The sequence below is a fragment of the Posidoniimonas corsicana genome, assembly GCF_007859765.1.
In the GTDB taxonomy this organism is placed as follows: Bacteria; Planctomycetota; Planctomycetia; order Pirellulales; family Lacipirellulaceae; genus Posidoniimonas; species Posidoniimonas corsicana.
This window is the reverse complement of record NZ_SIHJ01000001.1, coordinates 1,446,067-1,503,737: the sequence shown is the minus strand read 5'-3', so window position 1 is coordinate 1,503,737 and position 57,671 is coordinate 1,446,067. Positions and strand designations below refer to the sequence as shown.

46 protein-coding genes and 3 tRNA genes are annotated in these 57,671 nt (G+C 66.1%); 29 read left to right on the top strand and 20 right to left on the bottom strand.

The window, feature by feature from the left end; all coding sequences use genetic code 11:
- Positions 1 to 158: 158 nt before the first annotated feature.
- The 6 genes from KOR34_RS05800 to KOR34_RS05775 form a co-directional block, all read right to left on the bottom strand.
- Positions 159 to 812: a hypothetical protein gene (locus KOR34_RS05800; protein WP_146563024.1), complete on the bottom strand. Its 654-nt coding sequence runs from the start codon at positions 810 to 812 to the stop codon at positions 159 to 161.
- Positions 809 to 3,787, bottom strand: a complete 2,979-nt coding sequence (locus tag KOR34_RS05795; protein WP_197531180.1) for a glycoside hydrolase — start codon at positions 3,785 to 3,787, stop codon at positions 809 to 811. The genes KOR34_RS05800 and KOR34_RS05795 overlap by 4 nt, the downstream gene beginning before the upstream one ends.
- Positions 3,788 to 4,152: 365 nt before the next feature.
- Positions 4,153 to 5,532: a phytoene desaturase family protein gene (locus KOR34_RS05790; RefSeq protein ID WP_146563020.1), complete on the bottom strand. Its 1,380-nt coding sequence runs from the start codon at positions 5,530 to 5,532 to the stop codon at positions 4,153 to 4,155.
- Between the two features lie 96 nt (positions 5,533 to 5,628).
- On the bottom strand, positions 5,629 to 5,880 hold the full coding sequence (locus KOR34_RS05785; RefSeq protein WP_146563018.1) for an acyl carrier protein: 252 nt from the start codon (positions 5,878 to 5,880) through the stop codon (positions 5,629 to 5,631).
- A gap of 100 nt (positions 5,881 to 5,980) precedes the next feature.
- Positions 5,981 to 7,225 (bottom strand): beta-ketoacyl-[acyl-carrier-protein] synthase family protein, encoded by a 1,245-nt coding sequence (locus KOR34_RS05780; RefSeq protein ID WP_146563016.1) that lies wholly within the window; start codon positions 7,223 to 7,225, stop codon positions 5,981 to 5,983.
- 101 nt (positions 7,226 to 7,326) lie between these two features.
- Entirely contained in the window at positions 7,327 to 8,673 is a 1,347-nt protein-coding gene (locus KOR34_RS05775; protein ID WP_146563015.1) for a hypothetical protein, read from the bottom strand.
- A gap of 31 nt (positions 8,674 to 8,704) precedes the next feature.
- Between KOR34_RS05775 and xylB the strand changes: the two genes are divergently transcribed.
- Positions 8,705 to 10,222, top strand: a complete 1,518-nt coding sequence (xylB, locus tag KOR34_RS05770) for a xylulokinase (RefSeq protein WP_146563013.1) — start codon at positions 8,705 to 8,707, stop codon at positions 10,220 to 10,222.
- Between the two features lie 29 nt (positions 10,223 to 10,251).
- On the opposite strand, the gene KOR34_RS05765 is transcribed toward xylB, so the two are convergent.
- On the bottom strand, positions 10,252 to 10,602 hold the full coding sequence (locus KOR34_RS05765; protein WP_146563011.1) for a hypothetical protein: 351 nt from the start codon (positions 10,600 to 10,602) through the stop codon (positions 10,252 to 10,254).
- 343 nt (positions 10,603 to 10,945) lie between these two features.
- Between KOR34_RS05765 and KOR34_RS05760 the strand changes: the two genes are divergently transcribed.
- From KOR34_RS05760 to KOR34_RS05750, 3 genes are all read left to right on the top strand, one after another.
- Complete coding sequence (locus tag KOR34_RS05760) at positions 10,946 to 12,541, top strand: DUF2339 domain-containing protein (protein WP_146563009.1); 1,596 nt, start codon at positions 10,946 to 10,948, stop codon at positions 12,539 to 12,541.
- 1 nt (position 12,542) lies between these two features.
- Positions 12,543 to 13,199, top strand: a complete 657-nt coding sequence (locus KOR34_RS05755) for an HAD family hydrolase (RefSeq protein ID WP_146563008.1) — start codon at positions 12,543 to 12,545, stop codon at positions 13,197 to 13,199.
- Between the two features lie 131 nt (positions 13,200 to 13,330).
- The gene (locus KOR34_RS05750; RefSeq protein ID WP_146563007.1) at positions 13,331 to 13,609 is read left to right on the top strand and encodes a hypothetical protein; all 279 of its coding nucleotides are present in this window, start codon (positions 13,331 to 13,333) and stop codon (positions 13,607 to 13,609) included.
- Positions 13,610 to 13,612: 3 nt separating this feature from the next.
- On the opposite strand, the gene KOR34_RS05745 is transcribed toward KOR34_RS05750, so the two are convergent.
- Positions 13,613 to 14,683: a hypothetical protein gene (locus tag KOR34_RS05745; RefSeq protein WP_146563006.1), complete on the bottom strand. Its 1,071-nt coding sequence runs from the start codon at positions 14,681 to 14,683 to the stop codon at positions 13,613 to 13,615.
- 141 nt (positions 14,684 to 14,824) lie between these two features.
- On the opposite strand from KOR34_RS05745, the gene KOR34_RS05740 reads away from it, so the two are divergent.
- Entirely contained in the window at positions 14,825 to 15,094 is a 270-nt protein-coding gene (locus tag KOR34_RS05740) for an acylphosphatase (RefSeq protein WP_146563005.1), read from the top strand.
- Positions 15,095 to 15,142: 48 nt separating this feature from the next.
- Positions 15,143 to 16,627 carry an ABC transporter permease gene (locus KOR34_RS05735; protein WP_146563004.1) on the top strand — a complete coding sequence of 495 codons (1,485 nt, stop codon included), beginning with the start codon at positions 15,143 to 15,145 and terminating at the stop codon, positions 16,625 to 16,627.
- A 124-nt stretch (positions 16,628 to 16,751) separates the two neighbouring features.
- Here the strand turns inward: KOR34_RS05735 and KOR34_RS05730 are convergent, their stop codons facing one another.
- The 4 genes from KOR34_RS05730 to KOR34_RS05715 form a co-directional block, all read right to left on the bottom strand.
- Complete coding sequence (locus tag KOR34_RS05730) at positions 16,752 to 17,840, bottom strand: Gfo/Idh/MocA family protein (protein WP_146563003.1); 1,089 nt, start codon at positions 17,838 to 17,840, stop codon at positions 16,752 to 16,754.
- Positions 17,837 to 18,643: an acyl-ACP--UDP-N-acetylglucosamine O-acyltransferase gene (lpxA, locus tag KOR34_RS05725; protein ID WP_146563002.1), complete on the bottom strand. Its 807-nt coding sequence runs from the start codon at positions 18,641 to 18,643 to the stop codon at positions 17,837 to 17,839. The genes KOR34_RS05730 and lpxA overlap by 4 nt, the downstream gene beginning before the upstream one ends.
- Positions 18,644 to 18,699: 56 nt before the next feature.
- Complete coding sequence (gene lpxC / locus KOR34_RS05720; protein ID WP_146563001.1) at positions 18,700 to 19,575, bottom strand: UDP-3-O-acyl-N-acetylglucosamine deacetylase; 876 nt, start codon at positions 19,573 to 19,575, stop codon at positions 18,700 to 18,702.
- Positions 19,576 to 19,690: 115 nt separating this feature from the next.
- Complete coding sequence (locus tag KOR34_RS05715) at positions 19,691 to 20,326, bottom strand: OmpH family outer membrane protein (RefSeq protein ID WP_146563000.1); 636 nt, start codon at positions 20,324 to 20,326, stop codon at positions 19,691 to 19,693.
- Between the two features lie 282 nt (positions 20,327 to 20,608).
- Here KOR34_RS05715 and KOR34_RS05710 point away from each other — a divergent pair, with 282 nt between their 5' ends.
- Both KOR34_RS05710 and KOR34_RS05705 read left to right on the top strand, forming a co-directional pair.
- A complete protein-coding gene (locus tag KOR34_RS05710) occupies positions 20,609 to 20,980 on the top strand; it encodes a response regulator (RefSeq protein ID WP_197531179.1) in 372 nt (123 codons plus the stop codon).
- A gap of 92 nt (positions 20,981 to 21,072) precedes the next feature.
- The gene (locus tag KOR34_RS05705; RefSeq protein ID WP_146562998.1) at positions 21,073 to 22,926 is read left to right on the top strand and encodes an ATP-binding protein; all 1,854 of its coding nucleotides are present in this window, start codon (positions 21,073 to 21,075) and stop codon (positions 22,924 to 22,926) included.
- Between the two features lie 23 nt (positions 22,927 to 22,949).
- Here KOR34_RS05705 and KOR34_RS05700 read toward each other — a convergent pair whose 3' ends face one another.
- Positions 22,950 to 23,297, bottom strand: coding sequence for a P-II family nitrogen regulator (locus KOR34_RS05700; RefSeq protein WP_146562995.1), 348 nt, complete (start codon positions 23,295 to 23,297; stop codon positions 22,950 to 22,952).
- Positions 23,298 to 23,368: 71 nt separating this feature from the next.
- A complete protein-coding gene (locus KOR34_RS05695) occupies positions 23,369 to 26,128 on the bottom strand; it encodes a zinc-dependent metalloprotease (protein WP_146562993.1) in 2,760 nt (919 codons plus the stop codon).
- Between the two features lie 201 nt (positions 26,129 to 26,329).
- Here KOR34_RS05695 and KOR34_RS05690 point away from each other — a divergent pair, with 201 nt between their 5' ends.
- The 3 genes from KOR34_RS05690 to KOR34_RS05680 all read left to right on the top strand — a co-directional run bounded on the left by KOR34_RS05690 (position 26,330) and on the right by KOR34_RS05680 (position 29,933).
- Complete coding sequence (locus KOR34_RS05690; RefSeq protein ID WP_146562991.1) at positions 26,330 to 27,379, top strand: phosphotransferase enzyme family protein; 1,050 nt, start codon at positions 26,330 to 26,332, stop codon at positions 27,377 to 27,379.
- A gap of 171 nt (positions 27,380 to 27,550) precedes the next feature.
- A complete protein-coding gene (locus KOR34_RS05685; RefSeq protein ID WP_197531178.1) occupies positions 27,551 to 29,569 on the top strand; it encodes a protein-disulfide reductase DsbD family protein in 2,019 nt (672 codons plus the stop codon).
- A gap of 34 nt (positions 29,570 to 29,603) precedes the next feature.
- Entirely contained in the window at positions 29,604 to 29,933 is a 330-nt protein-coding gene (locus KOR34_RS05680; protein ID WP_146562987.1) for a hypothetical protein, read from the top strand.
- On the opposite strand, the gene purM is transcribed toward KOR34_RS05680, so the two are convergent.
- The gene (gene purM / locus KOR34_RS05675; RefSeq protein ID WP_146562985.1) at positions 29,930 to 30,970 is read right to left on the bottom strand and encodes a phosphoribosylformylglycinamidine cyclo-ligase; all 1,041 of its coding nucleotides are present in this window, start codon (positions 30,968 to 30,970) and stop codon (positions 29,930 to 29,932) included. The genes KOR34_RS05680 and purM overlap by 4 nt on opposite strands.
- Before the next feature lie 307 nt (positions 30,971 to 31,277).
- Here purM and glgX point away from each other — a divergent pair, with 307 nt between their 5' ends.
- The 3 genes from glgX to KOR34_RS05660 all read left to right on the top strand — a co-directional run bounded on the left by glgX (position 31,278) and on the right by KOR34_RS05660 (position 34,997).
- A complete protein-coding gene (gene glgX, locus KOR34_RS05670) occupies positions 31,278 to 33,395 on the top strand; it encodes a glycogen debranching protein GlgX (protein WP_228714522.1) in 2,118 nt (705 codons plus the stop codon).
- Between the two features lie 161 nt (positions 33,396 to 33,556).
- Positions 33,557 to 34,807: a precorrin-6y C5,15-methyltransferase (decarboxylating) subunit CbiE gene (cbiE, locus tag KOR34_RS05665; RefSeq protein ID WP_146562983.1), complete on the top strand. Its 1,251-nt coding sequence runs from the start codon at positions 33,557 to 33,559 to the stop codon at positions 34,805 to 34,807.
- A gap of 101 nt (positions 34,808 to 34,908) precedes the next feature.
- Positions 34,909 to 34,997, top strand: a tRNA-Ser gene (locus KOR34_RS05660).
- 190 nt (positions 34,998 to 35,187) lie between these two features.
- Here the strand turns inward: KOR34_RS05660 and KOR34_RS05655 are convergent.
- A tRNA-Ile gene (locus KOR34_RS05655) sits at positions 35,188 to 35,261 on the bottom strand.
- A gap of 203 nt (positions 35,262 to 35,464) precedes the next feature.
- On the opposite strand from KOR34_RS05655, the gene KOR34_RS05650 reads away from it, so the two are divergent.
- Positions 35,465 to 37,354: a TlpA disulfide reductase family protein gene (locus tag KOR34_RS05650; protein WP_146562981.1), complete on the top strand. Its 1,890-nt coding sequence runs from the start codon at positions 35,465 to 35,467 to the stop codon at positions 37,352 to 37,354.
- Positions 37,355 to 37,368: 14 nt separating this feature from the next.
- Here the strand turns inward: KOR34_RS05650 and KOR34_RS05645 are convergent, their stop codons facing one another.
- The gene (locus tag KOR34_RS05645; RefSeq protein ID WP_146562979.1) at positions 37,369 to 37,554 is read right to left on the bottom strand and encodes a hypothetical protein; all 186 of its coding nucleotides are present in this window, start codon (positions 37,552 to 37,554) and stop codon (positions 37,369 to 37,371) included.
- A gap of 867 nt (positions 37,555 to 38,421) precedes the next feature.
- On the opposite strand from KOR34_RS05645, the gene KOR34_RS05640 reads away from it, so the two are divergent.
- The 9 genes from KOR34_RS05640 to KOR34_RS05595 all read left to right on the top strand — a co-directional run bounded on the left by KOR34_RS05640 (position 38,422) and on the right by KOR34_RS05595 (position 45,037).
- Positions 38,422 to 38,727 (top strand): hypothetical protein, encoded by a 306-nt coding sequence (locus tag KOR34_RS05640; protein WP_146562977.1) that lies wholly within the window; start codon positions 38,422 to 38,424, stop codon positions 38,725 to 38,727.
- 292 nt (positions 38,728 to 39,019) lie between these two features.
- A complete protein-coding gene (locus tag KOR34_RS26445; RefSeq protein ID WP_228714521.1) occupies positions 39,020 to 39,790 on the top strand; it encodes a BON domain-containing protein in 771 nt (256 codons plus the stop codon).
- Between the two features lie 607 nt (positions 39,791 to 40,397).
- Positions 40,398 to 40,991, top strand: coding sequence for a hypothetical protein (locus tag KOR34_RS05625; protein WP_228714520.1), 594 nt, complete (start codon positions 40,398 to 40,400; stop codon positions 40,989 to 40,991).
- Between the two features lie 114 nt (positions 40,992 to 41,105).
- Positions 41,106 to 41,885 (top strand): MotA/TolQ/ExbB proton channel family protein, encoded by a 780-nt coding sequence (locus tag KOR34_RS05620; protein WP_146562975.1) that lies wholly within the window; start codon positions 41,106 to 41,108, stop codon positions 41,883 to 41,885.
- Positions 41,886 to 41,928: 43 nt separating this feature from the next.
- Positions 41,929 to 42,360 (top strand): ExbD/TolR family protein, encoded by a 432-nt coding sequence (locus KOR34_RS05615; protein WP_146562973.1) that lies wholly within the window; start codon positions 41,929 to 41,931, stop codon positions 42,358 to 42,360.
- Positions 42,361 to 42,380: 20 nt separating this feature from the next.
- Entirely contained in the window at positions 42,381 to 44,225 is a 1,845-nt protein-coding gene (locus KOR34_RS05610; protein ID WP_146562971.1) for a hypothetical protein, read from the top strand.
- A gap of 114 nt (positions 44,226 to 44,339) precedes the next feature.
- Positions 44,340 to 44,501: a Sec-independent protein translocase subunit TatA/TatB gene (locus KOR34_RS05605; RefSeq protein ID WP_146562969.1), complete on the top strand. Its 162-nt coding sequence runs from the start codon at positions 44,340 to 44,342 to the stop codon at positions 44,499 to 44,501.
- A gap of 45 nt (positions 44,502 to 44,546) precedes the next feature.
- On the top strand, positions 44,547 to 44,858 hold the full coding sequence (locus KOR34_RS05600) for a Sec-independent protein translocase subunit TatA/TatB (RefSeq protein WP_146562967.1): 312 nt from the start codon (positions 44,547 to 44,549) through the stop codon (positions 44,856 to 44,858).
- Positions 44,859 to 44,963: 105 nt separating this feature from the next.
- Positions 44,964 to 45,037, top strand: a tRNA-Val gene (locus tag KOR34_RS05595).
- Here KOR34_RS05595 and KOR34_RS27445 read toward each other — a convergent pair.
- Entirely contained in the window at positions 44,997 to 46,256 is a 1,260-nt protein-coding gene (locus KOR34_RS27445) for a tyrosine-type recombinase/integrase (protein WP_146565843.1), read from the bottom strand. The genes KOR34_RS05595 and KOR34_RS27445 overlap by 41 nt on opposite strands.
- A 1,085-nt stretch (positions 46,257 to 47,341) precedes the next feature.
- Here KOR34_RS27445 and KOR34_RS05585 point away from each other — a divergent pair.
- The 4 genes from KOR34_RS05585 to KOR34_RS05570 all read left to right on the top strand — a co-directional run bounded on the left by KOR34_RS05585 (position 47,342) and on the right by KOR34_RS05570 (position 54,233).
- Positions 47,342 to 49,045, top strand: a complete 1,704-nt coding sequence (locus KOR34_RS05585; RefSeq protein WP_146562965.1) for a DUF7453 family protein — start codon at positions 47,342 to 47,344, stop codon at positions 49,043 to 49,045.
- A 44-nt stretch (positions 49,046 to 49,089) separates the two neighbouring features.
- On the top strand, positions 49,090 to 50,673 hold the full coding sequence (locus KOR34_RS05580; RefSeq protein WP_146562963.1) for a PEP-CTERM sorting domain-containing protein: 1,584 nt from the start codon (positions 49,090 to 49,092) through the stop codon (positions 50,671 to 50,673).
- Positions 50,674 to 51,277: 604 nt separating this feature from the next.
- Positions 51,278 to 52,684: a pectate lyase family protein gene (locus KOR34_RS05575; RefSeq protein ID WP_228714519.1), complete on the top strand. Its 1,407-nt coding sequence runs from the start codon at positions 51,278 to 51,280 to the stop codon at positions 52,682 to 52,684.
- A 124-nt stretch (positions 52,685 to 52,808) separates the two neighbouring features.
- On the top strand, positions 52,809 to 54,233 hold the full coding sequence (locus tag KOR34_RS05570) for a DUF1593 domain-containing protein (protein WP_146562961.1): 1,425 nt from the start codon (positions 52,809 to 52,811) through the stop codon (positions 54,231 to 54,233).
- 165 nt (positions 54,234 to 54,398) lie between these two features.
- Here the strand turns inward: KOR34_RS05570 and KOR34_RS05565 are convergent, their stop codons facing one another.
- Together KOR34_RS05565 and KOR34_RS05560 are read right to left on the bottom strand one after the other, a co-directional pair.
- Positions 54,399 to 56,165, bottom strand: coding sequence for an alpha-L-fucosidase (locus KOR34_RS05565; protein WP_146562959.1), 1,767 nt, complete (start codon positions 56,163 to 56,165; stop codon positions 54,399 to 54,401).
- Between the two features lie 574 nt (positions 56,166 to 56,739).
- Positions 56,740 to 57,045, bottom strand: coding sequence for a hypothetical protein (locus tag KOR34_RS05560; RefSeq protein ID WP_146562956.1), 306 nt, complete (start codon positions 57,043 to 57,045; stop codon positions 56,740 to 56,742).
- 53 nt (positions 57,046 to 57,098) lie between these two features.
- On the opposite strand from KOR34_RS05560, the gene KOR34_RS26440 reads away from it, so the two are divergent.
- Positions 57,099 to 57,305: a hypothetical protein gene (locus KOR34_RS26440; RefSeq protein ID WP_197531176.1), complete on the top strand. Its 207-nt coding sequence runs from the start codon at positions 57,099 to 57,101 to the stop codon at positions 57,303 to 57,305.
- Positions 57,306 to 57,671 lie beyond the last annotated feature (366 nt).

The window sequence follows — 57,671 nt, the reverse complement described above, 5'->3', positions numbered from 1 at the left end:
AAGCAGTTTAGGTATACCGGCGCAGGTGGCCGTTTTCTACAGGAATCCGGGCATGTCCTCGAGGTGCGTCGAAGTGCGTCCCGGTGGAGGCCTCCCTACCCCAGGGCGTCGCCGAGGGTCCCGGTCGTCTCGCGCGCCTCGGCATGCACATAAGGAAACTACTCCTCTACCTCCACCCAAACCAGCACGCCGTCGCCCTCCTTCGGCGGGCTCGGCGGCGGGACCTGGTTGGTGTTGTAGAAGGCGCGGATCCGGAGCAGTTCGAGCGGCTCGCCCGGGCGCTGGACGAGGGTCTCGTGCCGTGGGCCGCCCGACCAGCCGCTGGAGCCCTCCAGCAGCCACTGGGTCGCGTCCTCTGGCACGCGGGGGTGCGTGGTGATGCCATCGGCGTGGAGGTTCCAGCGGACGGCGCCGTCGGTCAGCTGCTCGGACGAGAGGGTGACCTCCACCTCGGCCGCGTCCGGGTTGTTGCGGTTCAGGTGCAGCCGCCCGTCTGGCTTCGGGAGCACGGTCGGATCGGCGGGGATGTCGTGGCTGGCCATCCGCACCACCACGCTCTTGCCGGCCGGGCACCAGATCTTCCACCGCCAGACACGCTGCTGGTAGGTGCGAGCGGCGATCGCGTGGACCAGCTTCGGGTCTTCGATATCGAGCTCACCCACCTCGGCCCGCAGGCGTTTGACATCCTCGCGGAGCGGCCGGAGCTTGTTCCACAACCGGCCGACGGTCAGCGACAGCACGAGGATGGCCGTCAGCAGCAGCAAGTTCAGCAGCGAGAAGCGGAACCGGCGGGGCGTTGACTCATCGCTCATGCGGCGATTGTAGCACGAGTACGTTTGCGCGGTTGGCGACGCCGGAGTTCTAGCAGACCAATGCCCAACGTACCGGCGAGCATCAGGCTGGTCGGCTCCGGTACGGAAGCGGGGAGTGACTGCGCGGTGGTTGTTGCGCCGAAGTTCTCGCGCCAGAGGAGGTAGTCGCCGCCGTCGACGCCGTTGACGCCGTCGCCGGCGCCCGCCAGCGCGGACTCGTCGGCGGCGCCACGGTTGTCGCGCCAGACGGTGTAGTCGGCCGCGTCGACGTGGCCGTCGCCATTGAAGTCGCCGCCCAGGACAGAATTGATCACCGTTGCTGTCAGCGCGGTGGCGCCGTAGTCGACCCGCCACGCGTACCCGCCCGGGATGGACGGCAGAATGATGGTGTCGAACGTGTCGCTAAGGCTGCTGTAGGTAGCGAGCTCGAACTGCTCGCCGACGCCGAGGACCTGCCCGGGCGCCAGCAGCAGCTCCAGGCCGCCGTCGAGGACCGCATCCGATCCAAAGTGGAGGGTGGCCTCGTCCGCCGCGTAGGTCACGAGCACTCCCCCGTTGAGTTTGAAGCCGGTGGACCAGTCGACCAGGCCGGCGCCGAGCTTGGTCAGCCGCTGGCCGCTCACGTGGAAGCCGCCGCTGAACTCGATCTGCGCGTCCGTCAGGACCTGCAGCTCGGTGGCGCCAATTAACTCCGTGGGGACGGAAACGCCGTGGCCCCCCAACCGGACGTCGATCAGCGCTGTGGCGTCGATGGCGCCGACCTGCAGGGCGCCGGCGCCCGCGATTTCGTACTGGTGGTCGCTGAAGAACGTCATCCCGGTCACGGCTTCGGCGGCATCGAGTGTAACGGCGGCGTCCTGCGTGATCGCCGTCCCGAAGTAGAGCCGGCTGTTCTTCTCAACCGAGGCGTGCGTCAGCCATTTGCTGTGGTCGGTCAGGTCGCCGCCGCCGGTGCTGGCCCACTCCTTGGCGTCCGCTTCGGGGTGCACCTGCTGCAGGTAGGCGTTGTCGACAAAGCTCCAGTCGGAGCTGCGGGCGCCAACGTTGTCGAATCGGATCACCGGGCGGACGTAGCGGGCGCCGGGCGGCGCCACGAACCGTCCCGACTGGTAGGTGCGGTACGCGCTGTCGGTGTGCGAGTCGTTGTTGATGCCGTAGGCGGGTTCGAGTAGCGTCTGGAAGTCGTCGGCCGAGGCGTGCGCCAGCGTCTGGTCATCGGCGCCGTAGAACTCGAGCGCCAGGTAGGCGTCCGCGTCGTAGTTGGCTGAGCCGGCGCTCTGCAGCAACAGATCGACCGAGAGCTGGAACGCCACGCCGGTCAGGTCGGCGCCGGCGTCGCCGATGCTGGTCTGGAACAGGCGGCCCGTGTTTTCGGCGGAATTGGTCTCCAGGCGGCCCGTCCCGCTGCCGTCGCCGGTGAGGTCGCTGCCGGTGTCGAACGCGACGTTCCCAACGGACTGCCAACCGGGGATCGCCGATGCGCCGTTCGCCGCTCCGTCGAGGTCGAAGCCGGGGTTCTGGATCAGGTTGGGCCGGTGGTGGAGCTGCACCGTGGTCACGGTCGAGGCCGGGCTCGACACGGTCACCTGGTTCCCGCGGGGGCTCACCGTGGCGCCGCCCAGCGCCTGGTAGTACTCCGAGTCGGACGTGCGGATCACGCGTGAGTGGCTCACGGTCTGGTCGAGCAGGTTGAAGGTCCTCGTGTCCACTGAGGCGGTTTCGTCATTCGTTATGACGAGCGTGGTGGCTCCGAGCCGCGGGTCGTACGAGGCGACCACCTCGTCGTCGGCCTGGTCGAGGATGTGCGAGCCGGGGCGAATGTGCTGCGAGAACTGCTTCATCACGTAGAACTGCCGCCGCGTGTCGAAAGAGTTGTTCGCGCCGTCGAAGGGGGCGATGATCAGCCCCCAGTTGCTACCGTTGTTGTCCTCCACCGCCTGCCAGTAGGTCCACCCGGCCGCGCCGAGGTTGTTGAGGTCGCTGGTGATCTGGTTCGCCAGCGTGACGCCGCCGCTCAGGGGCGTGGAGTCGCCGCCGGTCCCGAACTCGGTGGCGTAGATCTTCTTGGGGCCCTCCGGACGCGACTGGTTGTAGGCGACCAGGGCGGCGGCGTCGGCCGCGTCGCTCCCGCCCCCCCAGGGGTACGAGTGGGTGTTGATCTGAGAGACGAACCCGCGGGTGGTCGCGTCCCAGTTGTCGTAGGAGTTGACCGACCAGCGGATGGCGGTCTCCTCGGGCCCGCCCAGGCCCATCTCCAGCCCGCGGTCGATGATCTGCTGCCCGACCTCACGCACCAGCGCCGACTGCGCGCCGCCCACCGGGATGTGCATCCCCTCCTGGTTGTTGCTGCCGTCCCACCAGGTGGCGCCGGGCTCGTTCATCGGCGCGAGCGTGTGGAAGTGGACGCCGAGGTTCGACTCGAAGTGCTCGGCGACCTCCAGCAGGTAGTGTCCGAAGATGCCGTAGTTGTCGGGGTCGAGGTTGGTTGCGCCGGTGCTTGGGTTCCCCCGTGAGCTTTGCGACACGGTCATCCACCAGGGCGCCGAATTGGCGAACGCCTCGATCTGGGTGAGGCCGCGTTCGATCGCCATGCCGAGCACCAGCCGCTGCGTCTGGTCGGCGTCCCAGTCCCACCCCCAGGTGCTGGGATCGGAGATGTCGGTCGGCGCGGATGGCGCCCAGCCGTCCATGGCCGCCCCGGGCCGGGTGATGGCGGGGCCGGCGGGGTTCTGGCCGGCCCCGATGTTGTAACGCAGGAAGTTGAGGCCGAGCCCGTTGTCCTGGTCGAACAGCATGTCGACGATCTGCGTGCGCCGCATTGGGTTGGTGGTCGGCCGACCGAGCTCGTTGCCCATCCACGCCAGCGAACTGCCCCAGGCTTCGAACCGCTGGTTCCGGTGCGACGCGGCCGTGCCGATGTCGATCGCCGCCGACTCGGGGCAGCCGATCGCGCACGCGGCGAGAACAACCGCCATCGGCGCAAGACGTGAGAGGGTCACTTGCATCGCCCGCCCCGTGAGAAGAGTGCCGCGCGTCCGGTCCATGATCGCGCCGAGAATCGCCAACCATCCGGAAGAACCGAATTCGAATTGAACGCGAGTTCGTGACTCACCCGCCATGCAGCGAAGACGTGGCGGGGACGCTGTGCCCTACGCTCCGGCGCCGGGCGCCCGCCTATTCTATCAGGTCGCTGGGGGCGGGTCACTGCAACCGCACAGCGGCATAGCCAGCACGCCAAGCGGGATGGGCGGTCCTGTCGGGCCGCCGCGGGTCCGGCGTTGCCAGCGGGAAGACTTGGCCGACAGCGAGGCGTCGCTCGCCGGCCACCACCAACCACCACTCACTCCCGCAGGCAGTGCATGTTCGCCATGCCGATGCCGCTGACGATGCTGCCGATGATGCCGACGAAGCCCTGGTCGGTGCCGCAGATGAAGAGGTTCTCGAGGTGCGTCGCGCCGTCGAGCTGCTTGTCCGGGGCGCCGTACACGGCGCCGTTGTCGTGGCCCGTGAAGCGGACGATGGTGGTCGGGCTGAACATGTCGGTGTCCACCACGCGGCCGCGGTAGTCGGGCACGAACCGCACGGCCGAGTCGACGATGCGGTCGTACCAGCGTAGCTTGGCGAGCTGGTACTCCTCATCGCTCAGGTTGTTCCACCAGTCGAAGTTGGCGAGCACCGTGATCCGCATCACGCCCTCGCCGAGCGACTTGTCGTACTCGAAGTTGTTGGGGCTGCAGATCACGCCGCTCCGCAGGTCGCACGGCTCGGCGGGCGGGGTCCAGTCGAACTGGGGGTGGTCGTTGAAGAAGGTGATGGTGCGGTCGTAGCCGAGCTGCTTGGGGTCGATGTCGAGGGTGGAGATCGTCTCGCAGAAGCTGAGCCTGCCGGGGGAGCGGGAGTCGACCACGGGGGCGCCGTCGTCGCACAGGCGCATGGTCTCGAACCAGCCGGCCGACGAGAGCACGCGGTTGGCCTGCAGGTGCGTGCCGTCCTCGAGCTCGACGCCGATCACGCGGCCGTTCTCCGTGGCGATCCGCTTGACGCCCGACCGCAGCTTCAGCTCACCGCCCAGCGCCTTGTACTTCTTGACCAGGTTCTTGAGGATCAGCCGCACGCCGGCGTGGGGGCGGCCCAGGCCCTCCAGGAAGATGCTGCGGAACATGATGCAGAACTGGCCCCAGTCCATGTCGTGCTCGCGGGCCGAGCCGTAGAACATCAGCGGGCAGAAGAGCATCTCGACGAGCAGGGGCTCCGTGAGGTAGCTCGACACCACCTCGCGGGCCGAGAGCTGCTGGTGTTCGTCGGAGAGGTCGTCGTAGTCGACAATCGCCTCGACAAAGCGGCGCCAGTTGTCAGCCTGGCCGGGGAACTCACGGGCGACCTCGGCCGCGAGCAACTCGGGGTCGTTGTCGAACGCGAGCCGCGCGCCGGGGAACACCACCTGCGAGCCGATCTGCGGCGAGATCTGGAAGTCGTCCCAGGAGAACCGCAACTGCCGCAGCAACCGCGCCAGCGGCCCCTTGCGGGCGCCCTTGGGCGTGATGTTGGTCAGCGCGTGGAGGCCGACGTCGTAGTCGCGGCCGCGGAGCCGGTAGAAGCTGTTCAGCCCGCCGATCGTCCAGTGCTTCTCGACGATCAGCACCCGCTGGTCGTACATCGCCAGCCGGATGCCGGCCGCCAGCCCGCTCATCCCGGCGCCGATGATGAGGGTGTCGTACATGGGGGGTCAGGGGTCAGACGTGAGAGGTCAGGGAGCGCCTTGAAGCCACTGGTCCGAAAGATTCCTGACCTCACACTTCCGACCTCTCGCCTCTCCTCAAAGCTCCGCCATCATCGGCTCGAGGTACGCGACCGTGCTGTCCATGCTGGCCAGGTTCACGTAGTCGTCCTCGGGGATCTGCACGCGGTGCCGCTTGCGGAGCTCCATCACGATGTCGAGGAAGTCCATGGAGTCGAGCTCCATCTGCTCGCGGAAGCTGACGTCGTCCTTCAGGCCGGACAGGTCCTCGTCCGGGGCGATGTCGGCCAGGATGTCGAGGATCTCGGTGCGGATTTCTTCGCGGGTCATTGAATGGCTCTTGGCGGTTAGCTGTTGGCTGCTGGCCCCCCGCCACCAGGCCGTGGCCCAGCGGGCCAACAGCCGATAGCTAGCAGCCAACAGCCCCTAGTCACACTTTATTGATGATCACCACGGAGTTGATGCCGAGCATGCCGAACGAGTTGTTCAGCACGCTGGTGACCCCGTTGGTTTCGTACGGCTCGTTGATGGTCAGGCCGGGCACGTCGCACTGCGGGTCGAGGTCCTCGACGTTGATCGTCGGGTGCACGACCCCGTCGGTGAACGACGGCAGGTTGCCGGCCAGTTCCAGGGCGCCGGCGGCGCCCATCGCGTGGCCGATGTAACTCTTGGTATTGTTGATGCGGGTCGACTCGCAATCGCCGAACACGGCCCGCAGCGCGGTGCACTCTTGGATGTCACCACTCTCTGTAGCGGTCGCGTGCGTGCTGACAATCCCGATTTGGTCGGCGCTCATCCGGGCGCGGCCCAAGGCCATCTCGACGCAGCGGGCCTGCTGCTTCGGGTTGGGCAGCACGAAGTCGCTGGCGTCGGAGTTCATCGCGTAGCCCGCCACCTCGCCGTAGATCCGGGCGCCGCGTTGGGCCGCGTCCTCGTAGCGTTCGAGAATGTACAGGCAGCCCCCCTCGGATACGACAATGCCGTTGCGGCTCTTGTCGAACGGGCGCGACGCGCGGGCGGGGTCGTCGTTCACTGCCAGGGCGCCCTGGCTGGCGAAGCCGGCGAAGATGCCAAACGTGTGGATGCTCTCGGACACGCCGCCGCAGATCGCCACGTCGCACTCGCCCAGCCGCAGCATCTGGGCCGCCTGGATCAGGCCGGCGTTGCCCGCGGCGCAGGCGGCGCCGATCGTGTAGTGCGGGCCGGTGATGCCCATATTGAGCGTGATCTCGCCCGCCGGGTTGTTGGCCACCGTGCGCGGGTTGTGGTGGTGCGACCAGACGCTGGTGTCGTAGTCGTAGCCCTTGATCTCGTTGATCTCGTTCTCGGTCTCGACGTTGCCGTGCTCGGTCACGCCGATGTACACGCCCACCCGCTCTGGGTCGACATTCGGCCAGTCCAGGCCCGAGTCGTTCACCGCCTCGTGGGCGCAGAAGATGCCGATGCTGCCCGCGCGGGTGCCGCGGCGGACGTTGCGGCGTTTCTGGTACTTGCACTCGTCGAAATCGCACACGCCGGCTAGGGTCTTGCCGACGTAGCGGATCTCGTAGTCGCGGACGCCGCTGCGGCCCTCCAGCAGCGCGGCGCGGTACTCGGCCAGCGAGTTGCCGTTGGGCGCCGTGAGGCCGATGCCGGTGATGACGATCCGGTCGTGGGGCGAGGCGGTGCTGATCATACGGGGGAAACAGGCCCAGAGGGCCGGCGGCGGGCGGCTGTGAACAAGCGATTCAACGTATCCGCTCGCCCGCAGATTGACAAGCGGCTCGCCGGGCCGGGCTACCGCTTCGGCGGCGCGTACTGGTCCAGGCCCAGGTGCCGCAGATAGCACCGCCGCTGGCGTTCGCGGCCGACCTCGTCGGTCAGCTCGTCCCACCGCTCGGACGCCCGCCGCAACGCGTCCTCGGGGGAAGCGGACCCGCCTGCCGCCTGCTTCACGGCCTCGTCCAGGACCGCCAGGTACCGCTCGGCCTCGATCAGCCGGGGGACGGGCAGCTGGTGTTCGGACTGCCAGGATTGGTCGGCCGCCAACGCGACCTCCCGACCCAGGCCGGCGCCGCCGATCCCCAGCCAATTGTCCGACGACCGGGACAGGCTCCGCCGCACGTTGGCCACGTGCGGGCCAGCGACGCTGAGCTGCCTCGCGTTGCTCTTGCCGGCGAGCCAGGCCGCCAGCCGGAATGCGGCCGCCGCGTTGCGGGAACCGGCCGTTACGCCGATCAGCCGCCCGTCGACGCCGACCAGGCTGACGCGTCGGGGCGGGCCGCTGACGCTAACCCAGTCGCTGCGCACCGCGTCGTACCTCCGAGGGGCGCCGGGGGGCGTCTGGGCGTGCGTCCAGACGGCCGGTTCGTCGCTGAGCACTCCGTCGCGGAACGGCGTCCTGAGTGCCGCGGTGGTCGGGCCTGCTTTCAGTTGGGCGGCGTCGACCAACTGGGCCAAGGCCGCCACGAATGGGGGAGACTCGATGGCCGGCGCCATGGTTTCTGGATTGAACAACACCGACTCACGCAGGTCATCCACCGCCAACGGCGCTGCACGGGCCAACAACTGCCAGGCGGGCCGGGGCATGCCCGACGGCGACTCTCTAGTCACGAACGGGAAGTACCCGACCGCGTCCCACTGGACCGGCTCCTCCGACGTGGTCGCGACGACCGGCGTCACGCAGCCGATCGGCAGCGCCATGGTGCGGCCGCCGTAGCGGAGCAGTTGGTCGCGGACCGCCGGGTAGAAGTCGTCGAAGGCCAGGGCGTCCGAAGCGAGAGTGCTGTCCCGCACCGGGCGCAGGGCGCCCTCCTCGCACAGCTCGCCGAGTTGAACCGGAGAGAAGATGAGCAGGTCGGTCTCGGCAGCTGCGCCGTCGGCGGCGGGTTCGACGATCTCGAATCCGCCGCCGCTCAGCTCGCGCCATTCGCCGGCGAGCACCTCGATGGCAGACCTGAGTTGCGGGTCATCCCCAAGACCGACCGTGAGCGTTACACTGGTCGCGGGCGTCCGTGACGCAGCCGGCGTCCCTGACTCCTGGTTCTTGGACCCCTGCTGCTCGGGCTGCCGCCAGCAGCCGGTCGCCAAGCAGGCCAGCGCGGCGCACGCCAACCACCAGCGGCAGGCGGCCGTCCCGCGCAACCAACTCCTCCTCCCGAAGGCTACACTGCGAATGAGCGTTCTACTTGGCGTCGACATCGGCACGTCCGGCACAAAGACTATCGCGATCGATCCCACTGGAAAGTTGCTGGGGCAGGCGTCCGCTTCCTACCCGTGCCACCATCCCAAACCGCTGTGGAGCGAGCAAGACCCGGCCGACTGGCGCGACGCCACGTTCAAGACCATCCGCGCGGTAGTGAAGAAGGCCAAGCTCAAGCCGGCCGACGTGCGGGCGATCGGCCTGTCGGGGCAGATGCACGGGTCGGTGTTCCTCGACAAGTCGGACGAGGTGATCCGCCCCGCGCTGCTGTGGAACGATCAGCGCACCGCCGCCGAGTGCGACGAGATCGAGAGCCGCGCCGGCGGCCGCAAGAAGCTGATCAAGATGGTCGCCAACCCGGCGCTCACCGGGTTCCAGGCGCCCAAGATCCTGTGGCTCCGGAACAACGAGCCCCGCAACTTCGCTCGGCTGAAGCAGGTGCTGCTGCCGAAGGACTACGTGCGGCTGCAGCTCACCGGCGAATCGGCCACCGAGGTGTCCGACGCCAGCGGCACGCTGCTACTGGACGTGGTGAAGCGGAAGTGGTCCAAGCCGCTCTTGACCAAACTCGATCTCGATCCGGCGCTGCTCCCTAAGTGCTACGAGTCGGAGGAGGCCACCGGCACGCTCCTGCCCGCGGTCGCCAAGAAGCTCGGCCTGTCGACCGACTGCATTGTGGTGGGGGGCGCCGGCGACTGCGCGGCGGGCGCGGTCGGCAATGGCGTGGTGCAGCGGGGGGTGGTGAACAGCTCGCTGGGCACGTCCGGCGTGGTGTTCTGCCACAGCGACACGCCCGAGTACGACCCCGACGGCCGCCTGCACACCTTCTGCCACGCGGTGCACGGCAAGTGGCACATGATGGGCGTCACGCTCTCGGCCGCCGGTTCGCTGCAGTGGTTCGCCGACGAGCTGTGCCACGGCCCCGGCGGCAAGCCGGTCCCGTTCGACAAGCTTGTCGAAGAAGCGGCCGCGACTCCGGCCGGCGCCGATGGGCTGTTCTTCCTGCCCTACCTGGCCGGCGAGCGCACCCCGCACGCCGACCCGCTGGCCCGCGGCGCCTTCGTGGGGCTCACCCAGTCACACAATCGCGGGCACCTGGTGCGGGCCGTGCTTGAGGGGGTCACCTACTCGCTCCGCGACTGCCTGGACATCATGACCGGCCTGGGAGTGTCGGCAAAAGAAGTCCGCGCGACCGGCGGCGGCGCCAAGAGCGAATTCTGGCGGCAGCTGCAAGCGGACATGTTCGGCGCGCGGGTGGCCGCCATGGCCGCCGACGAAGGCCCCGCGTTCGGCGTGGCGCTGTTGGCCGCGGTCGGCGCCGGCGAGTACAGCTCGATCGCCGAGGCGTGCTCCGCGACGGTCGCGACTACCTCGACCTGCAAGCCGGCGCTCAAGCAGCGGCGGTTCTACGACCGGGGCGTCGAGGTGTACCGCTCGCTTTACCGGTCGCTGAAGGACGACTACCGCGCCATCGCCGACCTCAACGCCTAGCGAAGCGCGACCGTGTCTGCGACGGCCCGCTAGGCGCCGGGCTTGGTCGGCGGCAGGGGCACGTGCGAGCCGCTCTCGTCGATGTCGCCCAGAAAGCCGAGCACGGCGGTCCGCTGGCCGCCCTCGGCGCGGCGGCCGTCGGCGTAGTAGTCCATCAGGTCGCAGTGCAGCTGCACGCCGTCGATGTAGCGGCGTCGCCCCTCGTCGCTGTCGCGAAGCAGGCCCTCGAGCTCGGCGATCTGGGCCTCCTCGATGACTTCGTCGACCAGCAGCGACGTCAGCTCGTCGATGCGGTCGAGCCGCTCGGCCTGCACCGCGGCTTTGGCCGCGTCACGGAGGGGGGAATCGCCGGCGGGGGTGGGGCGGTCGGAATCGCTCATGACGCTTCCTGGAATGGGGCTTGCGGGTAGGGGGGCCTGCCTGCATTGGTACGCAAGCGGGGCGCCAGCGGTTTTCCTCTCGGCTCAACGCCAAGACGATCCGGCAAGCGCACGCGTCTACTACCAGTTTCGTCAAATCGCCACAAGACAATTGGGCGATCTGACGAATGCAGCAGGGTTTCGGGCGGGTTGGTTGGTGACACCGCGGGGTGGGGGGACCGGCGGGCTGGCGTGGGTTGCTAGCGGCCGGGCTGGGGGCGGTGCAACGCGGGTGGCGTCACACCGACGGTGTCCGGTAGGTTGGTCGATTGAAATCCTACCCTGCCCCCCCGCCAAAGCTAGCGTGGAACTGACTTTTTCACGGGAAGATCACAAACCCGCGTCGGCCGCCCGCACGGTTGTCGAGACCCTAGCGATCCTGGCGGTCTTCTTCGTGGCCGCGGGCGACCCGGTCCCGGCGGTCAACGAGCCCCACTACCTCACCCGGTTCAAGCACTACTGGGACCCTTCGTGGTGCCAGGGGGACTTGTTCCTGGAGTCCCCGGACGCGCACCTGACGATCGTGATGCTGGCGGGCTGGGTGACCTACTTCATCAGCCTGCCGATGTTGGCCTGGCTGGGGCGGCTGACTGCCTGGACGCTGCTCGCGTTCGCGTGGCAGCGGCTCAGCTGGCGGGCGGCGCCGGGCGCGTGGTGCTCGGTGCTCACCGCCGCGTTGTGGGTGACCGGCATGGAAGAGCTGCACCTGGCCGGCGAGTGGGTGGTGGGCGGCGTCGAGGCCAAGGCGTTTGCCTACGGCTTCGTGCTGCTGGCCCTGCGCGACTACCTGGACGACCGCTGGGGCCGCGCGTGGGTGCTGCTGGGTATCGCCAGCGCGCTGCACGCGCTGGTGGGCGGCTGGTCGGTGCTGGTGCTGCTGGTCCTGTGGGCGGCTTACCACCGACAGCAGACCCCGCTCGGCAAGATGCTGCCCGGTTTGGTCGCGGGCGGGGCGATTGCGCTCTTGGGCGTTGTGCCGCCGATCGCGATGAACAGCGGCGCCGATCCTGCGGTCGTCGCCGAGGCCAATCAGATCTACGTCTTCTTCCGGCTGCCGCACCACCTGGCGCTGCTGTCGATGCGCGACGACTGGCTTTACAACCGAGCCGCGCGTCACGCCGGCATGCTGGTGCTGCTGGCCCTGTTCAGCTGGCTCGTCAGTCGCCAGCGCCGCCACGACGATCCCGGCGGCCGCGACGACGCGGTCATCCGACTGGTCCGCTTCGCCTGGGGCGCCGCGACGCTGATGCTGATCGGATTTGCAATCGAGCACGGCCTAAGGGACCACCCTGAAACCGCCGCCAAGCTGCTCAAGTACTACTGGTTCCGGCTCTCCGACATCGCGGCGCCGCTCGCGGTTGCGATTGGACTCGGCGCCACGCTGGCGGCCGCCCTCAGGCGGGAGCAGAAGTGGTCAGCGGCGCTGCTCCTGCTCTTAATCGCCCTGCCGGTTTGGCACTTCTACGGCACGATCACCAGCCGCGCGCAATCGCCGCTGCCGCCGGCCGACCGCAAGGTGCGTGACTTCGGTAGCTGGCTGGCCGCCTGCGAATGGGCCCGCGATAATTCTCCGGAGGGGTCGAAGTTCCTGGTGCCGCTGCACTCGTCCAGCTTCAAGTGGCGGACCGGGCGTGCGGAAGTCGTCACCTACAAAGATGTACCGCAGGACGCCCCGCACCTTGTCGAGTGGCGCCAGAGCGTCGAGGATATCTACTACGACACCACGCCGGACGGCCACCGCCGCTCGATCCGGTCACTCTCCCACCTGGGCGCCACGCGGCTGCGGGAACTCGGCCAGAAGTACGGGGCCGACTTTGCGCTGACCGTCAACTACCGACCGGTAAGCCTGCCGGTCGCCTACCAGAACGCCCACTACACCATCTACGACCTGCGAGACTGACGTGCCCCAACCGATCCGCGCAGTGGCGTTCGACATGGACGGCACCATGGCCAACAGCGAGGATGTCTACGAGCACGTCGGCACGGAAACCCTCCGCCGCCGCGGCCACGAGTTCACCGACGAGCTGCGGCACCGCATGATGGGCCAGCCGGCCGCTCAGGCGCTGGCGGTGATGATCGCGCACCACGGGCTGTCCGACACCGTCGAGGCGCTCGAGGCGGAAGGCGAAGAGCTGTTCTGGGAGATCGCGCACACGATCCTCAAGCCGATGCCCGGGGTGGAGCAGATCATCGCCGAGGTCGACCGGGCAGGCCTGCCGCGGTGCGTGGTGACAAGCGGCTCGCGCCGCTACGCGGAGCGGATTCTTGGCGAGGTCGGCCTGACCGGCTTCCAGTTCTACATCACCGCCGACGACGTGAAACACGGCAAGCCCCACCCGGAGCCGTACCTGCAGGCGGCCGAGCGGTTTGGCGTTGAGCCCGCCGAGCTGCTGGTGCTGGAGGACAGCGCCAACGGGTGCAAGGCGGGCGTGGCCGCCGGCGCGGTGACCGTGGCCCTGCCCAACCACCACACGGCCGGTCACGACTTCACCGGCGCGGCGCTGGTGGCCGACACGCTAGCAGACCCCGGCATCCGCAACCTGCTGGGCATCGCCTAGCAGCGGGTCGGCCCCTTCCGGGCGAATCCCTCAACTTCGCCTAATCGCGCCAGCCGTCGCGCGCCGATCTCACAGCAACGGGCGCCGCTGCGCCGACTCGCCACCGCTCGCGTTACGGGAAGGAACCCAAGATGCCCAAGCTCGCCACCCGACTGTTCGCCGCCCTGCTGCTCTCGTGCGGCGCCGCCGCTCAGATCGGCTGCAACGCGTGCGGATCGTGCCACGACTACTCGCGGCCGGTGGCCAACTGCCAGTGCAACGGCTGCACCGACTGCGGGAGCGGCCGAGCGGGCTCCGCCTCGGCCCGCTACTACGCCGAGAACGAGCTGCAGCAGCCGGGCGACACCCTCGACCAGGCGGTGGAGATCGCCCAGCAGCCGATGATGGACGAGGCGCCACTCCGCCGGTAGCGGCTATTGGCCGTCGGCCTCACGCTGGGGGCCGTAGCGGCGGTTGAACACCGCCGGGTCGAACTCGTCGCGCTGGCCCTGCTTCGCGACCCGCTCTTCGACCGATTGGACGAACCGGTCGCGTTCGTGCTGCGCCTTCACCAGATCAAACACGCCCCCCGACGCGGCCTGAGGGCTCGCGGGCTGACTGGCCTCCTCAGGGGGCCGGCAGGCGGCGTTTACCCAGGCGACCAGGTGCGCTTCAAGCGCGGCGTGCCGCCCGGTGAACGCGGCCGTGCTGCGGCCCGCGTGGGGCTGCTGTGCGGCGAGCAGGAGCTCGCTCTTGGCGGGGTCCACCCGGTCCACGTAGCGGAGCGTGGCCGCCAGGTTGGCCTGCGTTGTGCGGTAGTCGCCGGCGCCGTGCAGGATCGACCGGTCGAGGTGGAACTGCTCAGGGCCCAGGCCCTGGTGGCAGCCGCCGGCGGTGCAGTTGTTGACCAGGATCGGCTGGATGCGGCGTGTGAACTGTTCCAGGACGCCAGCGGGCAGCTGCTCCAGCTCGTCGGGCGTCATGGCGGGGGCCGGCGGCTCGACGGTCGCCGAAACAACGCCCGCCGGCGCCTCGTACGCGGCCTGCTGCACCGCGTAGTCTTTGCGGCGGGGGCGGGACTGCTCGAAGAGCTGCCGCTGCAGCGCGGCCACTCGGCGGTCGGCCGGGTCCATCACGCGGGCCTCGAGCAGCTCGCGCGAAGCCTGGGGGAAGAGCCGCTGCTTCATGCACCAGGTCGCCAGACGCAGGTGGTGATCGATATCGGGCCGCGTCTGCTGCGAACGCTTCCAGCGGTAGACCTCCTCGAGGTCGGCCGCCACGTGGACGACGGCGGACTCCTCGAGCCAGACCTGGGAGCCTTCGCCCTGGATCAGCAGCCGCCCGCCCGAGCGGGACACCCGCCCAGTCATGACGTTGCCGTTGGTGAGCAGCACGCACGACGGCGTATCCGGCGCGGCCTGCGCCCGGGCCACGCGGGCGGCGCCGCCCGCGGCGCACAGGCAGAGCGTGACGGTTAGGACGGACCTGCGGGCGTTAAGATTCATGGCGGGCGGAGGTTACGTCCACCGCCCCGCGGGGTCAACCCTAGCCTGTGCTGGCGCCGGCATTTATACTCGGGGGTCTCGGCGCGGGCGGCCATCAGGGCCGCGGCGCCCCGGTTCTGGCCGTGGCGGAGGACGCAGGTTGTGGAGCAGAGGGTCGTCTACTTCGAGGGGCACGTCCAAGGGGTAGGCTTCCGCTACACGACCGCCCAAGCGGCCCGGCCGCTGGCGGTGACCGGCTACGTGCGGAATCTGCCCGACGGCCGCGTGGAGCTGGTCGCCGAGGGCCAGACAAGCGAGATCGACCGGCTGCTAGCGGACGTCCGCGAACAGCTCGGCAGTCACATCCGTAGCGAGCAAACCGACACCCGCCCGGCAACGGGCCAGTACAGCGACTTCCGAGTGGCCTACTAGGTCGGCGGCGCCCGCCTTTCATCCCGTCACCATTCACGATCCCTGACGATGCACCTGCTACCGCTTGCTAACCTGCAGTTGTGGCTCACGCCGCTGTGGATGGTCTCGCTGGGCGTGACGATCGCCGTGGCGCTGCTGCTGGCCGTCTACGCTCTGATCTGGCTGTTCGCCAGGCCGACCGCCGAGCGGATGGCGGTGTCGTTCAACGAGGGCATGCTGCAGCTCATTGGCTACGTGCTGGGGGCGTTCCTGGTCATCTTCGTGCTCGGCGCCGCCACGGCGCCGCGCGAGCTGGTGCTCGACTCGTTCCGCCGCCTGCCCTACGTCGGCGAAGAGTCGGTGACCGTCGAGATCCCGGCCAACACCGAGGACTTTGAGGTCACGGATGTCTCGTTCCAGGCCGAGGAGCTCACCGGCTACAAGTTCACCAGCGACCAGGACGTGCGGGTCGGCATCGAGCCGGGCCAGGCGTACAAGCAGGCGATGGTGGTGCTGGGCGGCGAGGAAGAAGGCTACGAGTGGGCGCCCGGCAGCAAGAACATGCGGGGCTTTGTCGGGCGGGTCGACAAGCTGTACGTCACGAACGAGGGCGACGCGCCGGCCGAACTCACGATGGACTTCGCCACCGACGTCCGCATCCCCGAGGTGCACCACGTCTGGACCACGGTGATCGCGGTGCTGAGCGTATTCGCCATCTACTTCGCCCTGCAGTGGCTGCTGCCGGCGGTGTCGAACATCTCGGTCGCCACGGCCAAGGAGGCGGTCGGGCAGCCGCTGTTCCTGCTGTTCTTGATGATCGGCGCCGCGGCGCTGCTGATCTACATCGTGATCCCGTACAACACCTTCGGCGAAGACGTAAAGATGCTGAAGGACTCGGGCCTGACCACCATCATGGTGCTGGCGATGATCTTCGCCATGTGGACCGCCAGCGCGACGGTGGCCGAGGAGATCGAGGGCAAGACCGCCCTGACGCTCCTCTCCAAGCCGATCAGCCGCCGCCAGTTCATCATCGGCAAGTACCTGGGCATCCTGTGGCCGGTGCTCGTGATGTTTGTGGTGCTGGGGCCGATCCTGATGGCGTGCGTCTCGTACAAGGTGGTCTACGACGCCCGCGAGACCTCCAACCCCCAGCCCAAGTGGGAGGAGTGCTACTACGAGATGAGCCAGGTGCCGACCGGCCTGACTCTGGCGTTCATGGAGACCGCCATCCTGGCCGCCATCAGCGTGGCGATTTCCACGCGGCTGCCGATGATGCCCAACCTGATTATCTGCGGCTCCATCTACGTGCTGGGGCACCTGGGGCCGCTAATCGTGCAGTCCTCGATCGGGCAGATAGAGTTCGTCGCGTTCTTCGGGCGGCTGATCTCGGTGGTGATACCGAACCTGGACAACCTGAACATCCAGGCCGCGATCGCCGCCGGCGTGCCGGTGCCGCCGGTCTACCTCTGGATGGCGGCCGGCTACACGGTGCTGTACTGCACCGCGGCCATGCTGCTAGCGCTGCTGCTGTTCGAAGACCGCGACGTCGCGTAGCCCCGAGGTGCGGCGCCAAGCCGACGGATTACATCCGTCGGACAGCCCCGCTGACAGCTCTTGGCCAGCAGACTTCGGCTGGTGATTCTCCGACGGATGTAATCCGTCGGCTGCGCGAACTCTCTTAGGCCGCCCGCCGGATTGGCGTCTCGATCGGCAGGACCGGCATCGCGGGGGTCGCGAAGGCGCCGTGCCGGCCTTCGGCGTTGCCGTCCCAGCGGTGCTCTTCCACCTTCTGCAGGATCTGCTCCGCCACCCCCACCGCGTCGCGTCCATCAGCGCCGGTGACGCGCGGGGCGCTGCCCGTGGTGATGGCGTGGGCGAAGTCCTTGAGCTCTTCTTCGATGGCGTTGATCGGCGGCGCCTCCTCGGTGGTCTTCACCAGGAGTTCGTCGAACAGGTTCGCCTTGAGGTGGTCCTTTTCGTCGCCGGTCAGCGAGCCAACGTGGAACCCGCGCCGCAGCACGTCCTCGCGCGGCTCGACGAAGGTCGCCTGCCGGGTGTTGAAGTCGACCCCCACGTAGCCGTGGCTGGTGTAGGCCTGCATGGTGCGTTCGAGCTGGAAGCTGACCCGCGACGCGTTGAGCTGCGCCACGCAGCCGTTCTCGAACGTCAGCTGGGCGGTGACCATGTCCTCGTTGTCGCCCAGCACGGACAGGCCCATCGCCTGCACCGAGACCACCGGCGAATGGACCAGGCTGAGCACCAAGTCGATGTCGTGGATCATCAGGTCCAGCACCGCGCCGATGTCGGTCGAGCGGAATGTGTACCCGCTGGTGCGGGTGGTGCGGATCAGCCGCGGGTCGCGGAGCCGCGGCGCGGCGAGCCCGACCGCCGGGTTGAACCGCTCCACATGGCCGACCTGCAGCACCGCGCCGCTGGCGTCGGCCGCGGCGACCAGCTCGTTGGCCTCACCCAGCGTGGGCGTCAAAGGCTTCTCGCAGAGCACGTGCACGCCGGCGTCGAGCAGCTGCTTGACGATCTCGAAGTGCAGGACGGTGGGCGTCGCGACCACGGCGGCGTCGATCTGGCCGATCAGCTCCCGGTAGTCGGCGACCGGCCGGGTAGACGCCTCGGCGGCGACCGCGGTGCGGTGCGACTCGCTCGGGTCGGCCACGGCGACCAGGTCCAGCTGATCAATCCCGGCGGACAGCTTGGCGTGGAACCGGCCCAGGTGACCGGCGCCGACGACTGCGATTCTTGGGAGTGTCATGCGGCCCTCTTTCCTTCTCGGCCACGTCCGTGGCGGCCCTCTTGTTGACCCTCGATAAACGACAGCAGGTCCTGCACGCCGGCGGTGATGCGGTCGGCGCCGCGGAGGACCTCGCGGGCGGCTTCCAGGCCGACCTTCGACCGGTAGAGCAGGCGGTGCGCCTCGGCCAGGCAGTCGATCTCCGCCGGGTCGAAGTTGTTCCGCCGCAGCGCCACGATGTTGATGCAACGCGGCCGGGCGGGGGTGCCCTCGCAGAGCATGAACGGCGGCACGTCGTGCAGCACACGGCTGAGCCCGCCGATGAAGCTGTAGCTGCCGATGGTGGTGTAGTGGTGCACCGCCACGCCGCCGGAGAGCGACGCAAAGTCGTTCACGTGGACGTGCCCGCCCAGCAGCGTGCCGTTGGCGATGATGATGCGGCTGCCGAGCTTGCAGTCGTGCGCGACGTGCGAGTTGGCCATCAGGAAGTTTTCGTCGCCGATGGCGGTGACGCCGTCTTCCTTCTCGGTGGCGCGGTTGACCGTCACGCCCTCGCGGAACATGTTGCCATTGCCGATCACGACCTTGGTCGCAGAGCCGGTGTAGCTGATGTCCTGCGGCTCGCCCCCGATCACCACGTTCGGGTAGAAGGTGTTGTCGCGGCCGATGTCGACGTGGCCCATCAGGGTCACGTTGTTGAGCAGGCGGGTGCCACGCTCGATCCGGACGTTGGCGCCGACCGTGCAGAACGGACCGATCTCGACCTCTTCGTCGAGCTCCGCACGCGGGTCCACCCAGGCGTTTGCTGCAATGCTTGTGGCCATGGGGAGTCTCCTCGGGTAGGCGGGCGTTCCTTCGCCCGCTCGATTAAGTGAATCCGTTACGCCGACCGCTTGGACTGGGAGTGCAGCCGCTCGTCCTTGAGCAGCTCCGCAACCAGTTGACCGTTGAGCTGGTGGCCGCTGCGGTAGGCCACCACGTGCCCCACGATCGGGCGGCCCGCCAGGGCCAGGTCGCCCACGACGTCCAGCACCTTGTGCCGGACGCACTCGTCGTCGAAACGCAGCTGGTTTCCAATCGGGCCGTCCGGCCCGAAGATCAGCAGCTCGTCGGGCGAGACGTGCGCCCCCAGGCCCCGCTCGATCAGCGCGTCGGCCTCCTGCTTCAGCAGGAAGGTGCGGGCCGGGGCCAGCTCGGCGATGAACGCCATGGGGTCGACGTCGGTAACGAGCCACTGCGAGCCGATCGGGCTGTCGGCGCCGTAGTCCAGGCGGTACTCGATAGAGAGCCGGTCGCCCATCGGCGGGCGGACCTCGATCCACTTGTCGGCGTCGCCGCAGCGGAGGGGGCGCTCGACCATGATCGGCCGCACGAGCGCCGCCTGAGAAGTCAGGCCGGCCTGGGCGATCGCCTCGACGAACGCGGCGGCCGAGCCGTCCAGGCCCGGCATCTCAGCGGACGTGACGCCGATCTCGCAGTTATCGACCTCAAGCCCGGCGAGGGCCGCCAGGACGTGCTCCACCATCTCGACGTCCGCTTCGTCGGTCGCCAGCACGGTGCGACGCTGGGCGTCGGTGCGGCTGGCGGACTCGGCGGGGATGCGTGGCGAACCGGGCAGATCGTCCCGGACGAAGAAGCGGCCGGCGCCCACCGGGGCCGGGCGGAATTCCACCCTGACCTCCTGGCCGGACCAATAGCCGACCCCACGCACGGATACGGGTCGGGCAAGCGTGTGCTGTGTGCGCGACTGGGGCATCGCGTAGAACTCCCTGGCTGGCTGCGTCCGAGGCGGACTAGATTCAAGCAAGCGGCATGCGACAGCGGGCCCGCAGCGGCGGCCCCGGTCCGGGGCCGCCGCGCTGGCCGCTGAATCAATACTGGCCGCTATTGCCAGCGGTGGGGTTCGCGACAGACGTCTTCGAAGGGTTCTTGGCCGGGTAGCTGGCCTTGACCATCGCGATGATGTCCGGCGTGATGTCAACCGAGTCCTGGTACTGGACCGGCTTGTTGATGCCGGCCAGGATCTGCTGACGGATCGCCGGGTCCGGCTCCTCGCCGTTGAAGCGGAAGACGATGCCGATCTTGTAGTGCTTGGCGTAGCGGTTGATCTCCGCCTGCACCTGACCGTAGGCCTCGTAGTACGCCTTGGCCTCCTTCTCGAGGAAGCCCTTCTGCAGCCGGTTCTTCTCCAGCTCGAAGCTGGCCTTGCCGGTCGCGAGCTCCTCGTCGGCCTTCTTGAACTCATCGGAGCCGGGCTTGAAGCTGTTGCGCTTCTGCTCCAGCGTCATCAGGCCCTGGGCCTTGCCCTTGAGCTGCTGCTCGATCTGCTGAACCTCGCCCTGCATGCCCTCCAGCTTCTCGCGGAACTGCGGGTGGTTCTTGAATACGTAGTTAACGTCCACCACGGCGAAGCCGTACTTGGGGGCGTTGATGCCGGCCTGGTTCTGGGCGAAGGCCGGGGCGGCAAACAGAAGAGCCGCGATCGCGGCGACGGGAAGTGTCTTCACGTCAGCACTCCTTGCTGAGTAGGGTCATCCATGACCGGTTCGACGATACACGACAGGGTACGCAGAGTTATCTGCGTGCGAGGCCCCTGTTCTTGAAGGCGGGCGGTATTCTGCCGACATGCCCGGGACGCGTAAAGGGCAGTTTTGAAATAACTGCACGCGGATCCGCTAGCGGGCTGGGGCGGCGGCAAGACCCCTTGCCGCGGCCCTGCGCGGCCGCTAACCTCGCCCGCCCTGCCGAAAGGCCCGCCCTCCCCAGCCGCCTTCATGGAGGAAGAACGGTTGAGCGCCCCCCTCCGAGTCCTGATTGTCGACGAGTCCGCCGAATCGCGGGAGGTGCTGCGCACCGCGCTGGAGAGGGTCGGCTCGCAGACCCTCGAGGCCGAGCGCCCGGACGGGGCGCAGCCGCTGTGCGCCCAATCCAAGCCCGACCTGATTGTGTGCGACGTGGACAGCGACCGGTCCCGGGACCGGGAGGCGGCGCGCCGCCTGGCGGCCGAGGCCAACCGCACGGACACCCCAATCGTTCTTCTCGGCGCCCTAAAACAGCAATCCGCATGGACTTCCGGCGGAGAGTTCGTCGCTAAACCCTACCACTACGGCCCTTTGATTCGTAGAATCGAGGCGCTGTTGGCGAGTCGCCGCGCGGCCTAGTCGGGGAACCGGGGCCGGGCGATCGACCCGCCGCTCCCGCTTCCGCCGGGCGCCCGCCAGGGACGCCCGAGAGCCGCTTGGGGCCAAATGGCGTGCCGTCGTTGTTCGTAATCCAAGGCCGTGACCAGGGGACCCGGTTCGAGCTGCGCGAGAACCCGACCTCACTCGGCCGGGACAGCGACAACTCCTTCCAGCTGCATGACACCGAGGTCTCGCGTAAGCACGCCGAGATCACGCTCGACGGCAGCCGCGTCCTGCTGCGGGACCTCAACAGCTCCAACGGCACCTACGTTAACGGCAAGGCTGTGCGTCAGGCGCTGCTCCGCAGCGGCGACCAGCTGCAGCTCGGCCGCTCGCTGCTGCTGTTCACCGGCCCGAAGGAAGAGTCGATCGACTCCGGCGACAGCCGCATCGACATCGTTTCTTCCGTGCTCGACGGCGACGAGTCGCGCATCCTGCACTCGATCAGCCACGCCGAGGGGAGCGAGCTGCTGGCCACCCCGGCCGACCAGACGCAGAGCCCCTGGCTGGCCCGCGCCCGCAGCAATCTGCAGATCATGTACCGCACGTCGTTGGCGGTGAGCCACACGCTGGACATCGACCAGCTGCTCTCGCGCATCATGGACATGATCTTCGAGTGGGTTGAGGCCGACCGCGGCTGCATCATGCTCAAGGACCAGAAGACCGGCAAGCTGGAGCCCCGCGTCCGCCGGCACCGCCGCGGCATCCAGACCGAAGAGCGGATCAGCATCAGCCAGACCATCCTGGACTACGTGGTGGAGAACGGCGAGGGCGTGCTGACCAGCAACGCCCGCGACGACAACCGCTGGGACCCGGCGCAGAGCATCGTCAAGATGGGCGTGCGCGAGGCGATCTGCGTGCCCATGCAGGGCCGGTACGACGTGGTCGGCGTGATCTACATCGACACGTCGCTCACGCCGCAGCGGATCGCGCAGCAGAAGTCGACCAACCAGTTCGGCCAGGAGCACCTCAAACTAATGGTGGCCATCGCCCACCAGGCGGCCCTGGCCATCGAGGACACCTCGTACTACCAGGCGATGGTGCAGGCCGAGCGGCTGGCGGCGATCGGCCAGACGATCGCCACGCTGTCGCACCACATCAAGAACATCCTGCAGGGCGTCCGCGGCGGCAGCTACCTGATCGAGCTCGGCATGACCGACCACGAGAAGGCCACGCACGAGGGTGAGGACGGCGTGGAGATCGACGCCGAGGCGGCCATCAACGCGGTCGCCACGATGCGCAAGGGCTGGAAGATCGTCGACAAGAACCAGGAGCGGATCTCCGGCCTGGTGATGGACATGCTCACGTTCAGTAAGGAACGTGTGCCCGAGCCGGTCCCCAGCGACCTCAACGAAGTGACCGCCGACGTGGTGGAGCTGGTCCAGTCCCGCGCGAAGGACGTCAGCGTCGAGCTGCAGTGGCGGCCGGCCGCCGATATCCCGGTCATCGAGTTCGACCCCGACGCCATCCACCGCGCGGTGCTGAACGTCGTGACCAACGCGATCGACGCCTGCGAGGGGCGTGACCCGGCGGTCGTGACGGTCAGCACCGAGCTGGACGCCGCCGCCAAGCGGGCGGTGATACTGGTGGAGGACACCGGCGTGGGCATCGCGCCAGAGGATGTCGAGTCGGTGTTCACCGTGTTCGTGTCGAAGAAGGGCAGCCGCGGCACCGGCCTGGGGCTCTCGGTCACCCAGAAGATCTTCAACGAGCACGGCGGCGCCGTCAGCCTCACCAGCGAGCCGGGCAAGGGCACCATCTTCCGCCTGGAGCTGCCGCTGGAGTCGAAGATCCAGAAGAGCGACGCCGCCGAGGACGAGGAGATGTCCGGCCCCGACGACGAGGCCGCCCGCCAGCAGGCCGACGACGATGACGACGACCCGCAGACGCTGGTCAACATCCTCGACGACAGCAGCCACGGCTGACCCGCTTAACCTGTCAGCCGCTCCTAGATGGCGCCCTGCCCCGTTAGGCCGTCGCTGATCTGGATCGCCTCGTGCATCGGCAGCACGAAGATCTTGCCGTCGCCGATGTGCCCCTCGGTGCTGGTGCGGGCGAACTCTTCCAGGCACGCGATGGTGCGTTCGACGAAGTCGTCATTGACGGCGATCTGCAGCTCCAGCTTCCGCAGCAGCTGGGTCTGGTACTCGTGCCCGCGGAAGGTCTCGAGGTGGCCGCGCTGCCGCGCGTAGCCCATGGCGTCGCAGGCGGTCATCCGCGTGACGCCGATGTGGTGCAGCGCCTCGCGCACGGCGTTCAGACGCGTCGGCTGGATTACCGTAACGATGAGCTTCATAGCCGCCCGGCGGGGAATCGAGGAACCAGCCGGCTAGGATACAGCCAACCGGTCCGCTCGGCAAACCGCGGCTACGGCGAGGTCAGCATCACCGCGTCCAGGGTTTTCTCGATCCGGGCCTGCGACTCCATCAGGTGGGCCTGGGTGTAGGCGTCGAGGTTTTCGGACTCGGCGGCCTTGGCCATCTTGTCGCCCAGCTTCTTCAGCTTGGCGTAGGCCAGCGTCTGGCAGTCCTGCGGGGCCGAGGTCTGGCCGATCGCCAGTTGCGCGAGGCTCTCCAGGTACGCCCGCTGCAGGTTGCGGCGCAGGCTGCTGATCGCCGGCGAACGGACCGTGTACTCCGCGTCGGCGTCCTGGGAGTCGAGCTCGGCGAAGATCGCGTCGGTCAGCCGGTCGATCAGCTCGGCGGTAGTAAACGCGTCCTGGTCGGCGGGGGTCTTGAGCTCGCTGTCGTGCACGCGGGCGAGGGTCAGCGGCGAGAGCAGCCGGCCCAGGATCCGCTCCTGCCACATCAGGATGACCTCGTGGGCCGGGTAGTCCGGGCGGTCCACCACGTCCTGCCCCCAGTGGCTCCACCGCGACGGCGCCAGCTGGTTGTACATCGCGGGCGGGATGCTAAACGGCTTGTCGCTGAACACCTGGTCCTCAAGCAACGCGAGCGCCTCGCGCTGCCGCTTGGCGTCGACCACCTCGAACGGCTCGGGGGCGTTTTCGTCGCCGACGTGGCTGCGGCTGACGTACACGCCGCCCACGTAGCGGGACATCATGAACATCGACTGCCCGTGGGTCGACAGCAGAACGCCGAACGCGCGGCGGGCCTTCTCGTACCCATCGCCCTCTTCGGTGACGCTCTCGACGACCTCGGGGAGCGCGTCGGCCACAATGGCCGCTTGGCCCTTGGCCCACTCGACCAGGTCGTTGGACATGTCGAAGCGGATGCTGTGCGGGTCCGGGTCGATGCCGCGGGTGTCTTCGTCGGTCAGGTACGCCAGCCCGGGCTCGCCGGAGCGGGCAGCGATCTTCTTCAGCTCTGGCAGTTCGGACTCGGTCGATCCCTTGAGCGGGGTGTAGCCGTACTCGATGGCCCAGTAGTCGTAGGGCCCGATCGTGGTGGAGTAGTAGTCGCCCTGCTCGACGCCGGGCGGCGCCAGGTTAACCGGGGCGTAGTCCATCACCGACGCGGTCAGGCCCGTCTGGCTGGTCTTCGACACGTCGTGCAGCTCAGCCGGCGAGTAGAGCGCGCTGGCCTTGAAGTTGTGCCGCAGGCCGAGCGTGTGGCCCACCTCGTGCATGGTGACCTCCTTGAGGCCCTGCATGATCAGCTTCTCCAGGTCCTCCGGGCTCCGCTTGCGGACCGCTCCGACCGAGGCGCCCAGCGCAAACTGGTGCGACATCCCGTGCATCAGATTGCACGAGCAACGCTCGCCGTGGCGGCAGCGGAGCGCGACCGGGGTGCGGCTCAGCTGCCTGCGGTAGCTCTCCAGGTCCATCGGGCCGCCGGTCATCGCGGCGATGCCCTCGGGCGTGAAGGTCTCGTAGCGGACTTTCCAGGTCTGCAGGAAGTCCGCGTCGAAGATGATGTCCGCGTCGAGGATCTCGCCGGTCATCGGGTTCACGCGCGAGGGGCCCATCGCGAACCCGGCGCTGGACGTGATCCAGCGGAAGGTGTTGTAGCGGATGTCGCCCGGCTCCCAGTCGGCGTCGTCGGGCTGCTGACGCACGTCGATCGCGTCGTAGAAGCCGGCCTTCTCGAACGCCTTGTTCCACTCGGCGATGCCGTCGCGGATCGGCTTGCGGTACTTGTAGGGGATGGTCTTCTCGAGCCAGAAGACGATCGGCTCCTTCGGCGGCGACTTCTCGGCGTTCGGGTCCGCCTTCTTCAGGTTCCAGCGGTTGATGTACCGCACAAACCGGTCGTCGTCCTCGGCCTGCGAGTAGTCCTTCAGCACGGTCAGGAAGTAGCCGACGCGGTCGTCCGCCAGGCGGGGCTGGTAGTCCGACTTCGGCAGCCGGCTGAGCGAGTAGTGCACGCCCACGGTCACCGCCCGCGAGTCGGCCACGGTGTCAAACTCCTCTCGGCCGCTCGACGCGTAGGTCGCGGCGACCTGCACCTCCAGGTTCTTGTCGTACGCCTCGACGTTGGCCCACGTCGAGCGGGCCTTGGAGAACGTGAAGCCGGGCAGCACCATCGAGATCTGCGGCAGGTCGCTCAGGAAAACCTGGCCCAGGTCCACCACGTACGAGCCGCCGGAACCGCGGGCCATGATCGGCAGGCTGTAGAGCACGCTGTCGGTGAACGCCAGCTTCACCGCCTTCTCACTGGGGCTGCCGGCGTCCGCCTTGAAACGCACGTTGCGGCGCACCACGTGGATCCGCTCGCCCACCTTGCGGAACTGCCAGACCCAGTCGTCGCCGAAGCCCCAGCTGTAGCCGCCCAGCAGCGGCCGCTGGCCGATCCCCTTGGCGATCGTGATCAGCAGGATGTGGTCCTTGTCGAGGTCCGACGGCTTCAGCTCGGCCAGCAGCTTGTCGTCGCCCTGGTAGAGCTTGATGAGGCCCCCGTCGATCTCGTCCAGGTCCTTGGTGACCTTCGACAGCGGCGGGTACTTGGGCTTCTTGTCATCGTCGGCGTCGCCGTCGGACGATCCACCGTTGCTCGACCCGTTGGAGGTAGCCGAGATTTTTTCGTCGGCGTCCGCCTGCTTCTCGTCGGCCTGCGACGTTTTTTCCGCCTGGTCGGAGTCGGCGGCCACCGCCGCCCCGCCCCATGACAGGCACGCGACGCAGAGCAGGCAGACCGGGAGGCGATATCCCCAAGGCTTCAACGCCATGGTAAATTCCTTGCAGGTAGAGAGTTAGGTCGCGTCGTGCGGTGGGTGGGCCAGGGCTCTGGCGGGAGGCGAGCATTCTGCCCAGGCGGCTTGGTCCGTAAATATACCCCATCTCGCCCGTTTGGCGCTGCAAGGTGGCAAATTGCCAGCTGCGTGCTATGCGCGCCCCGCCCGTCGCAATCACGGCAAGACCCCGTCCCCATGGCCATCAGCAGCGAAGACCGGCAGGCTCACGACGCGCTCCGCCGCTTCTCGTTCGGCGGGGCGCCAGCGAACGCGACGCCCGCCGGAACGCTGGGCGGCCTGAGCGGCGCCAGGTTCTGGCGCGTCGGGGGCGGTGGGCGATCGCTCGTGCTCAGGCGGTGGCCGCCGAGCATGACGCCGACCGACCTCCGCGGCCTCCACGCGCTCCTGCGGCACGGCGCCGATCGCAGCCTGACCATCCTTCCACTGCCGCTGCCCGCCGCTGGCGGCGACTCGGTGGTTCAGCTAGCCGGACATTGCTGGGAGCTGCACCCCTGGATGCCAGGACAACCAATGCCTGGCCAGCCGAATGAATCAGAGCGCGAACTGGCCCCCGCTGGCGCCGCCGCGTTGGCAGAGCTGCACTGCGCTTTTCACGACTTCGCCGGCCGACCCGCATCTACAGCCCCGCCAGGGTCTGCAGGCAAGCGGGTGCGGGTCCTGGATCAACACGCGGCCGGCGCGCCGCTGGACTGCGGAGGGGCCCTCGCCAGGCTAAGTATCTCGACGTCCGAAGCCCTAACGCTGGTAAGGCGGCTCGCTGCGCTCGCGCCGCAGGCCGCCGAACTGGCGAGAGAGGCCGCAGCGCAAGCTACCCACGTGCAGATGATCCACGGCGACCCGCGGCGCGAGCACCTGCTGTTTTCGGAAGGCCGCGTTTCAGGCCTGGTCGACTTTGGCGCCGTGACACACGACACGCCGATGGTCGACCTGGCGCGGTGGCTGTGCGAAACCACTTCCGCCGACGCCGCGGCTTGGCAGAGTGGGGTCGATGCGTACCACTCCGTCCGACCGTTGAGCAACAATGAGCGGCGGTTGGTGTCGACGCTCACTCTGTCGGGCGTCGTCGCGTCGGGCTTCAATTGGGTCCGCTGGGCGCAGAATGGCGACCTCGGCGCGGCCAACCAGCAGGGCGCCACGGCCCGCATCCGGCAGATTGCGGAGTGGGTCGGGCTGTTCGCTGAGCAGCGGCACGCCGCTCAGGTGACTGCTGCCGGCGGGGGGTGAAACAGCATACCGTTGGGGCGTATTCCGCTGGCGGCGCCGGCTTTTGGCCCCCGCCAACCGTATAGAACCATGTTTGAGGGGGCGGCCGGGTCCGATAAAATGGTTCGTTCGCGAAGGCGCCCCCAGGATGAAGCCCCGCTAGCCGTTCGGAAGCACACAAGGAACCACCACGTGGCACGCACCGCGTTGACCAACCTGCTCACCACCACCCTGCGGCGCGCCGCCGCGGTGCTGCTCTGCCTGTCGCCCGCAATCGGACTGGCGCAGGGCGGTTTCCTGGATGGCTTCCAAGGAGGAGGGTTCGGCAGCCCGATGGGCGGCGCCACCGGCGACCCGGTTTCTGTCAGCTCACAGTTCACCGCGGCCACGGCCGACCAGCCGGCTGTGCTGATGATCACGGCCAAGATCGAACCGGGGTGGCACGTCTACTCGCTGACCCAGGGGAAGCTGCCGAGCGGCCTGGGCCCCAACCAGACCAAGATCACCATCGACGAGTCGCCGCAGTACAAGCTGCTGGGCGAGGTGCGGGCGTTCCCAGAGGCGCACGACCGCGTTGACGCGGAGGCCTTTGTCGGCCTCACGCTCGAAGAGCACTCCAACCAGGTCACCTGGTACGCGCCGATCGAGCTTGCCGAAGGGGTCGATCCCGCCGCGGTCACCGTCACCGGCAAGGTGTCGCTGCAGGCTTGTGAGGAACGCGGGTCGTGCATCCCGCCCAAGAGCTACCCAATCAACGCCCGCGTAGGCGGGGGAGTCCCGATCGGCCCGCTCGATCTCTCCGCGCCGCCGTCGACCTCCGCTGAGCGGGCCGCGGCTACGCCGGGCGAGGGGGCCAGTCCGAGCGTTGCCGCCCCGGTCGCGCCGCTGACCCCGACCGCCGAGCCAGGGCAGGCGTACGACCTGAACGCCATCCGCTTCACCGAACGGGCGGGCGAGAACTCGCTCGGCTGGAACCTGCTGCTGGCGTTCGGCGGCGGGCTGATCCTAAACCTGATGCCGTGCGTGCTGCCGGTGATCGGACTGAAGGTCATGAGCTTTGTGCAGCAGGCGGGCTACAGCCGCGCCAAGGCGTTTGAGCTCAACCTCTGGTACTCGCTCGGCATCGTGGCGGTGTTCTGGGTGCTGGCGGGGCTGGCGATCTTCGCCGGCCTGTCTTGGGGCAAGCAGTTCAGCAGCGTTGGCTTCAACCTGACGATGGCGTCGATCGTGTTCGTCATGGCGCTGAGCCTGCTGGGGGTGTGGGAGATCCACGTGCCCGACGCGGTCGGCCGGAGCTCGACCCACAAGTCGGTCGCCGGCGAGGGCCGCCTGGCGGCGTTCTTCAAGGGCGTGCTCACGACGCTGCTCGCCACCCCGTGCACCGGGCCCGGCATGGCCGTAGCGCTCGGGTGGGCGGTCCGCCAGACAGGCGGGACGACCATGCTGGTGTTCACCGTGATGGGCATCGGGATGGCGTTCCCCTACCTGCTGATCGGCGCGTTCCCGAAGCTGGTGAACTTCCTCCCGCGGCCGGGCGAGTGGATGGTGACGTTCAAGCAGCTGATGGGCTTTGTGCTCCTGGGTACCGTGATCTTCTTGCTGTCGCTGATCCCCACCACCTACCTGCTACCGTCGCTCTGCCTGCTGACCACGCTTGGGCTGGCGTGCTGGGTATATTCCAAGATGCCGATCGGCGCCCCGTTCGGCGAGCAGACCCAGACCTACGTGCTGTGCAGCGCCATCATTGCCGCGGGCGCGGTGTTCTCGTTCGCCTGGCTCGCGCCGGTGCTGTCAAACGAGAACGAGGCCTGGCAGCCGTTTTCGCTGGCCAAGCTCAACGAGGTGGCGGTGGAGGAGGGCAAGACGGTGCTGGTGGACTTCGGCGCCGACTGGTGCGCCAACTGCCAGGTGCTCGAGAAGACCGTGCTGCACACCGCGCCGGTGGAGGAAGCGATCAAGGCCAACCGCGTGGTCACGATGTTCGCCGACAACACCGACTACCCGCCGGAGATCGAGAACACCCTCAAGGCGCTCCGCAGCAACGGCGTGCCGGTGATCGCCATCTTCCCGGGCGGCGCGCCGTACGAGCCGATCGTGTTCCGCGGCGTGTACACGCAGGGTCAGCTCACCGACGCCATCGCGGCGGCCAGTGCCGCCAAGCCAACCACCGTGGCCAACTCGGCCCCCGACGGCCCGCAAGCGGCGCGGTGACGCCGCCGAGTCTTCTGAAGACGAGGCCTGCCGAGTGGCCGAGCAGCAACCAGGCGGTGAGAACCCCTACGCTTCGCCGCGGGCGGATGCCGACGCCTACGCACCGCTGAAATCGCCCAGCCTGGTGAACGTGCTCAAGGCGGGGTTCTTTGGGTGCCTGGCGCTGTCGATGCTGCTGGTGCTGGTCACGCTCGCGTCAATCGCGTTAGCAGCCGTCATCAACGGCGATATGCAGTACGTCCCCATCGGCGGAATCGTTGCCGGCGGGATCGGGGCGGCGATGGTTTCGTTCCTGGGCTGGCAGATGCTCAAGAGCGCGAGAGCCCGGCTGCGTCGCGGCCGGGATGGCGGGGACGCCGACTAGGCAGCGTCGATCTTGCCAATCGGCCAGCTCTCCAGCCCCTGCTCGGCCAGTTGGCTCTGCACGCTGTCGGCATAGTACTCGCTGACAATTACCGCCAGGCCCACGCCCATGTTGAACACGCGGGCCATCTCGTCGGCGTCGACCGAGCCGAGCCGCTGCAGCCACTGGAAGACCGGGGGGACCGGCCAGCTGCCCTCATTGATCTGCAGCTTCACGCCGGCGGGCAGGATCCGTTCGATGTTCTCGTGCAGCCCGCCGCCGGTGATGTGGGCGATGCCGTGCACCACCTGCTTCTTGCGGTAGTGGCTGAGCACGCTGCGGACCGGGCGTACGTACAGGCGGGTTGGGCGGAGCAGCTCCTCGCCGACCGTGCAGCCGAGCTCGTCGACATGCGAGTCGACCGTCAGCCCGGCGATCTCGAACACGATCTTCCGCACCAGGCTGTAGCCGTTGGAGTGGATGCCGCTGGACGCCACGCCGAGGACCACGTCGCCGGGGGCGATCGCCTTGCCGTCGATCATCTTCGCGCGGTCCACCACGCCGACACAGAAGCCGGCGAGGTCGTAGTCGCCGTGGGCATACAGGTCGGGCATGATGGCGGTCTCGCCGCCGATCAGCGAGCAGTCGCTCTCCTGGCAGCCGGCGCTGATCCCTTCAACCACTTCGGCTAGCCGCGTCGGGTCGTCGTGGCTCATAGCGATGTAGTCGAGGAAGAACAGCGGCTCGGCGCCGGTGCAGAGCGCGTCGTTCACGCACATCGCCACCAGGTCGATGCCCACCGTGTTGTGCACGCCCGCTAGCTGGGCCGCCTTGAGCTTGGTGCCCACGCCATCGGTGCAGGCCACAAGGACGGGGTCCTGGTAGTTCCGGGCGAACAGCTTGCCGGCGAAATCGAGCTGAAAAAGGCCGGCAAACCCGCCCTCGGCCGGCAGCACGCGGGGGCTGCGGGTCCGGTTCATCAGGGCCGGCAGGCGGGCCATCGACTGCTGGTACAGCTCGAGGTCGACGCCGGAATCTTTGTAAGTTGCTTTCTGCATTCGCCTTAGCGTTCCTATAACGGACGGGAAACGGGATTCTAGAGGCGGCGCCGCCGGACTGTCAAACCACCGGGGTCAACCGGTAGTGGTTCTGCCAACTGCGCTGCCGACGCTTGGCAATCGGCGCATCCTGAAGAAAAGAGTGGGGTTAGGACGATGTTGCCCTGGGGAGGATCCGGCCATGAAGTCGATGCGGGCTGGAGGCCCCCTATTGCATTTGACGAAGGTCAGAAGACACTGACTCCAGCAGTCAGGCGGCTGCTGGTGGTATGTTGATGCAGGCCTACACCTCCCAGAGACCACACCTATGACGCGTTCGTCAGGCGCCATCCGCCCCCGCACCGAGGCCGCCGACTCCTTGATGTCACAGCCCAAGCCCGTCCTGCAATTCAACTACCCCCTGCCCTACGGCGCTGTCGTGCGGGACGGCGGGGTGCAGTTTGCCGTCTACAGCAAGTCCGCCACGTCGATGCGGGTGCTGCTGTACAACCGCGTGACCGACGCCGAGCCGTCGCGGGTCATCGAGTTCGACCCGCAGAACGACCGCTGGGGCGACATCTGGAGCATCTTTGTTCCGGAGCTCCCGATCGGGGCGCTCTACCACTTCCAGGCCGACGGCCCCTTCGCCCCCGAGCAGGGCCACCGCTTCGACGGCCGCGCGCGGCTGATCGACCCGTACGCCCGGGCGCTGGCCGGCAAGTTCCAGCCCGGCACGGACGGCGTCGTCCGCCCGCCCAAGTGCGTGGTGGTCGACGACCACTTCGACTGGCAGGGCGACCGCCACCTCAAGCGGCCGCTCAGCGAGACCATCATCTACGAGATGCACGTCCGCGGCTTCACCAAGAGCTCCACGAGCGACGTGTCGCACCCGGGCACGTACCTGGGCGTGATCGAGAAGATCCCCTACCTCAAGTCGCTGGGGGTGACCGCGGTCGAGCTGATGCCGGTGCACGAGTTCCCGACCGAGGAGAGCAACGGCAGCAAGAGCGAGCGGCCCAACTACTGGGGCTACGACCCCATGGCCTTCTTCGCGCCGCACCGCGGCTACGCCTACGGCAACAAGCCGGGCGCCCAGGTCCGGCAGTTCAAGGAGATGGTCCGCGAGCTGCACGCCGCCGGCATCGAGGTCATCCTGGACGTGGTGTTCAACCACACGTCCGAGGGCAACGAGCACGGCCCCACGTTCACCTTCAAGGGCCTGGAGAACAACGTCTACTACATGCTGAACCCGGACGGCAGCTACAAGAACTACTCCGGCTGCGGCAACACGGTCAACAGCAACCACCCCATCGCGCGGGAGATGATTTTCCACTGCCTGCGGCACTGGGTGTACAACTACCACATCGACGGCTTCCGCTTCGACCTGGCGAGCATCCTGCACCGCAACCGCGACGGCGAGCTGGTGCCCAACCCGCCGCTGGTGGAGTACATCGCCGAGGACCCGATGCTGGCGGACACCAAGATCATCGCCGAGGCGTGGGACGCCGCCGGCGCGTATCAGGTGGGGTCGTTCGCCAACCACCGCTGGGCCGAGTGGAACGGCGCCTACCGCGACAACATCCGCCGTTACTGGCGCGGCGACGACGGCATGACCGGCGCCATGGCCACCCGGCTGGCCGGCTCCAGCGACCTGTACCAGCCCAGCGGCAAGAACCCCTACCACAGCATCAACTTCATTACCTCGCACGACGGCTACACGCTCAACGACCTCAACAGCTACGAGCGTAAGCACAACCTGGCCAACGGCGAGGACAACCGCGACGGCGACAACAACAACTACAGCTCCAACTACGGCATCGAGGGCCCGACGCGGCGGGTCGCGATCCAGCAGCTGCGGATCCGGCAGTGCAAGAACATGCTGGCCACGCTGATGCTGAGCCAGGGCACGCCGATGATCGTCTCCGGCGACGAGGTGCTCCGCACCCAGCGCGGCAACAACAACGCCTACTGCCAGGACAACGCCACCAGCTGGTTCGACTGGCGGCTGGTCTCGCGCAACGCCGAGATGCTCCGCTTCGTCGAGGCGCTCACCGCGTTCCGCGTGCACCAGCCCACGCTCCGCCGCGAGACCTTCCTGACCGGCACCGCCGAGCGGCCCAGCGAGCTGCCCGACGTCAGCTGGTACGGCGTCGACGGGTCGGTGATCGACTGGCAGCACTCCTACCACAGCATGACCTGCCTGCTCGGCACCAGCTGGCTGCGGGACCGCAACGCCCGCTGCGTGATGATCTTCATGCACGCCGGCGGCAACCCCCAGAACTTCATGCCGCCGCCCGCCGCCGAGCAGTTCAAGTGGCGGCTGTTCATCGACACCGCCAAGGACTCGCCGAAGGACATCTACCCCGGCGCCACCGGGCCGGTGCTGATCAACGGCGAGCCGGTCGAGCTCGACCACCACTCGCTGCGTTGCTACGTGGCCGTCTAAGCCCCCCGCCCCGCCCGGGGTCGGGACGGGCCGCCAAACGACGACTGCCGGGCACTGGCCGCCGGGCCGCCGCGGTGCTACTTTGCCCGTAGCGCGGCGGTCGCCCAGTCGACCGCCGGCGCTCGCACTCCAGGGCAGGCCCAGCAACTCCAGGGACAGACGTGTCGCAGACCCCTCAGAAAATCGCCGTGATCGGCATCGGCGACGACGGCCTGGACGCCGTCTCGCCGTCCGTGCGTCAGCGGATCCTTGAGGCCGAGCTCGTGCTCGGCTCCGACCGCGCGCTGAAGCTCCTCCCCGAGGGCCGCCAGGCCGAGCAGCAGGTGCTCTCCGGCGACCTCGACGAGCTGGCGTCCCAGCTGGAGTCCGTCGGCGGCCGCCGCGCCGTGGTGCTGATCTTCGGCGACCCGATGTTCTACGGGCTCGCGCGGTACGTCACGGAGAAGATCGGCAAGGACCGCTTCGAGGTCGCGCCGCACGTCAGCAGCATGCAGCTGGCGTTCGCCCGCGTCATGGAGAGCTGGGACGAGGCCTACCTGACCAACCTGGCCAACCACCCGCTCGACAAGGTCGTGGAGCGGATCCGCACCGCTCAGAAGGCGGGCCTTTTCACCTCGCCCGAGCAGCCGCCCAACGCGGTCGCCCAAGCGCTGCTCGACAAGGGCATCGACTACTTCCACGCCTACGTGTGCGAGAACCTGGGCGCCCGCGACGAGCGCGTCACCCGCGGCTCGCTGGAGGAGATCGCCGCGCAGTCCTTCGCGCCGCTCAACGTGATGATCCTGGTGCGACAGGCCGACGCGCCCGACCGCCCGCGCGACGCGATCGGCCGCCGGCTGTTCGGCAACCCGGACGAGGCGTTCCTGCAGTCCAAGCCGAAGCAGGGGCTGGCCACGTCGGCGGAGGTCCGCGCGCTGGCGCTCGCGCAGATGGACATCGCGCCCGGCAGCATCGTGTGGGACATCGGCGCCGGCAGCGGGTCGGTGAGCGTCGAGGCCGCGCAGCTCGCCCGCGACGGCGCCGCCTACGCGGTCGAGATGGACCCCGAGGACCACGGCCTGATCAAGCAGAACGCCGACCGGTTTGGCGTGACGAACCTGATGGCGATCCTCGGCAAGGCGCCCGAGGCGCTGGCCGACCTGCCCGACCCCGACGCGGTGTTCGTCGCCGGCGGCGGACGCGAGGTGGCCCGCATCTGCTCCGCCGCCTACGAGCGTCTGCGGCCCGGCGGCCGGCTGGTGGTGAACCTGATCGCGATCAACAACCTGGCCGAGTTGTACGAGCAGATGGGCGCCGCCAGCCACGACTGCCGCGTGATGATGGTCAACATCGCCGAGGGCGCCGATCAGCTGGGCCGGCTGTCGTTTGAATCGCTCAAGCCGAGCTTCCTGCTCAGCGTGATCAAACCGTAGATACCGACCGACCGAACCCCGTGGGCCACAGCACGGTCCTATGGACGGCGATCAGGTCTTTGCAAAGCCGCCTGGATCCCCTACAATCGCCCGTTCACTCAGGAGAGGTGGCAGAGTGGTCGAATGCGCCGGTTTGCTAAATCGGTGAAGGGGTCATTCCCTTCCGCAGGTTCGAATCCTGTCCTCTCCGCTCTGGAATTTTCCAGACCATCTTCGAGCCCTCCGCCACGCCCACCCGCGTCCGGAGGGCTTTTTTTGTGGACGTGGGATTTGGGCGCGAGATAGCGCCGGCGGCAACCACGAAATAGCGCCGGCGCACGAAAAAAGCCGCGGCTGGCCCGATGGGCGCCACGGCTTCTGCCTTGCACAGCTAACTTGAGTGGGCGTGCCAGGATTCGAACCTGGGACCTCAGCCTTATCAGGGCTGCGCTCTAACCAACTGAGCTACACGCCCCCGGTCGGGCGTCGGCCCGAACGAGACTCGCTATTCTAAGAGCTCTGCCCAAGCTGTCAAACGCAAATCAGCGGCACGGGGCTGCGGATTCTGGCGGGTAATCGGCCTGTACGCGGGCGGCGAATATCAGAATAATCGCCCCCCGCTGAGCGGCCCGCCGCCGCAGCGGTTCCCATTACCCCCGAATCTTCAGGGACGCACGGATGCCCCAGTTCCCCCGCCGGTACTCCATCGCCACCTCCTTGCTGCTGCTCGCCGTGGGCTCGCCCGCGGCCGCCGCGCCGCCGCCCAAGGCCGAGGCCGCGCTCAGCATCTCGCCGCTCCACAGCGTCGAGTACGACCGCCCGAGCGAGGCCGAGGCCCGCACCTGCAAGGTCGAACTCGAGAAGGGCGACAAGGGCAGCGCGTGGGTGGTCCGCACCGCCGACGGGCAGGTGCTCCGCCGCTACTCGGACACCAACGGCGACAACCAGCTGGACGCGTGGTGCTACTTCAAGGACGGCCTCGAGGTGTACCGCGACATCGACTCCGACTTCGACCGCAAGGTCGACCAGCACCGCTGGTTCAATACGGGCGGCTCCAAGTGGGGCGTCGACCGCGACCAGGACGAGAAGATCGACTACTGGAAGCAGATCTCGCCGCAGGAGGTGGGCGAGGAGCTGGTGGACGCCATCGTCAAGAAGGACGCCGCGGCCTTCGAACGCCTGCTGCTGAGCAAGCAGGAGCTGGACGCGATGAAGCTGTCGCCCACGCTGCACAACCAGTTCGCCAGCCGGATCGGGCAGGCCGCCAGCACCTTCCAGGACCTGGCCTCCCGGCAGCGACTGCTGTCGGCGAGCAGCCGCTACGTCGACTTCGGCGCCGCCAAGCCGGGCGCCCTGCCCTCCCCGCCCGGGACCAACGGCCCCGAGCCGATCGTGTACGAGAGCGCGTCGGCCCTGGTGGAAACCAACAGCAAGACCGAGCAGCTCCAACTCGGCGTGCTGATCCAGGCCGGCGACGCCTGGCGCCTGGTGGACGCGCCGCAGATCGGCGGCGAGAACGTCGAGGTGTCGAGCGTGTTCGCGCTGAGCCGGTTCTCCTCGTCGGGCGGGGCCGCCGCGGCGCCCCCCTCGGACAAGATGCAGCAGCTCATGGAGGAGTTGGAGAAGCTCGACGCCCGCCGCGCGACGCTCCCGCCGGCGCAGCAGGCCAAGCTGATCGACGAACGCGAGCAGCGGCTCCTGGCCCTGGTGCAGGCCACTGAGGACCCGCAGTTCAAGGAGACCTGGTACTCGCAGCTCGCCGACATGTACAGCTCGGCGGCGATGGAGGGCGTCTACCCGAAGGGCGTCGCGCGGCTCCAGGAACTCGAGAACGCGTTGGTCAAGATGAAGGCCAGCCGCGAACTGGTGGCGCACGTGACCTACCTGCGGCTGTGGAGCGATTGGGTGCTGAAGAACCAAGACCCCAAGCTCGATTTCGCCAAGGTGCAGGACGAGTGGGTTAAGCAGCTCCGCGGTTTCGTGAAGCAGTTCCCCGACACCCCGGACACCGCCGAGGCCTGCCTGCAGCTCGGCATGACGCTCGAGTTCGCCGGCGAGACCGACGAGGCGCTCGAGTGGTACCAGAAGCTCGGCAAGGACTTCGCCGGCACGCCCCGCGGCGAGAAAGGCCTGGGCGCCGCCCGCCGGATCGACTCGGTAGGCAAGGTGATGTCGCTCAGCGGCCCGGGGCTCGACGGCGGCTCGGTCGACCTCGCCAAGTACCGCGGCAAGCACGTGCTGATCCAGTACTGGGCCACGTGGTACGAGCCGAGCAAGACCGAGATGGCCGTGCTCAATCAGGCCCTCAGCAAGTACCGCAAGGCGGGGTTCGAGGTGCTGGGCGTGAACCTCGACAACTCGCCGGCGGCCGCCAAGGCCTACCTGGCAGAGAACCGCTACCCCTGGCGTCACGTCTATGACCAGGACGGCCTGGAGGGACGCCTGGCGAACGAGATGGGCGTGATGACCCTGCCGCTGATGATCCTCGTCGACGAGGACGGCAAGGTCGTGAACCGCAACGTCCACGCCACCGAGCTCGACGCGGAGCTCAAGCGGGTGCTGAAGTAGACAGCGGCCCCCGATCAGGAAGCAACACGACGCAGCCGCCGGCCCGCGATCCCCAGCGGCGCCCGGCGGTTGGCGCGGCGGCGCGGGCGGTTCGCCCGGTTTCGAGAGTAGTCCTTGCGCCGGGGATGCCCGTCGGGCTCGGCGTCGAAGGTGTCTCGGTGCTGCTCGTAGGCGAACTCAATATTGGCGTAGGTCAACATCGTGCGATTCCTTGCGGCGGCTGCTGTCAGTAGCGGGCTCGTGCGGATGGGGAGGCGTCGGGGGCTGCCGCCCCGATCACTCGACTTCCTTAAGTGCAGCTAGCGTGCCGTCCATCAGGGCTCGGGCAAAGAATCTCGCACACGACCGGCCGGCAGCCCACGGGCGCCGAAGATTGCGGCCGTCGACCGGCAAAAACTCTCGCCAGAATGGCGCCTAGCGCCTCCGTCCCCGCCCGGCGAATCAGCCTGCGCTCCCTGTGTTGGTGAACGGTCGACCAACGGCCGAAACCAGGCGGGATTCTCGGCTTCCGCATGGGTTCGATGACGAGTCGACAGCGCGGAATCAGCCGTCAGCTAATCGGCAGGCGTCTTAACGTGAAGTCAGCCAACCACTTCCGCTGACACACCATAGCAGTGAGGGCGTTTCACCATTTTGGTGAAACGGCACGGGGGCCCCTGCCCGCAGATTCGCGGTATCAGCGTCGCCTCGTCCGCCGGTGGCCGACGGCAGCGGCCCACCGCGCGACCGGGCGCACCCAGGTTCAGGCAGGGAATTACGGCGACACGGACTGCCCATTCGTGGCCGCTGCGGTAGGCATGTGAACGCCGCATGGATTGCGGCGCAGGGTTTCCAACGGACTGCAAAGGCAAAGGGCGTGCCGTCCGGCGGCGGCCGGTGAACCCTGGCGGCACAACCAGCACAAAGCTCGCATAGCGTCGTTCCGCGGGGCACGCTACACTCCTCGGCGACGCGCAACCGCCCCCCCGCACCGCGCGTCGACCGACCCGCCTGCCAATCACCACGACCACGGCAAGACGCTGTGCTGGCGGCAGGCCGAAGGGGAATGGATTCCTTCGGAGTAACGCATGGACTCGTTCGAGACGCTCCCGCTGGCGGCGGGCCTTTCTGTGCACGCCGCGGGCGTGCTGGTTGCCTGCCTGAGCCGGCTGTCGCTGGGTTCCAGGACCACCCTTTTCTTCCGCGTTGTGCTGCTCGCGCTGGCCGTGCTGATCGGCGGGCTGGCGATGCAGAGCGCCCACTACGGGTTTTCTAGCTGGGCGTTCTCCGCGCTGACGCTGGGGACCATGGTCATCGTGGCCGTGATCCACAGCAGCCAGTCCGAGCACGACCCGGTGCTCTCCCGCGTGGTTTCCGCCCGGCAGCAGGCCTAGGGCCTGCGCTCCTGCGGGCTTTGGCGGTTCCGGTAACGCCGCCTGGGTAAGCGGTGCGCGCGGCGTCACCGACAAAACCGGAAAAAAGCTCCCCTCCGGCGCCATCGATAGCCGAAACATCTTCCCTAGCGGGAGTGCCTTGGGGGGGCATTCAGACCCGGCGGGTCTCTTCTCCCTCACTGCATGCACGCTGCAGGGTTGGACGCACGCCAATAGCGGCGCCAGCAGCCCATTCAACAGCAGCTTCACTACTGCGACGTCCGCAGTGAACGCATTGGTAAGGGGGAAGACAATGACCAGTCGTAACTGGGTAGCAATGGCAGCCGCGGCTGCCTTGTTGTGGCCGTCGCTCGCCGCGGCTGGCCCGCAAGAAAAGGCGATGGCCCAAAACATCGCCCAGTCCGTTAAGCAGAGCGGTCAGCTCTCGAACTACCGCCTGGGCGTCTCGTACAACGACGGCGTCGCGACGCTGTCCGGCACCGTGACCGACGCCTCGCAGGCCAAGCAGGCGGTCCGCATCGCCAAGGGCGTGGCGGGCGTCGACAAGGTGGTGAACAAGCTGCAGGTGCAGCAGCAGGCCCAGCCGGCCGCGTTCGAGTCTCCCAAGGAGGAGAAGTCGGGCGGTTTGCTGATGTCGCTGCGTGAAGCCGCCAAGCCGCAGGGCCAGGCGCTGCCGATGCCGGCGGCCCAGCAGCCGCAGCTGCGTCCGACCAACAACACCCCGATGCCGATGGGCCAGGCCCGTCTGCAGCCGGCCGCCTACCAGCAGCAGGTGCAGCAGGCTCAGTGCTCGGGCGGTTACGCCTCGGGCTACGCGGCCGGTGGCGGCTCCGGCGCCGGCGGCTACGACAACGCCAACCTGCCCGGCTACGCGTGGCCCAGCTACGCCGCCAGCCCCAACTACGCGGCCCTGACGTACCCCAAGCAGTACTCGCCCACCGCTTGGCCCTACATCGGCCCGTTCTACCCCTACCCGCAGGTCCCGCTGGGCTGGCGGAAGGTGACCCTCGAATGGGACGACGGCTGGTGGTTCCTGGACTTCAGCCACCACCAGTGCCAGTAACGCCTGAGCGTTGCTAGCAACGGGAATCGACCAAGCCGCCGGCGCCTCGAGCGCCGGCGGCTTTTTTCGTGCCTGCTCGCCAATGCGGGCATTGCTTTGCTGCCCGCGTTTTTTCGTAGAAACCGGCCGCGCCGCGCGGTCTAATGCGGGGTGGCGCGCATGCCCGCTCCGCGTTCCGACACGCCCGCTCCGCGACTCGGGGCCCGCGTGGACGCTGCCGCGTGGCAATGCGCTGCCTAAGTCTGCCGAGGGTATTGTCCACTCGGCGCCCCCAAATCGGACAAAACCCCGGCACACCCAACCAGGGAGGTCAACGAATAGCACTGGTGCGAAAGGACTTACGGATGATTTGGACCGCAATGCGCCCCGAGTTTTGTCCCCTCCGCGCGTGTTTTTGGACAAAACGAATCAGTCAAAACCGTGCCCGCCAACGCACTGCCAGCTAGCACGCACGGACCTTTTTTCCGGCACAATCGAATTTACCCGCAAGTTTTACCCAGCCTGACTCGATACAAGAAACCAGCGAACAAAACGGCAGCGCAGGGTGCGTTGCCGAGCACGCCGCCTCCGGGCGGTTGGGCGTGGATTGAAGGAACGAGGTTTTCCGATGACCAGCACCTTTTCATTTTCGGGGCCGCAGCGGTTGGCGATGGGACTACTGCTCGCCACGCTGTCGATGGGCTCCACCGGCTGCTTCTGGGGCTTGCCCACCATGGGTCCGAGCCTGGGCGTCCTAGCGATTCCGACCCCGGTCAGCCCCTTCTACCAGAAGACGGCCGAGGACAAATTCTGGAACAAAGAGCGGTACGAACGCGTGCCCATCCTCGGCCCGGTGACCTCCGGCGGACCGCCGGTGGCGCTCGACGCGCCGAGCGACGACGAGGTAATGCGGGCCCTCGAGAAGGCCCAGCCCGTGCAGGGCGGCTGGCCGCTGATGTACGAGCGGAACCGCAACAACGTGCACATCGTGAAGTGCAAGATCGCCGACTACGTGGATCCGGTGCGGGTGTACCCGATGATCGGCCCCGCGCAGCAGCACCACGCCCACTACAAGTGCACCGTGTACTACGAGGACGTGAAGCGGATCGGCTGGCCCGTGCCGCACACCCTGCGGGACGAGGACGCGCAGGAGGTCCTGTACATCGACCACAACCACCTGCACATGGTGGCCGGCGACACCGGCGAGTGCTCGAACTACTGATCCGGTCGCCGGGCGCCAAAGCCCGGTGACAGAGAGTAATCCACGCCCGACGGGCCGGACGCATCCGCTGCTGGGCGTTGCGTCCGGTCCGTTTGCTTGTTGTTGAGGTCCGCCATGCCACGCCCGAAACGAAGCCTCCGATGCCTCGCCGGCCTGGCGTGCTGGGTGACCGCCGCCGTGGCCGCCGCGCAACAGCCGGCGGGCGCCGCGGCCGAGGCGACCAGCGCCGCGGCCGAGCCGACCAAGAGCCTGTTCGACCTGTTCGTCGACGGCGGGCTGCTGCTGTGGCCGATCCTGATCGCGTCGATGGTGATGCTGGTCGTGGCGATCGAGCGGCTGGTGTCGCTGCGGCGCGGGAACGTGGTGCCCGGCCCGTTCATCAAGTGCTTCCTGACTCAGGTCCGCGAGGGCGAGTCGCAAGACGGCGCGCTGGTGCTCTGCGAGGCAGACAACAGCCACATCGGCCGCGTGTTCGAGGCCGGCGTCCGCCGGTGGGGGAAGCCGGCCGTTGAGGTGGAGCAGGCGATCCTCGACGAGGGCGAGCGGTCGGCCAACCGGCTGCGTCGCAACCTCCGCGTGATCAACGGCGTCGCGCAGGTCTGCCCGCTGCTGGGCCTGCTGGGCACGGTGGTCGGCATGATGAAGGCCTTCGACCAGATCGCCGGCGCCGCCGCGATGGGCCGCCCCGAGGCGCTGGCCGGCGGCATCAGCGAGGCGCTGCTGTCGACCGCTGCGGGCCTGGGCGTGGCGATCCCGGCGCTGATCCTGTACCTGCACTTCGTCGGCCGCGTCGACTCGCTGGTCATGGAGATCGACCGCCGCGGGCAGGAGCTGGTGAACCTGATCTCCGCCGAGGCGCTCGCCGACCGCCGCGGCAAGCGCAAGGCCGCGTAGCAAGAACACACGTGCAGCCCTCAGAAGTCGAGCCGCGAGTCCGATGCCGCTCAAGGTCGCCCAAGACGAGAACCTGAACCTGAACCTCACGCCGATGATCGACGTGGTGTTCCTGCTGGTGATCTTTTTCATGGTGGCCACCCGGTTCACCGAGGCCGAGCGGAACATCGAGCTGGAGCTGCCGCAGGTTCCCGCCGCCGGCGAGGCCGCCGCGCCCATCAAGCCACGCGTGATCACGGTCACCAACGAGGGCCAGACGCTGCTGGACGGCGAGCCGGTCGCAATCGAAGAACTCACCACCCGGCTCGCGGACGAGGTGCGCCGCTCGCCGGACGTGCAGGTCGTCATCAACGGCGACGCGCGAACCCCGTTCCAGGCGGTGGCCGCCGCGCTGGCGGCGTGCCGCGAGGCGCGGGTCGAGGACCTGGGGATCACGGTCGAGCTCGCCGCCAAGGCGGGCTCGACTATCCGCTAAGCGAGGGAGGAGTCTGCGGCATGCCTCCCCAATTCCCACTCGCCTGGCTCGGCGGCGTTGCGCTGCTGCCGGCGCTACTCTGGGGATCGCTGGCGATAAGCACCGGCGTCCTGCTGGTGATGATGCGCACCCGCTGGGGCCAGGACCGCCCGACCCAGCGGTACGTGCTGCTGTCGGTCATCGCGCACCTGCTGCTGATCTGCGTCGCGACCACCATCCGGTTCACGTCAACTCCCAAGGGCGACGGCCCGGGGCCGGTCAAGGTGCGGATCGTCATGCGCGCGCCGGCGCCCGAAGCCGAGACCGAACCGCTCGAGAAAGAACCACTGCCGGTCCAACCGGTCGACGACGCCGAGGTCGAGGCGCCAAAGCCTTCGCCGCTGGACCCCGAGCCGCCCAAGGAGCCGGTAACCGAGGAGCCGGCGCCCGAACCGCCCGCTTTCGAGTGGACCCCCGAGCGGTTGCCGCCGAAGCGTCCCGAGCCGCCACCGGTTGAACAGGACGTAGCGCCGCAGCAGCCGGCAGCACAAGCACAGCCTAGTGAAGCCGTCGCCGCCACCGACACGGTGGCGCCCACCCCCGCGTCCGAACCACCGCCGGTCGCGCCGACGCCTGAGCCGCCGAGCGAGCAGGCGGTCACGGCAACGCCAACAACCCCCATGGCGCCCATCGCCCCACCGCCGGCAGTTCCGGCGCCGGCGACAGACGCTACGCTGCCGGTTTCGCTGCCGCCAGAACCGACCGCTTTCGTCTCGCGCGAGGGAGAAGAGCGAGTGCGCCGCATCATCGAGGAGGGTGGCGACAGCTACACCGAGGACGCCGTCGCCGCGGCGCTGGCGTGGCTCGCCACCGCACAGTCGGCTGACGGCCGCTGGGACGCCGACCGCTGGTCGGCGGGACGCGAACGCGGCGCCGTGCTTGGTCACCCCCGCACCGGGGTTGGCTCGCAAGCCGACACCGCCATGACCGGGCTCTCGCTGCTGGCGTTGATGGGCGCCGGGCACACCCATGAAGAGGGCCCCTTCGCCAACGTCATCCGCGACGGGCTCGCCTTTCTGATCCGCACCCAGGGCGCCGACGGGAATCTGTTCGGCGAAGCCACCTTCTACGCGCAGACTTATAGCCACTCGATGGCGACCTTCGCACTCGCGGAGGCGCTGGCGAGCACCCGCGACGACCGCCTCCGCCCCGCGGTGCAGCGGGCCGTCACGTTCTTGGAACAACGGCAGGACCTCACCAGCGGCGGCTGGCGGTACCGCGGCGGCGACCAGGGCGACATGAGCCAGCTCGGCTGGATCCTGATGGCGATGCGCAGCGCCGAGCTGGCCGACATTCCCATCAAGCCCGAGGTGTGGGACGGCATGGAGCGGTTCGTCCGGTCGACGCAGTGCGGGCCGCACCTCGCCCTGGCCGGCTACCGCCCCAACAGCCCGCCGAGCCACAGCATGACGGCCGAGTCGCTCTACTGCCGGCAGATACTGGGGAGGCCCATCCCGGGTCAGGCCTCCATGCAAGCGGTCGATTTCATCGCCCGACAGCCTCCCAGCGGCGGCAAGGCCAACTACTACGCCTGGTACTACGCGACGCTGGCCCTGCACCACCACCGCCGGACCTCCGCTTCAGCGGAGAACGCCTGGCGGGACTGGAACGACGCACTCAAACGCGCCCTGGTCAACTCTCAGGTGTCCGACGGGGTCAACAAGGGGAGCTGGAGCCCGAACTCCGTCTGGGGGGGCTGCGGCGGCAGGGTCTACACCACGGCCCTGGCCACGATGTGCCTGGAAGTGTACTACCGCTACGACCCGGACGAGCTTGTGCGGGACCCGTGGATCGCCGCCCGCCAGTTCCCCGGCGCCCTGCGCTAGCCCGGTGGCCGTTTGACTCGGGTGGGCGGGGCAGTAGAATGGACTAACTCCGGCGGCCCGTAAGGTTTACGGCAATCGCCGGGGTTTTCTGCCGTACCCGCGTGTGAGGCTGCAATGTTTACGCCAGGCCCCCTTCAGTTAATCATCGTGCTGGCCATCGTGCTGCTGCTGTTTGGCAGCCGGCTGCCCAGCGTTGCGCGGTCGCTCGGCCAGAGCCTGACCGAGTTCAAGAAGGGCGTCAAAGGGATCGAAGACAAGTCGGCGGACAAAGAGTAGCCACGCCCCGCGTGGTTGCCGCATTTGGTTGGTGGGCTTAGCGGTATGGAACAGATTCAACTCGCCCTGGCGTTCATCGGCGGCATGGGCCACATGGAGATGCTGATCATCGGCGCCATCGCGGTGCTGCTGTTCGGCAACCGGCTGCCCTCGGTCGCCCGATCGATGGGACGTAGCCTGACCGAGTTCAAGAAGGGCATGAACGGCGTCACCGACGAGTGGAACGCCGCGGTCAACAGCGACCCCACCGACTCGCTCGTGCACGACGACCGCGAGACGCCCGACTCCAACGCCTTCAGCCCCCCCGAGCCCGAGACCGAGTCGGACTCCGAGGACGCCCGCCACACCACCGTGTAGGGCCACCGTGTAAGGCCGCCGGGCCAACCGCAGCAGCGGCGGCGTTCATCCGGCCACCCCGTCTGGCCAAGCAACCCGGGCGTTGCTACAATCCCGTTCCCGAAAGGGCGATTAGCTCAGTTGGTTAGAGCGCTGTGTTCACACCGCAGAGGTCACAAGTTCGAGTCTTGTATCGCCCACTGATGCTTCTGCACTGAGTGCAGAAGAGTGTGATTTAGCGAGGTTTTCGCCCCCCTTGCTGCACTTATTTACACTGCCTTGCGGCAGCTTCTGCAGCGCATTTGCAGCGCTTTGTCCGGCGGCCTCGAAGTGGTCGTCGGTGACCTGCCAGTAGTAGTTCTTCGCGACCTTCACGCTGTGCCCCAGCCATGCCGCGGCGACGTGCCCCGGGAAGCTGTCGGCCAGCTCAGTTGCTCTTGTCGCGCGTAGGTTTTGGAACAGCTTCGGCCACGGCTGCAGCCCCGCCAGCTCGACAATCCGGGCCATCTGCGTGCGCAGGTTGGTGGCAGAGTCGCGGGTTCGGGTTATGACAAACTCGGCGCCGGGCTCCGCCTGGTCGAAGCCTTCGGAGAGCAACGGCGTCAGTTCTGGGAACAGCGGCACGACTCGTGAGCCTAGACCGTCGTGGTGTTCTGTCTTCGGGCTCCGCACTATGAACCGCTGCTGGTCCCATAGGATGTCGCCCCAACGCAGTGCAAGCACTTCAGACGGGCAGCGTAGGCCGCCGTAACGTGCCAATGCGAAGATCAACCGCCATTCCAGCGTGGGGCACGCCTTGAGCACCTTGTCAGCGGCGTCTTGAGTGATGAAGAACTCACGTTCGCGTACCTCCAGCGTTGTCACCTGAAGCCCATCGAAAGGGTTCGCGTCGACCACGCCAAACTCAATGGCTGCGTTAAACAGCTTCTTCGCCGCTGCAGTCCACTTGCGGACGGTGTTCTCCGCCCTGCCCTCCGCGACCTTGACCCGCCACGCCTTGGCCTCCCCCTTCGCAATCGACCGTAACGGACGCCCGGCGCCGAAGTACTTCTTGAGGCTCTTGAAGGTCGCCGCGGACGCGTTAATCGTGCTCTGCTTGATCTTGGGGTCCGCCTTCCTACTCGCATCGTAGAAGTCGATCCAGGCCCCCAGCAGGGCGTTCTGTCGGTCCTGCACTAGCCCAACCTTCGCCAGCTTGGCGATTAGCTTTTCGCTCGCGCCGGATAGCCAACGGCTCGTGTCGGCGTCAGGCGCCGTGCCAGTGATCTGAGCGGCCGCCAGCTTCTCGACGTGAATCAAGGTCTGCTGGGCCGCCCGCTTGGGGATTTTCCCCAATGTGATCGTCTGCCTTATGCGGTCACGGTCTTCAAATTGGATGCTGTAGCTGCCGGTGCTCGACCGGCGGGAAAGGCTCGCCATTTCATTGCTCAGCGTAGGTACTGCCCGCGCCGCCGGACAAGCCGGAGGCGCGAACTCTGTGATGGTTAGTCAATAAGCCTCTGTACATCGCGGTACGAGACGGCTCTAACACGGCCGCGGCCTTTGCTCAGGAGATAGTCTCGCTCTCCGACACTATCCAAGCCCTCGATCGCCACGCCGTTTTGGCGATTGAACACGCCGAAACGGTCCGCGCCGCTCACAACGGCGCGGTCTGCAAGGAGAGGTCTATGCGGCTTCAAGTGCATAGTGCTCTCCCCTCACCACCTCAACCGCGTCTCCGCAGCCACTGCACTGCTCGCTTTCTACAGCAGCTTGAGGCAGTTCTCTCAACTTAAGATCTCCCCAGAAACCGTGTCTCTCAACTGGCAGCGGGGACACGGAAGGCTGTTGAGGTGATAAAGTGGGATACCACTTTGCTTGCACAGGGACTAGCGAAACCTGCGTGCGGCACCCTCGCCAGCTCGGCCCATTTACTGCCCGACGCCACGTATGACTCTCAAGCGTAGATTATCAAGCATCCAGACGAGGTTAAGCGAAGACGCGTCTGTAGCTCTTGAAATCGACTACCTCTATGCGCATTTCTGATTGCCGCCTAGACAACGCTAGACTCACCAAGAAGCCCCAGCCCTCACGAGCGTCGATAAGGCGGCACTACCGGCCCAGCCACGGTCACCCATTCGCACACAAGTTTCCCTGTGCGCACGATCACCTTCGTGAAGGCTGGGACTGCTGAATAGTGTTTAGCTTCAATGAGAACCGTGCTGGTGCTTCTGCAGACGAAGTGGCTCCACCGGAAACGCTTCTATTGCCTACGAGTCTGCCAGATCTGGCTTCGCAATGTCAACGAGGGGCACTAGACCGGGTGCCCTCACTTCGCGTGGGAGAGCCACCCCGCCTAGCCTATGAAAGTCTTTTATTTGAGAGCTCTCCGAGGCCGGTCCGATTGGCCAAATAGCTTGAACCGTGCGCCTCCGCAGCCGATACTGAGCCAGTTTGGAGCACCGCCTCGAAAATCGACGGCAGGACCGTCGGGTCTCACCACGCCATCAACTAGACTGTCTGCAATGCGCAACCCGACTGCAGCTGCCCTCTTAACTCTCACGCTCTGCTGTCCCGTCGTGGGCATTGCGGTCGAACCGTCGAGCGATCTGCGTATCCGAACGCTCGGTTTGTCCGACCAACAGGCGCCGGCGATGCCCACGGGTGTTGCGCTGGGAGAGTTTAGCTACGTCACCATCAACGGCGATGGCAATCGCCCAGAGCTCAACGCGAGTGGGCAATCGGCCTTTTTCTCGCAGATGCGTGGTCCTGGGATCGACAGCGCCAACGACGGGGCATTGTGGTTCGACGACGGGGACCGTCTCCACATAATCGCCCAGGAAGGGATGACGGCGCCCGGCGCGTTGGACGGGGAGGTCTTCAGTAGAATCTACGCAGGATTCCCGAACCTCGCCGATGACGGCACGATTGTATTCCATGCTTCCATCCAATCGGACGGAGGTGTCGAACGGGACGGCCTCTGGCGCGCGAAGGACGGTGACCTTGATCTTGTCGTGTTAGAAGGCGCCGTACTGCCGGGCCTCCCGAACGTGATTGCCGACGCCGTGCTACGTTCGTACAGGGTCGGCACTGACGGCGAGATCGTCTACTACATGATCGCGCAGGAACGCCGGCCGCCCAACTTGGTGACCGGTGTGTACCGCTTCGACGGCGAGACTACTTCCGAAGTCGTAAAAAGCGGGGACATCGCGCCTGGAATTGGAAGGCCATTCACCAACTTCTCGGATGACTCCGTATCGATCAACAGCAACGGAGACGTCGCATTTGTTGGGTTAACCGAAGCAAGCGGACTCGAGCAACGGGAAGACTCTGGGATATGGTTGGCCTCTAGCGGCGCAACCTCGCTGCTAGTCCGAGAAGGCTTACACCCACCGGGAACTCCCACGGGTGCAGAGTTTCGAAACGTCTCGATCTCAATCCCGTTTCGGTTCTCTCCCGTCCTCAACTCAAGCCGAGAGATCGCCTTCTTCAGTTCAGTCCTTGCTCCACCCCCGTCCGGTCAGTCTGGAATCTGGACGGCCGCTGAGTCTGGCGTCGAGGCGAAGCTCATCAGTGGCGACACCCTCGTCAGCCGTGGCGTTTCCATCGTCGCGCCTGAGACAGATTTAGGACAGGAAGCGGCATTGATGAATGATGATGGCGTGATTGTCTACAAAGCCAGGCTATTCGGGGACGACATCACAGACGAGAACGACGACGCCATTTTCCGCCTGGCGCCCGGAGGCCGAACACAGGTCGTTGCGAGGATAGGTGACCAGGCGCCCGACACGCCCGACGGCGTGACGTTTCGGCACCTAGGTGACGTCGGTCTCGGCTCTGACGGCACGGTGGCGTTTGCGGCAACCTTTTTAGACCCAAGCTATCCAGCGGTCCAGTCGGGGATCTGGCTTGAAACCTCTTCTGGAGAGCTGGAGCTAGTTGTCCGAACCAATGATGAGCTTGAAGTGTTGAAGGGTGACCTACGCACCATCAGTTCCATCGATTTCGATGGGGGCTCTGGCAACGCAGATGGCCGGGTCAGCAGTTTCGAGCGGTACGGCAACCTGGCATTCCATGCTCGGTTCACCGACGGCACCTCGGGGATGTTCCACTACGGCTTCAGCGCTGTCCCCACCCCCACCGCCTCAGCCCTAGCCGCCTTGGCGTGCGTGTGGGCATGCAGCTCGCCCCGAGGGAGAGCCAGCAAACTCTCACGCGGGCTCGGCTGACCCTCTATTCGCCCTCCACTCTACGAACAAACGCTAAACGCCAAATGCCTCACGACGTTAAGATGCAGCTGCGCACTGCTACTCTGCTAGCAACATTGGCGCTGGCGTCGCTCTGGTTCGAACCCCTGCCCGCCGCCAACGCCCAGTCCAACCCTCTGGAGTTCGACACGGTAATTAACTCGCCCCCACAACCAGTCCCTCGCTCCATCGGGTCCTCGACGCAGCTGAATCTTGCCGACGGTGGAGAGGTCCCGTTCTCCTTTGACGCTGGCCTGGCGGACGGATCGAGCACCAATGTCGAAGTCAACATCAACGGCGGTTCGGTTGGCAACGGATTCCATGCCAACCCCGGCAGCACGGTGAACATCAACCAGGGCACGGTGGCGATTTTCCTGAAGTCTGAGCTGGGCAGTGTCGTTAACGTGCGGGGCGGGGTAGTTGGGCGCGGCGTGGGTATCGGCGGAGAACTAAACATCAGTGGCGGCGAGGTTGGTAGTGGCGGCTCGGGTAGAGTCGTTGATTTGGAGCCCGGAAGTCATCTGAATCTCTCGGGTGGTAGGATCACAGACGACGTAGGCGGGAGTGGTTTTTCTGCGTCGATAAGCGGGGGGGCGGTCGCAGGGAGACTCATTGCTGGTTCGGGGGCTTCGGTGCAAATATCCGGGGGGCGGTTCGGGTGGGGTTTCAATGCGGCGGACGGTTCCGTCACATTGCACGGGAACGAATTTAGCCTGAACGGCGTGGAGTACACCGAGTCTGCGATAACACTTCAAGCGGGTGATATCTTCACGGGCACCTTGGCGAGTGGCGCGGTATTCATCTTCACGCCGACCAGGGGTGACAATCTGGCCGATGTTCAGCTCGTAGCGACTGATCTGGCGGCTGCCGCGGTCTCTCCTATAGTCGTCGACGGCGTCGGTCCCGATGGTCTCAGGCCAGGAGAGACCTTGAATCTATTGCCGGGGGGGGCGCTTGACGGGCCGTTCTCTGCGGTCGGGGGAGTACTCAACGTTGACGGCGGATCGATTGGCGCGGGCCTTGAGGTCGTAGAAACGGAAGTCAACCTGAGTTCGGGCACGGTTGGCGGTCGGATCGACCTGTTCGCGGGGAGCGTGTTTAGGGTTAGCGGGGGTTTCGCCGACAGCTACGTCTACGCGCATCCTGGAAGCGAGGTGCATGTGACCGGGGGCCGGCTTGAGAACATCGATTTTGCGCCGGACAGCTTCGGCGTCATTAGTGGCGGCGTGATCGGACCAGCGGTGACGGTAGAGGCGGGGGCAAGCCTCACGATTAGCGGCGGCACAGTCGAAGAGCCGAGGGGATCGGGATTCCGTGCACTTCCCGGGAGCGAGGTCCACTTGGTCGGCACCCAGTTCACCCTGGATGGAAGGCCGATCCGGCGTCTAGACCCTGGTGAAACCCAAGAGCTGAGAGACCGCCGAGCGACCCTAGCCGGAATACTTGCGGACGGCACGCCTTTCGAGTTCTACCTAGGCGCCGTTACATCTCGCGACGACTACTTCGATGTTAACGCTACTCTCAAAGTGACTCTTCTCGCCGTTCCCGAACCGTCCGCTTGCGCCCTGCTGCTCACCGGCTCGCTCGGAATCGGCTGGCGGCGTCGGTAGAGTGGTCCCCATGGACTACCGCCTGGCACTTCTCGACGACGCGCACCGCCTGCGGGCGCTGCTGGCCGACTGATCTCGCCGCGGTGAGAGCGGCGGGGATGGAGCCGTGCAAGGTTTGCCGGCCGCCCGAAGAATAGTCCATTCGGGATTCAACCCGGAAACAACGCCGAGGCAGGTCAGGCGGACGCGGGGCGGTTCTGGCACAGAAAGTAACGCAGGTGTGCACGAGCCAAAGTGCGAAGGGCGATCAACCCGGTGCAGGTTCATGTGTCCCGAATCGAACGGAGGATGTGACAACCGACGCGCATATGATACCTGGCAGATTGCGGTCGGAGAGTTCCACCCCTAGCAGATGGACTGGCTCACTCTGGCGCCAATCTCCGACTTGTCCGACAGTGCTGGGCCGGGTTTCAGCGGCACAATGCGAGGCGATCCCGCGGTGGCAACGGGCGTCGCGACAATGGAGGGCGAGTCTCAAAACCAACCTCATTAGACATCGATTTACGTTGAAGACCGTATCGCAGGCAGAGAGAATCACGGCTTGGAACGAGTTGCAATAACTGCCGATCTCACGAACCTGCTGTCCTGTTGAGCATATGACGCAATGAGAGCAACGAACTATGCGCTGTCGGCCGATGCTATGAGCGAGTCCCCTTCGATATCGGGACGAACACCGGTGCCCGCGATCTGCTTCAGCTTCTTCACCGTTGTCCTAGCCATCGCGGCAACCGATTCGGCGTTGTCCGGAGAGTTGCCGGCCTTCCCCGGTGCGGAAGGGTATGGCGCTCGAACCATAGGCGGTCGCGGCGGACGGGTGATTGCGGTAACCAACTTGCATGAGTCCGGTCCGGGAAGTTTCCGCGCCGCAATCGAAGCCAAAGGGCCGCGAATCGTCGTGTTCCGTGTCGCCGGAACGATCGACAGCGAGGGCAAACGGTTCAGCATCAAGAACGACAACATCACGATCGCTGGCCAGACGGCTCCCGGTGACGGCATTTGCATCAAAGGCGACCTGTCGCTCAACGCCAACGATGTGGTCATTCGTTACATCCGCGTGCGGCCCGATCCGGTATCCCGCGAAGTCGACGCGGTTTTTGGTCGTTACAAAGAGAACATCATCCTCGATCACGTCTCCACAAGCTGGAGCAGTGACGAAGTGTTGTCGGTGTACCACAACGAACACGTCACGATCCAGTGGTGTTTGATTTCCGAAGCGTGTGCAAAAGGCAGTTCCGGACACCGTTTTGGCGGCATTTGGGGCAACAACTTCGGCACTTACCATCACAACTTGATTGCCCACAACGACAGTCGCAATCCGCGCTGGGCGTCGGGCTGCGGCTACAACGACTACCGCAACAACGTGATTTACAACTGGGGCTACGAAAGCTGCTACGGCGGCGAAGCCCGCCAGAAGGGCGACCGGAGAAATCCACCCATCGAACATTCGACGATCAACATGCTTGCCAACTACTACAGACCTGGCCCGGCCACGCGTAGTGACGTCAAGGATCACATCGCGAAGCCTTCGTCGAGGGGCGAGGGGGATTCAGGCAGTTGGCACGTGGCAGGCAACCATTTTCATGGCTTTCCCAAAATAACCACGGACAACTGGCTGGGTGTGAAGGGCAATCGGTTCAAGAGACTGACTGAGCCGTGGGGCGCAATGCCGATCGAGCAGCAGTCAGCGGAGGAGGCTTACGAAGCAGTCCTCACCCACGCGGGTTGCTCGTTTCCCAATCGCGATTCGATTGACGTTCGCATCGTCGAAGAAGTTCGCACCGGCACGGCGCAGTTCGGCGCGAACGGCATCATCACAACTCCGAAAGATGTCGGCGGTTGGCCGAAGCTGAAGTCAGCAGAACCGCCGGCCGACGCGGATGAAGACGGCATGCCCGACGAATGGGAGAAAGCACACGACCTGAACCCCGACGACGCTTCGGACGCGGCAAGAGACCGCGACGATGACGGCTATTCCAACATCGAGGAGTACGTCAACGGGTTGGCAAGATGACGCGGCATCAGTTCTTAGCCGGTGAAACCATCGGGTGTCACTGGCTACCAGTCTGTGAACCTGTGATTGCCAAGCGACCCGCTAGAGGCTCATCCCACGTCTACACACTTTGGATACACGGAAATTGAACACTTTACATCCTACACTCCTGATTCCCACGATAATCCTCGCCTGCCTGACCACCTTCGCGTGCGCGCAGCAGGCTGACGCCGTCTCGGACAACCCCCGGGTCATCGTCACGACCGATGGGGAAATCGACGACGAATGCTCGATGGTGCGGTTCCTGTTGTACGCGAATGAGTTCGACGTCGAGGGCATCGTGACATCGAGCTCGCAGTATCACTGGCAGGGCCACAGGTGGGCGGGCGATGACTGGATTCAGCCGCTTCTGGAGGCTTATGAGAGAGTCTATCCCAACCTCAGCCAGCACGACCCCGACTTCCCCACACCGGACTATCTCAGATCCATCACCGTGCTCGGCAACGTCAGATCGGAAGGCGACATGGATGAAGAAACGGTGGGCTCAAATCTGATCGTCAAGGCCCTGCTGGACGATTCCGACGACCGACCGATCTGGTTGCAGGCGTGGGGAGGACCCAACACTATCGCGCGGGCGTTGAAGACGATTGAGGAGAAGCATCCGGATAAGATGGCCGAAGTGGCAAAGAAGATCCGCTTCTATTTTATCTGGGAGCAGGATGACACCTACCAGAAATACATTCGGCCGCGCTGGGGCGAGTTCAACATTCCGACGATCGTCTCCGACCAGTTCATCGCCTTCGCCTATGAACGTCAACGCAGGGCCGTACCTCAGGAAGTGCAGCGATATTTTTCCGCAGAATGGATGAACGAGAATGCCCTGCGCAGCCATGGGCCGCTGCTCGAGATGTACAAAGCGCACGATGATGGACGTTTCAGGTCCGAGGGCGACTCGCCGGCGTTCCTGCACGTTATTCCGACCGGTCTGCGCAGCGAAGAATCACCCGACTGGGGCGGTTGGGGCGGTCGGTTTACCAAAGTCCGCGAGAACACGTGGCTCGATCATGTAGCGGAGCGTGGCTACGAGTATCCCAAGGGTCGTTGGTATGGCAGTTCGGCATGGGGTCGCAGACGTGCAAAACGGGAGACTACCAAAGATCCGGAATTGACTGCCTACCTCAAACCTCAATGGCGCTGGATCGATGCGATTCAGCAAGATTTTGCGGCACGAGCCGACTGGTGCGTGAAATCTTATGACGAAGCAAACCATCCGCCCGATGTCAAATTGGCCCACGACGCCGACTTGGAGGTCAAACCGGGCGAGACGGTTTCGCTGAGCGCTGCTGGAACCAGCGACCCCGACGGTGACGCTTTAACGTATCGCTGGTGGCAATACGAGGAAGCCGACTCGGCGGAATCCCGGGTAGAGATCGACAACGCGGGCCAGCAAGAGGCCAGCTTTGTCGTCCCCAACGAGCCCGGCAAACAGATTCACATCATTCTCGAAGCTACTGACGCTGGGACGCCGCCGCTTGTTCGATATCAGCGGGTCGTGTGCAACATCGAATAGACGGTGGCTCGCGTGATCCTCAGTAGCCTGGAGCTAAACCAACCCAAGCAGGCGAAGAGTCAGTTGGATCATGAAGTAGTAATCCCACCATGTAGACGCCTATGGGGATCTAATCGATTCCGCGATAAGCCGCAGCCTCTTGCCCGACCTTGGCTACTTGACGTGCTATTCCCACGAAATTCGGAAGCCCGTCGCAATCTTCAGAGAAGTGCCGGCTGGATAGGTGATGTAGAGGGCGTCGTCCTTATGGAGCCATGCCAATGGGCCTTCGTGTCCGAGCAGTTCGACGTTATGAATTGCACGGCCATGCAGGCCAGCCTTTTTGGCAAGCGTGGCAATACGCAGCACCTCGTCCTCTTCAGGGATCGTCATACACCAAGCGTAGAGGTCGCCGGATTTGCCGACGGTAAATCGGAAATCAGACGTGGAGAACGAGTGCATGGCTTGCTGCTTACCAATCTTGCCGCCAGGTAGGACATTGAGTTTGCCGCCAGATCCTTCGCCGAGCACAGTCCAGGCGTGGCTGCCATAGATGCCTTGTCCGTTCGTTCGCATCCAAGCGCCGATCTCCTTCAGCATCCGAGTGCTCCCTTCATCAAGCGACCCATCAGGAAGCATCGAAACACACAGACCGACGTTTCCGTCGCGTGAAACCTGCTCTAGCAGGTAGCGCACGACAGCAGCAGAACTGTAGTGGAAATTGGGACCATAGAACCAGTCGCCAACGGGCGTTTCGGCAATCCAGTCCTGATCTCTCTTTATCTCGCCCGGAATCCAGCCTTCTGCCGTATTTACAGTACCATTGGTCTTGCGGCGAAACTTGACAATGCTGAACACATCGATTAGCCCTCGTCGCTGAAGTGTCTTATTGTAATAATCAGCGATTACACGCTGCATGGCGTCGCACTTGAATCCGGTTCCGGTGCCAGAACCACTGAAGGGCTGTTGGTCCGTTCCGTCCGTATAGATGAAGTCGGGCTGATACCTGTCGACTACATCCATCATTCGCAACGCCCACCACTTGGCGTACCACTCATCGAACTCCAGATGGTGGCGAAAGATACCCGCTGGAGGGGGAGACCATCGCGAGTAGGCTGCGTCTACAACGCCCTTGTATTCACGCAAGTTGATGCCGTACAGCAGACGCGGGTCGCATCCTTCCCACCAAGTTCCGTTGCCATCTGCCAGGGTCAGATGGCCGTCGTAAGGTCGACCCTGCTCATCACGCCCGAAAGCGGATTGCCACCACCACCAGGAGTATTCGTGATGGAACGTCACGCCAAAACGAATCCCCGCTTCGCGCGCCGCGTTAGACCATTCCCCCAGCAGGTCGCGTTTGGGACCAATGCGGGTGGAGTTCCATGGTTGGTATTTCGAATCCCACATATCGAACTGATCGTGGTGAACTCCTTGTATAATTAGATATCTGACCCCGGCATCCCGATAGATCTCCACAAGTTTGGCCGGATCGAGTTTCTCAGGGTTCCAGTCACGCAAAACCTCCTTGTAACCGATCTTTGTCGGATCTCCGTAGTTGCGATGGTGATTCTTGAATGCCGATGTTTCGGGTATGTAGAGTCTGCGAGCATACCAGTCCCCGCTCTTTCCAGCGGACTGCGGCCCGAAGTGGACCCAAAGTCCGAAATTTGCTTCTCTTAGCCAATCTGGTGTGCCAGGATAGTTGGCTTCTATCGATTTCCATGTCGGCAAGATTGGCCCGGGGGTTATGGGAAGGTCGAGCTTTGCCTCCTCGAAAGATTCAGCATCCCCCATCTCGACGGAGCCCTCGGGACGAATAGCTGGTACATTCGGAACGGGTGCAAGTTCGTAGTCCAATGTTTGAGGGTATGTTTGACCGATCGCCTGCAGGCTGTAGGCTATCCCTATCAAGAATAGTAGCGAGGCGGTCAGTTGCGGTTTCTTAATCAGCATTCTCGAATCGCTTGGATCTATTTCTAAGAAATGAAACACAGGTGTGGCGGCCAATGATGGCGAACTACTGTCGCGAAAGCAAAAGTCGAATGGATGTCTGCTACTTCAAGAGCCGCCGAGCTTGACCTGCCCCCAGTAGTGGAATCAGCCCTAGAGTATAGTAGCAGCCGCTGACCCTCACCCCAATCTAGTACCAGTCTACGTGCGACGGATTGGCGTCACATCTTCCTTTGAAGGAAATAACTGACGCCGCGAATTCCCTTGGGTCCGGTCACCCGGCTGCTGTACGGCCGGACACCTTGCTGCGGTGCTTTCAGGGCAAACCGAATGTTCCCGGGGATTGCATATTGGCTGTCCAGGCGTGCGTCATGGGTGACGCTCCTGGGGCAGTAACGGCGTCTCGCCGATCTACATCGGTGATGAAACCGATTCGAGTTTCCCGGTTTGCTAGAACGCAACGGCTGGACCAACCGCCCGGAGTTACGCCCGTCGCAAATGTGCTGAGGTGTGCCCAACCTCAGCGACTTTGAGCCCAGCCAACCCAAGCGTCGGCGTGAAACTCCTGCACACCTTCCTACCGCAAAACCTCAATCCTCCGGACCACCAACTCCGCTCCGCGGACCTCGACCCGATCGCCCGGCCGTAGATCGGTGATCCGCTCTTTCGTGAGCGGCTTGATCCGCACGGCCTTGGGGGTGGGGTCCCGCCAGACGATCCAGCCGATGGAGCCGGCGCCGCTCGGGTGGTGCAGCTCCAGACGGACCGCCCAACAGTTGGCGAGCGTGGAGTCAGGGCTCGCGTGAGGACATCGCGTCACGCCCTCGGGCAGCGGCGCAGGTGGGGTTCTGACGACGGGCGTTGAGTGGAACGGCGTTTCCATGGCGGGCGGTATCGTAACCGCTCATGCCGGCACGCATAAATCGGCAGCCTATCTTGTGGCATTGCGCCCCGCCGCTGCTTACCCTCGTGTCCGTGGACGCCCGCCAGGCACTTCTCGACGACGCGCGGCGACTGCGGACACTGCTGGCCGACGCAGGCACACGGGCCGACCGCCTAGCCGACCAGGTCGAGTTGAAGAGCCGCCTTCACCAGATAGAGTTCGACCTAGACAAGCTGTCGCTGACTCAGCGGAAAAGTTAGGCGAACAATCCTAAAGCCAGGCCCCCTGGCAGAGGGCCCTCGCCGGCGCCCCCAGTTTCTGCGCAATCGATCGCACCGACCACCGCCAGCCCACCCCTCCCGTGACAGAGTTAGAACCCGGCCGGAATGTTGCTGAAACCCGCGACGATTTTGGCTATAAGGGGCTAATCGCCGTTCTCCTCCACGCTCTCAAACTCCCACTCTAGACAATGGACCTGATTGATCGCCTCCAAGAGCTTGATACCGCCCCAGCCTTTCTGTAAAAGCCACAGATCGAGTTTGGCGGGCAGGCTTGGTTAGAACGTGACGTACCGCTTTCCGGTCTCCCACTGTTCGCTTTGTTCCATCAAGACGGCGGTGACCAAT

Excerpts from the sequence above, each read along its gene's own strand:
- KOR34_RS05785 (WP_146563018.1), bottom strand. The coding sequence starts at position 5,880 with ATGACCCGCGAAGAAATCCGCACCGAGATCCTCGACATCCTGGCCGAC.
- KOR34_RS05750 (WP_146563007.1), top strand. The coding sequence starts at position 13,331 with ATGCCCAAGCTCGCCACCCGACTGTTCGCCGCCCTGCTGCTCTCGTGC.
- KOR34_RS05695 (WP_146562993.1), bottom strand. The coding sequence starts at position 26,128 with ATGGCGTTGAAGCCTTGGGGATATCGCCTCCCGGTCTGCCTGCTCTGC.
- KOR34_RS05560 (WP_146562956.1), bottom strand. The coding sequence starts at position 57,045 with ATGGAAACGCCGTTCCACTCAACGCCCGTCGTCAGAACCCCACCTGCG.
- KOR34_RS05620 (WP_146562975.1), top strand. The coding sequence starts at position 41,106 with ATGCCACGCCCGAAACGAAGCCTCCGATGCCTCGCCGGCCTGGCGTGC.
- KOR34_RS05605 (WP_146562969.1), top strand. The coding sequence starts at position 44,340 with ATGTTTACGCCAGGCCCCCTTCAGTTAATCATCGTGCTGGCCATCGTG.
- xylB (WP_146563013.1), top strand. The coding sequence starts at position 8,705 with ATGAGCGTTCTACTTGGCGTCGACATCGGCACGTCCGGCACAAAGACT.
- KOR34_RS05790 (WP_146563020.1), bottom strand. The coding sequence starts at position 5,532 with ATGTACGACACCCTCATCATCGGCGCCGGGATGAGCGGGCTGGCGGCC.
- KOR34_RS05690 (WP_146562991.1), top strand. The coding sequence starts at position 26,330 with ATGGCCATCAGCAGCGAAGACCGGCAGGCTCACGACGCGCTCCGCCGC.
- KOR34_RS27445 (WP_146565843.1), bottom strand. The coding sequence starts at position 46,256 with ATGGCGAGCCTTTCCCGCCGGTCGAGCACCGGCAGCTACAGCATCCAA.
- KOR34_RS05645 (WP_146562979.1), bottom strand. The coding sequence starts at position 37,554 with ATGTTGACCTACGCCAATATTGAGTTCGCCTACGAGCAGCACCGAGAC.
- KOR34_RS05615 (WP_146562973.1), top strand. The coding sequence starts at position 41,929 with ATGCCGCTCAAGGTCGCCCAAGACGAGAACCTGAACCTGAACCTCACG.
- KOR34_RS05765 (WP_146563011.1), bottom strand. The coding sequence starts at position 10,602 with ATGAGCGATTCCGACCGCCCCACCCCCGCCGGCGATTCCCCCCTCCGT.
- KOR34_RS05580 (WP_146562963.1), top strand. The coding sequence starts at position 49,090 with ATGCCTCACGACGTTAAGATGCAGCTGCGCACTGCTACTCTGCTAGCA.
- KOR34_RS05800 (WP_146563024.1), bottom strand. The coding sequence starts at position 812 with ATGAGCGATGAGTCAACGCCCCGCCGGTTCCGCTTCTCGCTGCTGAAC.
- KOR34_RS05575 (WP_228714519.1), top strand. The coding sequence starts at position 51,278 with ATGAGAGCAACGAACTATGCGCTGTCGGCCGATGCTATGAGCGAGTCC.
- KOR34_RS05565 (WP_146562959.1), bottom strand. The coding sequence starts at position 56,165 with ATGCTGATTAAGAAACCGCAACTGACCGCCTCGCTACTATTCTTGATA.
- KOR34_RS05625 (WP_228714520.1), top strand. The coding sequence starts at position 40,398 with ATGACCAGCACCTTTTCATTTTCGGGGCCGCAGCGGTTGGCGATGGGA.
- lpxA (WP_146563002.1), bottom strand. The coding sequence starts at position 18,643 with ATGGCCACAAGCATTGCAGCAAACGCCTGGGTGGACCCGCGTGCGGAG.
- KOR34_RS26445 (WP_228714521.1), top strand. The coding sequence starts at position 39,020 with ATGACCAGTCGTAACTGGGTAGCAATGGCAGCCGCGGCTGCCTTGTTG.
- KOR34_RS05640 (WP_146562977.1), top strand. The coding sequence starts at position 38,422 with ATGGACTCGTTCGAGACGCTCCCGCTGGCGGCGGGCCTTTCTGTGCAC.
- purM (WP_146562985.1), bottom strand. The coding sequence starts at position 30,970 with ATGCAGAAAGCAACTTACAAAGATTCCGGCGTCGACCTCGAGCTGTAC.
- KOR34_RS05610 (WP_146562971.1), top strand. The coding sequence starts at position 42,381 with ATGCCTCCCCAATTCCCACTCGCCTGGCTCGGCGGCGTTGCGCTGCTG.
- KOR34_RS05700 (WP_146562995.1), bottom strand. The coding sequence starts at position 23,297 with ATGAAGCTCATCGTTACGGTAATCCAGCCGACGCGTCTGAACGCCGTG.
- lpxC (WP_146563001.1), bottom strand. The coding sequence starts at position 19,575 with ATGCCCCAGTCGCGCACACAGCACACGCTTGCCCGACCCGTATCCGTG.
- KOR34_RS05780 (WP_146563016.1), bottom strand. The coding sequence starts at position 7,225 with ATGATCAGCACCGCCTCGCCCCACGACCGGATCGTCATCACCGGCATC.
- KOR34_RS05585 (WP_146562965.1), top strand. The coding sequence starts at position 47,342 with ATGCGCAACCCGACTGCAGCTGCCCTCTTAACTCTCACGCTCTGCTGT.
- KOR34_RS05650 (WP_146562981.1), top strand. The coding sequence starts at position 35,465 with ATGCCCCAGTTCCCCCGCCGGTACTCCATCGCCACCTCCTTGCTGCTG.
- KOR34_RS05735 (WP_146563004.1), top strand. The coding sequence starts at position 15,143 with ATGCACCTGCTACCGCTTGCTAACCTGCAGTTGTGGCTCACGCCGCTG.
- glgX (WP_228714522.1), top strand. The coding sequence starts at position 31,278 with ATGACGCGTTCGTCAGGCGCCATCCGCCCCCGCACCGAGGCCGCCGAC.
- KOR34_RS05730 (WP_146563003.1), bottom strand. The coding sequence starts at position 17,840 with ATGACACTCCCAAGAATCGCAGTCGTCGGCGCCGGTCACCTGGGCCGG.
- KOR34_RS05745 (WP_146563006.1), bottom strand. The coding sequence starts at position 14,683 with ATGAATCTTAACGCCCGCAGGTCCGTCCTAACCGTCACGCTCTGCCTG.
- KOR34_RS05795 (WP_197531180.1), bottom strand. The coding sequence starts at position 3,787 with ATGGCGGTTGTTCTCGCCGCGTGCGCGATCGGCTGCCCCGAGTCGGCG.
- KOR34_RS05600 (WP_146562967.1), top strand. The coding sequence starts at position 44,547 with ATGGAACAGATTCAACTCGCCCTGGCGTTCATCGGCGGCATGGGCCAC.